This window comes from [Scytonema hofmanni] UTEX 2349, assembly GCF_000582685.1.
In the GTDB taxonomy this organism is placed as follows: domain Bacteria; phylum Cyanobacteriota; class Cyanobacteriia; order Cyanobacteriales; family Nostocaceae; genus Hassallia; species Hassallia hofmanni.
The window spans coordinates 3,353,047-3,410,717 of sequence record NZ_KK073768.1 but is presented as its reverse complement, the minus strand read 5'-3'; the positions used below and the strand labels follow the sequence as shown (position 1 = coordinate 3,410,717).

Sequence of the window (57,671 nt, the reverse complement as noted above, 5' to 3'; positions counted from 1 at the left end):
CAGTTAATAGTGTAGAACATATCTTCTGCCCTGTTCCGGCTACCGGCAATTACAAAATCCGCGTCCAGTTTCGCGAAAAGGTAAACGAATCTGTTCAACCTTTCGCTCTAGCTTGGTGGGGTGTCTCTAGTAAATAGACACCCGAATGTAGAGACGTAGCATTGCTACGTCTTTGCTGCCATTCACGAAACATCTAGATCGCAGGAAGACATAGCCAATTCCTAGTACCGCATAAGGCAGTCATATCATGTCCAGAAAATTACTTATGATGTAAAGACGTTCCGGCGGAACGTCTCTACGACGGTTGCGACTTTTTTATTACTCAGGACTTACGCAACTGGCACATTTATTTGAGAACTGTCACATTGAATTAATTTGGCTCTAGCGTTTATAAATCAATACTTACAAGCATTAACCTCAAATTTCAATATCTGTGCCAGTTGACATTATTTTGTGACGCTTGCGTAAGTCCTGACAACATTAATGAACAGGCGATCGCATCTGAGATTGCATACAAATTAAATACGGAACAGCTAGTTTCATCAAAAGGTAAACGAATCTGTTCAACCTTTCGCTCTACCTTGGTGGGGTGTATCTAGTAAGTAGACACGCGAATGTAGAGACGTAGCAATGCTACCTGACTTTTCACGTTATGTGAAAAAGCAACAAAAAACCTAACCCCCTAACCCCCTTCCCTACGTTCGCAAAGCGTCTCGAAGAGAGGGAAGGGGGAAAATTCAAAGTCTCTCTCGTTTTAGGAGAGAGATTTAGAGAGAGGTTTTCCAGATACCGTGAAAAGTCAGCAATGCTACGTCTCTACATTTTTTATGGAGATGTCTAATTTCTGTATCGCAGACATCATTTTAGAAAGAAAATTGTCGGCTCATGAACACAAAGCCAAGAATCCATAATACCATAATCAGATTTATTTATTACCACCAACAAAAAAACTAGTTTTATTTTGTCATTTCGTAGTTTAAAATACAACTTAGTAAAAACCATAAAATCGGGATAAATAAAGCTGATTGAGCATAAATCTGCATTGTCACTTCAATGAGTAATTAACAAGTTGCATAACTGACAAGTTATCTTTAATTCCTATCACTTACTTAGCTGTTACAAAAACTGTAACCGCTCTATATTTTTGTTGTTTTTAATGCGATAGTTAACATCTGACACATAATGGTCAATCTAGACAGATAGCTTACAAAAAATATTTGGCAAGAGAGGTAGAGGAATGCATCAGCAAAAATTTAATAGTGTGAAAGAAAATTTTATCCAAAGACGCTATGGTGTGCGCTTGGGTAGACGTTATGTTCTGGCAGCAGCAGGAGTTATGCTTATGGGCGTATTAGGCTGTTCTCAGGTTAACGACAGTACAAGTGCGATCGCGAAATCTCCCTTAGCGAATTCAGAATCACCATCAACTAAAAAAACAGTCACACCTGATACAAAAGTCGTTGCTGCTCATACAAAATTTGGTTTCAAACTGTTTTCAGAAGTTTTGAAAAAGGATAGCAAAGATAACATTTTTGTTTCGCCTTATAGTGTAGCGATCGCTCTCGCCATGACTTACAATGGTGCTAGTGGTTCCACCCAACAAGCAATGGCGAAAGCGTTAGAGTTACAAGGTATAAGTTTAGAAGAAATAAACTCCTCTAACGCCGCTTTAAAAGCACTTTTAGAAAATACCGATCCGAAAGTGCAACTAACAATTGCTAACTCGCTTTGGGCAAACAAAGATACTAGCTTTAAATCTAAATTCATCCAAAGAAACAAAGACTTTTATCAAGCTAAAGTCACAAATTTGGACTTTAAAGACTCTCGTTCGTCAGGTATAATCAACACTTGGGTAAATGATAATACAGGCGGAAAAATCAATAAAATAGTTGAAAAAATTGAACCTTCGCAAGTATTATATCTAATTAACGCCATCTACTTCAAAGGTAACTGGAAGAACGAATTTGATAAAAAGCAAACCGCTGAATTCCCCTTTTATATAGCATCTGACAAACAAAAAAAACACCCGATGATGTCGCAAACGGGTGACTACAGATACTTAGAAAATGAACAATTTCAAGCTGTCAGTTTACCTTACGGCAAAGACGGTAAAATCAGCTTTTATATCTTCTTACCGAAACAAAATAACTCAAAAGCCTTTTATGAGAACTTGAATTCTGACAACTGGGAAAAATGGATGGCTCAATTCAGCAAACAAGAAGGGTTTATTCGCTTGCCCCGCTTTAAAATCAATTATGACATTACTCTCAACAATGCCCTTAGCAATTTAGGTATGGGAGAAGCTTTCACCAGCAAAGCTAATTTTTCCGCTATGGGTAAAAATCTCGCCATCAGCCAAGTTAAACATAAAACCTTTGTTGAGGTAAATGAAGAAGGTACAGAAGCAGCAGCAGCGACTTCTGTCGGGATAGTAGCAACTTCAGCGGTTGAGAAACCAAAGCCATTTCGGATGATTGTTGACCGTCCGTTTTTCTGTGCGGTAAGGGATAATCAAACAGGTAGCGTTTTATTTATGGGTTCAATTGTGGAGCCACAGTAGGAAATTCACGTACTTAGTCGTAAGAAAACAAGACTTAGTACAATATTGCATAAATTCATGACGAAAATTTATCACAAAAACTCTGCGTTACTCTGCGCTTACCTTTGCGCTACGAGTGCGTTTAAAAACGCTACGAATTAATGCAAAACTGTACTTAGAGATTGCTTCCTCATGTCGCAACGAGGGAAATACATAGTCCGTGTGTAAGTCCTGAGTAGGAAATTTACGGATTCTGTGAATTTGGAATGACCCTGACAACCTTAAGGCAATGTGGCTTTGGATACGCTGAGATTTTTGGACTCAGGTTTTGAGCTTTCTTCTTGATCAGCAAGTGCATTTACCTCTTCCATAGTATCGCTACCAACAACAGGACGCAAAGCACTTAAAGCTGTTTTAATTACAACTGCACTTGGGACTGCTAAAATTATACCTAGCAATCCGCCGACTCTCGCACCGGTCAAAACCGAAACCAGAAGCCAAACCGGATTTAGACCGGTAAAATTCCCTAAAATTCGCGGAGCAATCAAGTTTTCCAGAATTTGTTGTACAATTACGGCTGCAATCAACGCTCTCATTCCGATAGAGAAATCTTGTAAAGCTACGAGTAAGGTAGTTAAGGCGATACCTACAGAACCGCCATAGGGGATGAGAGCCATAATACCGATAGTTAAGCCAAACAGTAAACCAAATGGCACTTTCAGCCAGAGAAAAGTTGGTATGAGGGCTGAAGCCATACAAGTTGAGATAATTAACTGAGTGATAAAGAAATTTTGAAAGCTGAGGCGTATGGTGTTAGAAAAAGGATCGCGGAATTTGGTAGGCAACCAATCTACCAAACTGTGCCAGAGTTCATCGCCATGCTGCAACAGATAAAAAGTCAAAACCATTGTCAAAAGAAAGTCTAGCAGGCTAGTGAGGGTAACTACAGCCAGATTGAGAGCTTGTGAAGCGATCGCTTGTAATTGTCCTTTGACGCGATCGTTGATTTGTGTTACCAAAGCTTCGAGATTAATTGGGAAACCAAGAGAATCTGCTTTGTCGTTCAACAGCATTAACTGAGAGCGTCCAGAGTCAATTAACTCCGGTAAACGCGCAACTAGTTGCTGCGCTTGCGTCAAAGCTAACGGTATCAGGGTAACACCCAACGCGAACAAAATTGATAAGGCAAGTAAAAAGACTAAAATAGCAACTTGTTCCCGTTTGCCACCTTGACGCTCTATCCAACTCACAGGATAGTTAAGCAGAAAGGCTAAAACTGAGGCTGCGACTAAAATAACTATCAATGAGTGAAAGTAATTAAAAATTGCCGAAATCGCCCAACCATTAAGGACAAGTAGCGGTGCGAATAGTGCGATCGCACCAAATCGCGCTATTGGTTTTAGTGTTTGCCACCAGTTAAGAAGCTTGCGTGTCTGCATATCACACCCGATTGCGGGATAAAACTAAATTAAATCATTCTTTGAAACTTATTATCTCTGACTATACGACAAGAGACATCTCTCTAATTTAGGATTGCACTTACCCAAATGAATAATTTTCCACCAAATGACTCATCAACAGTGCCAGAAAGTCAAGAAAAATCAGCTTTATTTTTCATCCCCAGTGAGGATGCCAGCATTTCTGCCTTATCGTTAATTTTATATTTAGTTCCGGTCATCGGGTTTTTCCCCTCCTTGTGGACTCTCTATTGTCGTCAAGGCAGTCGGGAACAACTTAATGTTAGTCGTCTGTCAATTACTCTGGCACTTACGTGGCTTTTGGGGTATATCTTATTAGGAACCGGAGCGGTTACTGGAGAATTTTTCAGCTTGCGTCTATTGCTCCTCAATAGCTTTCTCACCTCTGGTTACTTTTTGGTTAGTGCCTGGTTAATTGTTCGTACAGTTCAAGGCAAATCTAATCGGATATCAGGTTTTAGTAGTTTTGCCAACCGAATTAGTAAGAAATATTTGTCATAATTTTAGGAAAAAATGCGGGACACCGTATTTATACGTATTTTTCTAAAAACTACACATTCTTTACCGACAGGTCTAGTCAAATCTGGTTTAATGTTGCCATACTTCAAGAAAACGTCTCCGGATTTGCCGAAAAGAAGGAGAAATACTGCTATAAGTGTTTTGGTTAACACTAAACCAGAAAAGTTAGCACTGATAATTAAGGGTTAGCTATTATGGGTTTCATAAAAAATAGACAAAAATGGACAGCCTTGTTTTGAAATATTCATGGGGCATAATAGACGATCTGTGTAGAAGGCTGTCCATTTTTGGCGCTTGTTCAGTCCAAGGGTTGATTTGTCGGCTTTGAAGTAACAAATTTACCGAATTTTATCAGTAAGTGTGAGGAAGTCCGTGACCATTCAAAGAACTTCGGCGCAAGAAGACCATACAAACCCCTCGAATTCAAGTAACAATAATTCTATAAATTCCAAATCAGGACGCTGGCTGTGGTTTTGGGTGGGGATGAGCGGAATTGCGATGGTATCAGCCACTGCTGGGGCGCTATTGGCAGTTTCTTTAACGAGTACACCATTGATGCAAGCTTCTTTAAGTCCCCAGGAAGCGGCAGTTTTTGATGGCGATCGCATCTCCGGACAAGGACTGCGATTCTCTCAATTAACTCGCCCTGTCAATATATTAGTTATGGGGATGAGCGTACTCCCACCAGATACTCAAAACGCTCCTGCCGAAACTAAAAATCTCAGGTACTTGCCTCAGGTAAACTCCTTTGATGGTCTTGCGGATGTGATGCTCTTGATCAAATTCGATCCAGAGAAGAAAAAATTAGTTATGCTTTCTGTTCCTAGAGATACCCGTACAGAAATAGAAGGGTATGGCATTAAAAAAATTAATTCTGCAAATACTCATGGTGGTCCAGCTTTAACTGCGAAAACCGTTAGTAATCTCTTGGAGGGCGTGGGAATCGATCGCTATATCCGAATTAACGTTTTGGGAGTTGGTAAGCTGATCGATGCCTTGGGAGGGGTGACAGTTTACGTCCCCAAAGATATGAAATACCAAGATGATTCTCAGCACTTGTACATCAACTTGAAAGCTGGGAAACAGCATTTAAATGGCAACCAAGCTTTGCAACTCTTGCGCTTTCGCCATGATGAAAATGGCGATATCGGTCGGATTCAGCGCCAGCAAATGGTGATGCGGGCATTGATGGATCAAAGCCTTAACCCAACTACACTAGCTCAATTGCCGAAAGTTCTCGACGTAGTTAAAGAGCATATTGACACCAACTTAACGGTTGAAGAGTTATTAGCTTTAGTAGGTTATGGAGCGCGAACAAATCGCTCGAATATGCAAATGTTGCTGGTACCTGGTCGCTTTAGCGAAAAGAACGAATTTGATGCTAGTTATTGGTTGCCAAACCGCGATCGCATTGCGGCTATGATGGCTGAAAATTTTGATGTAAATGTCTCACACGAGCAACAATCAACTGACCCAGGTTCATTACGAATCGCAATTCAGGATAGCACCGGGGGCGATCGCTCAAACCTACGACCTTTAATTAGAAGCCTCGAACAAGCTGGCTATCGCAATGTTTATATCTCTAAGCCTTGGGGTGAACCTCTAGAAGTGACACACATTGTCGCCCAACAAGGAGACGGTAACAGCGCCGAATCGATTCGCAACTCTTTAGGATTTGGGGAAGTGCGAGTAGAAAGTACTGGTAATCTCGGCTCTGATGTCACTATACAGCTAGGTAAGGATTGGTTGCAACAAATTCCTCCTGTGGAAGTGTCTCCCCAACGTTAATTTTTCTTGCTTATTAACTAATGAGCGAGTATGTTTATGCATTTGTTGTGACGAGAAAGCCCTGATAAGCATACTTCTTCACCTCGGCATATTAACATCTTGTACCGGGCGAAGTTCATTCACTTCAAATAGCAGCTTGGTGCAAGATGCTAATTCAAAATCCCCTGATTTTTTTTGAATTAAAAATTAAGAAAAACTATTTTTTTTGAATTGGAGAGAAGCGAGTTGGCATTTTCCCAATCCAATCCTGTATGATCGGATTCACTATCTCCGGTGCTTCATCTTGGGGACAATGCCCAACACCTTCTAAAGGTACAAATTTTAGCACTTTTGGGAAATTAGCTAATTCTTTACCTAACTCAAACGGCTCCCAAGGGTCAGCCGTTCCCCACAAAATAATTGCTGGACAAGGTAGGAGAGGTAAAAGGTCTTCAGGCAGGGGACCTGTAGAATAAGCTGTAAAGGCAAGAAAAACCGCTACAGCACCCGGATCGCTTACTGGTGCCATTAAAATATCTACTAACTCGTCTGTCACTGCCTCAGAATTGACATAAGCTTTGAGAAGAATTGAGCGCACCGTTTTCGGCTGGGCAATTTGATTAAAAAAGAACTTGCCAACAGGTTTGATAGATAGCAGGCGTTGCAATAAGGGCGTTCCGGCGCTACGATACCAAGGTAGTGTCGCTCGTTTGCGATCGTGTAATAGCCGTAAGGAGCAGTTCAGCAAGGCAACCCCTAATGCCATATCTGGGTTATCCACCGCTGCTTGCATGACCACAATACAGCCTACAGAATTTCCTACGAAAAAAGCGGCTTCTCCCACTACTTCCCGGCAAAAATCAGCAATTTGCTGTCCCCAGGTTTCAAATGTGTAGGCAATCTCTTCACCGGGCTTGGGTTTAGCCGAAGCACCAAAGCCAATCAAATCAATGGCATAGACACGGCAATTTTCCGCCAGTACAGGGATATTTTTCCGCCAATGCCTCCAAGAGGCTCCAAAGCCATGTACCAAGACCACAGCAGGTCCAGCGGTTCCTTGGGTTTGATAGCAAATGGGAAAACCTTGCCAATTCCAGGTTTTTGTTGCAGGCAGTTTAGTTGTCGATTGGATCATAGAAAATTTACAAGCATAACATATGGACACAAGACATTCATGAAGAGGGGTAAGGGGTAAAGGGTAAAGGGGAAAGGGGTTTTTAAGAGGGGTAAAGGGGAAAGGGGAAAGGGGGTGGAGTCATTTAAAATCAGTCGAAAGAGTTTGAAAATATTTTTTCCTTTCCCCTTTTTTCATGAACCCCTTTCCCCTTCTTGTCCGGTCTTGATTGTAACCCCAGAGCTATGCGTGACAAGCTTTATGATGGGGCTTCAAACCCCTACAGTGGGTCATATAAGAAAAAAAGTTTAAAGCTTTTTTAAATAACTTCTTCACCTTTCCCCTTTCCCCCTCCCAGATTGTTGAGACAGCGCTGCCGACTGCGAACCCCAAGGGTGAAGCCGCAGGCATCATTATTTTTTATTTTTTCAATAAATATAAAACTTTAAAATAAATAGCTTTAGTGTTACTTGCCAAGTTAACAGCTTAATTCAGCATGGGATAACTCTTCGTTTTTGTTCTTAGATAGTGCATTTGTAAGTGAGATTATGTCAGTATTAGGAGTCACATCTTATCTAAGCTGAGGAAACTTTTTGTCATGTTGGCACAAACTTCTACTTCTCTAATGCCATTTCTTGGCATTGACGTTGCTGCTACTTATGATACATCAAAAGTAGTAATATTGCCCATTGCTTACGAAGCAACGACCACTTATCGCCGGGGCTGTGAAAATGGACCAGATTCTATACTGGAAGCTTCGCATCAGGTGGAATATTACGATGAAGAATTGGATAGAGAAACTGGTTGCGAGGTGGGGATTTACACTCACCAAACCATTGCGGACACCCGCTCTACTAGTGTTAGCGCCGAGGAAATGCTAAAAGTCACCGAAGAAACGGTTTCTAAATTGATTGGCGATCGCAAATTTGTGATTGCTTTGGGTGGCGAACACAGTATTACTGCCGGAATTGTCGAAGCATATCGTCAATTTTATACAAATGAGCCATTTACGGTAGTGCAGATTGATGCTCACGGTGACTTACGCCACAGTTATGAAGGGTCAATTCACAATCATGCTTGTGTAATGCGACGAATTGTCGATATGGATTTACCCACCGTCCAAATTGGGATTCGGGCGATTTGTAAAGAAGAAGCCGATTTAATCAAAGAAAAACAGCTAACTGTGTTTCGAGCGCGGGAAATTGCTAATGAGCCAAATTGGATGGAACGAGCAATTTCGGCGATTCAGACAGAGAACGTTTTTCTCACCATTGATTTAGATGGGATCGATCCTACCTTAATTCCTGGCGTTGGTACTCCAGAACCGGGCGGTTTAAATTGGTATGCTTTGATGACCTTTTTGCGACGCGTTTGTGAAAAACATAATGTCATCGGCTGTGATGTGATGGAATTAGCACCCCTTGTAGATTCAGTAGTTTCACAATTTACGGCAGCCAAATTGGTCTATAAAATTATTGGATATCAAGCATCAGCTAAGGGTTGGTTTGAAGTTGGAACATAACGCTGAATGTGACTATATTTTTTGTTTTTAGTTCCTTGGCGGTGAAAAAAGATGAATATACTAGAAATAATTGACACTCCCGTAGGAAGCTACGCACCAGATTTTGAATTGCCAGGAATCGACAAACAAGTACACCATCTTCGGCGTTATCTTGAAAAGTTCCGTGCTGTCGGTGTTATTTCTATGTGCAACCAATGTCCTTATGTCAGGTTGTATATAGATAGGCTAAAAGAAATTCAAGCGGAATTTGCTCAACAAGGTTTTTCACTGATTGGCATGAATGGCAGTGATGGTAATGAAAATCCGACCGAAAGCTTTGAGAATATGCAAGCTTTCGCGCTCATGCATGAGTTGAACTTTCCCTATCTATGGGACTCAACCCAAGATACAAGCCGCAGCTTTGGGGCGCTGGTTACACCAATGGCTTTTTTAATAGATAAAGATGGTGTAGTCCGCTACAAAGGGCAAATCGATGATAATCCGGAAGATTCCCGGTCTGTGAAAGAGCAATATTTAAAAAACGCGATCGCCTCTGTGTTTCAAGGTAAAAAAGTTTACACTCCCCAAACTTCACCTATTGGTACTTGTCTAATCTGGCGGAATTAGAGACAGAAAGTCACCCCCACTGCTATCTTAAATTGGAGGCAATTGCAACTTTTTGATAAAGCGTAACTTCATGGGAACGAATTACCGACGGGTTTTACTTAAACTGAGTGGTGAAGCCTTGATGGGGAATATGGGCTATGGAATTGATCCAGAAGTGGTGAAAGAAATAGCACAAGAGGTCGCAGAGGTAATAACCACAGGTGTTCAGATCGCCATTGTTGTGGGCGGTGGTAATATTTTTCGTGGTGTCAAAGCGGCATCAGCGGGTATGGACAGGGCAAACGCTGACTACATCGGCATGATTGCCACGGTAATGAATGCCATGACACTGCAAGACTCGCTGGAACGAATAGGGATAGAAACGCGGGTACAAACTGCGATCGCGATGCAAGAAGTAGCCGAACCGTATATTCGTCGTCGTGCCATCCGTCATCTTGAAAAAGGACGGGTGGTAATTTTTGGCGCTGGTTCTGGAAATCCTTTCTTTACTACCGACACGACTGCCGCATTAAGAGCCGCAGAAATTGATGCGGAAATCATTTTTAAAGCAACTAAGGTAGACGGTGTGTACGATGCTGACCCCCATATCTATCCTGATGCCAAACGCTATCAAAGCCTTACTTACGCCCACGTTTTGGCTCAAGATTTGCGGGTAATGGATAGTACCGCAATTGCTATGTGTAAAGAAAACAACATTCCCATACTTGTATTTGACTTATCGGTGCGAGGTAATATTCAACGAGCAATTATGGGAGAATCTATCGGCACCCTTGTGGGAGGTTCTTGTGAAATTAGATGAAGCTGAGAGTACGATGCAAAAGACCGTTGAATCAACTCAACGAGCTTTTAACACGATTCGCACTGGTCGCGCCAATGCGAGTCTATTAGATAAGGTGATGGTGGACTACTACGGTTCCCCCACATCGATGAAATCACTGGCAAATATTAGCACGCCAGATTCGACAAGTATTACGATTCAGCCCTACGATCGCAATACCATGAATTTGATCGAAAAGGCAATTTCCATGTCGGATGTTGGTCTAACCCCCAACAACGACGGTTCTGTGATTCGGCTGAATATTCCGCCCTTGACAAGCGATCGGCGTAAAGAATTTGTCAAACTCGCCGCCAAATATGCTGAAGAAGGACGCGTTGCCATTCGCAACATCCGCCGCGATGCCCTAGACACAATTCGCAAGCAGGAGAAAGCCTCAGAAATCTCTGAGGATGAAGCCAAAGACCAGCAAGACCAATTGCAAAAAATAACCGACAAGTATACCGCGAAAATCGGCGACTTGTTGGCAGAAAAAGAAAAAGACATCACCACTGTCTAAAGTGTGAAGTATGAAGGCTGAAGGTTAATTTATGAATTTTTCAACCTTCATACTTTCTTAGATGTTTATTAAAACTTTATAAAATATCGTAGTGTATGGGCTAAAAATTTGTCATCAGTGGAAGTAATGAGTTGTAATTTAGTAGCGGTTACACTCATTAAATAATTGAGATGACATAAAAAACATATTTAAATTGTTTAAAGTTATTAGGACTTACGCAAAAATCAACGTTCTTCAGGAGCAAAAATTCAGCGATATGTATGATTGCATCATCGTCGGTGCGGGACCTGCTGGTGGAACAGCCGCTTACCATTTAGCCAAGCAGGGACGTTCAGTATTAGTTTTAGAAAAAGAATCTTTGCCTAGATATAAACCCTGTGGCGGAGGGGTATCGCCTGCGATCGCCCAATGGTTTGATTTTGATTTTAGTCCAGCAATTTCCCTGAAAGTTGACGAGTTGCGCTTTACTTGGAAAATGGGCGATCCTGTAGAAGCCAAAATAGAGACTATCGAGCCAGTCTGGATGGTGCGACGTGATATTTTTGACCATTTCCTAATTCAGCAAGCGCTTCTTCAAGGTGCTGAATTAAAAGATTCTACGGAAGTAACTGGAATTGAATTTAAAAGCGATCGTTGGCAAGTTAACACAGCTAATGGTTCGGTTACTGGTCGCTATTTAATCGCCGCTGATGGTGCCAAGGGACCGATGGCAAAATGGCTGGGCTTCAAAGAACGCAAACGCCGTTTAGCAGGGGCTTTAGAGGTAGAAGTTCCGGCAGTTGTGGAGAATAAATCTACAATTCACTTCGAGTTTGGTATGGTTAAAAATGGCTATATCTGGAACTTCCCGAAAGCTGATGGTTATTCAATTGGTGTCGGTACTTTTATCGGTGGAGAAGCTCAAAATTTTAAGAAAATTTTGGATGAGTACGGACAAAGTTTTGGTCTAGATGTTAAAGCTAGCAAGCAATACGGTCATCCTATTAGTTTATGGGATGGCAATCAAAAGCTGCATACTCAAAATGCAGTTTTGGCAGGAGAAGCTGCTTGTGTAGTTGATCCGATGACAGCAGAAGGTATTCGTCCCTCTATTTTTAGCGGTTTGTTGGCAGCTGGAGCGATTCATCAAGCGCTTTCTGGTGATGCGATCGCTTTAGAAAATTATTCAGAAGCGATCGCTGAACAATGGGGTGCTGATATGGCTTGGGCGCAAAAGTTAGCTGGCGCATTTTACCGCTTTCCGGGTGTTGGTTACAAGGTGGGTGTCAAGCGTCCTTCTGGTAGCCAAATTATGGGTAGAATCCTCTGTGGGGAATTGCGTTATGGCGATGTTGTTAATCGTGCGCTGAAGCGTTTGGTTCCCATTCCTGGTTTTGGGGGGTAATTGAGAGACGCGATTAATCGCTTCTGTACAAAAGACGCGATGAATCGCGTCTCTACAAAAGGCTCTTAACTTCTAAATCAAGCATGACTGGCGATCGCTTTATATTCTTGGTACTCACTACATTAATCCACGTCTTACTGCTTCGCTGAATGCAGTCGCTTTCCGCAATAATTTTTCTTGATAGACTTGCATTAGGTCTTGCAATTCTTGCTGCTCGTCCTCAGTCAGAATCCCTGACTGTTGCCTATCTAGCAAATTACTCAGACGCTTATCTTGGTCTGGCTCCATTTGCAGTTCTGTAAGAGCCATAACTTGCTCATCAGATAGTTCTGATATGGGTTCTAGGGTTTCAATATGTGAGCTAATTGGTGGTAGAGAAAGTTTAATGGTATCAGCTAGAACACTAGCTAAATCACGGTTAGCTAGCCGTGCGAAGCGTTCTGATCGTCGGTAAACCTCATCTGACAAAGTAATCGTGACCTGGGTAGTCATAGCTAACTCTGGCTCTTTTGCTTCTCTCTATTTTGCCCTAAGTTAATAAGTGCTGCATAAGTCTTAAGCCTTGCTTGATTTTTTGTGGAGAGCGATCGCCCTTTTAAAACAACGCTTGTTATCTGTTATCATGCTTGTTTGCGGTTTTCGTTCAACCATGATTGAAATTTTGGCGTTTCTGCTAAAATTGGGTTGACCGCAAACCAAACTCCCTGATGATCGCGGTATTCAAACACAAACAAACTTCTTAACAATGTGTGATATTCAATATCACCTCGAACCCGCTGCTGTTGTACCACTTGAAAAATTAATTCCCACTCTTGCCGATCAATTGGGTTAGCACGGAATTCACGGTGTCTTTTAATCACAAGTTCGACACAATCGCGATCAAAAGGTGGATCTTGTTCTCGCAAACAATCATATAAGAATCCTAACAAGTCGCGGACATGACCGCCGCTAATCAGACACAACCGATTTAAAGTTTCTTGACTGTCAAACACCTCTGTTATTAAGTTTAATCTTTCTTCTGGGTAAATATCAGGGAAAGCTCTCGCTAACACCATTTGACGCATCAAAGTTAGTCCAGGAGTGTAAATTTCTCCAGTTCGCGAACGCACGGGTATCATCGGTAACATCTTAGGTGCGACACCACCACCTAAGCGTTGCTGTAGTTTGGCGCTATCGTTAGAAAAAGTTAAAGTTAAGGGAATAGTGTAAACTACATGACAGTTAAGTTTACGTAATTGCTCACCACGGTCGATAAATAAATATTCTGGCAGCGATCGCCCAGATGGTAAAGGTCTAATTGCGACGCGATCAAGGTTATCGACAATTACGACTAATCCTTTTTTACCTCTAGCTTTCAGTTCAGTGTTCGCCCGGTCTAGCAATTCTTTATTAATTGACTGTAAAATATTTCCTATGCGAGGTTCGAGATAATCGCGTAAACGACGTCTTAATTGCGGACTTTCTTTAGTTTTGGCGGTAATTTTGCCAATTCCAACAGATAATTCAGCTTCATAGTCTAGGTCAATCGGTGTTTGCATGAAGTCTATAACTTCCGTAAACAACTTAGTAAAATAGCTAGGTTTAATCCGGATTTTTAGCGCTTCCAAGCTTTCACTTACTTGACCTGCGATCGCTAGTAAAATATCAGTTACATCTACATCAGCCATTTCTAGGACATGAGTAGACTCAAAATAAACTACATGAAATTTTTGCTCTTCCAACTCCGTTTGAAGTCGCAACAACTCGGTTGACTTTCCACAACCGATATAACCTGTAAATAGCTGACAGGTTGGGACATCCGGTGATATCCGCGTAATGATACGCTGTAAAGCTTCGATGATTTTACCACCCCGCACCGAGGCAAAATCAATATAATATCGGCGATCAGCGGGATTTCCCATCATTAAGGGTCTGCTCGGATTGGATGCTTGATAAAATCTTTCTAAATCTAGTGAGGGTTTATTTAACTTTTGGGAAGCTATCTGTTTAGGAATAGTTAAACTTACACCAGCAGTTTGTATTTTGTCTTGTGTAAATAATTTGCTGATTTCGGCTTCTGCGCTTTCCTTCTTCCCACGAACAAAACTTGCCATCGCACGAGAATAAATTAGTAGCGGCTGAAATCCTGCTAACGGTTCTGCAAAGGTTTCCACTATAGATGCCATGCGAACCCACTCTGCTTTTTCCTCTAATTTCAACTTGGCAAGAGTAGATGCAATTTCTCGCGCTGCTTCACCAGGTTTTGTATAAGCTAACGCCGTCCACCTCTGAACTTGAGCAAAATCACGCATATCCGGATCGTGACTTTCAAGCTGTTGTTTTACATAGACAAGCAAAAAATCAGATAATTCATGAATTCGCTTTTCACCAAAGCGGGGATTAACTTTCAATTCCCTCAACAGTGCATTTCGCACCTCTATTTCCATTTCATAGAGTTCATATCCCACTTCATCACAAAGGCTGGAAAGTAATAAATCTGCCACGGCAAGCCAGGGAATTTTCAGCGCTTCACCGTGAATATCGCGTTGAAAATTCGCCCACAAACGATAAAGCAAATCAGGTGTCAGCGCTAAGGGAAAAGCAGCATGATAAGCGAAATCCAGATGCGCTTCACCAAAGCGTTGGTGAAAAGCTTCTATTCTACGAGTGACGACTTCTGGCTTCATTTTATACAGCGATAATTTTGATTCCAGTTCACTTATTTTATCTGTCCTGCAACGGAAGTTGATCGTCCTCGCAAAACAGCGATCGCACTATCCAACCCCTGACGACTCAATTCAAACATCGGTACTAAACGGGCAATTTCACCCGCTGTTGTCCCAAACCATCGCTCTGTCGCCATCGGATTGACCCATGCTATATAACGAACTCGTTGTTTTATTTGGTATAAAAACTTTTCTGTCAACTCTAACCTTTCTAAACTATAACCACCCCGCGCTGCCCCCGCATCACTAAAAATCAACACAGCGGAACACTCTGGACGCAGTTTAGCCAGAAAATCTGATACAGGTTCAGCTTTCTGGCGAGCAGTATCTCTGTAAATATACTTGGTTGGGCAGTTGTGAAAGTAATAAATACCAGCTTTTCCTAAGCGTCCTCCCCGCACTGCCGTATCTGCCAATCGCTGGGAAAGCGCGTGAAATGGCACCATTGAGCCTTTTTGGTCAATCAATAACTGTAATTCTGTGCGATTTACTCGACTGGGAACCATTACAGGCTCTAGCAAAATTCCCTGTTGTCCAATCCGCTCAATTGTTGCTTCTACATCAAATTCTGTGGGCAAACCTTGCCGCACGAAACGCCGCAAATGTCGCCAACTTTGCTTCATCTGGCGTCGTGTGACGGGGAAATATTCATCGGTTTGGGTAAAGCGATTTTCAGCAATTTCGTCAAAGCTATTAGTAGTAATTTGTACTGCTTCTGCTATTTGCATTTCGTCTTCTACTTCGATTAATTCTGATGAAACGGGTACGGAAACAGGTGTATTTTCGGTTTGTTCGGGTTCGGGTTGAGAACTGGACTTAGTAGTTTTTGTGTCAGAACTGTCCGGTTTTTCCGGTGAGGTGGGAGTAAAAGCGCTGTTGGTGGATGAAGCGCTCATTACTTGTTGAAAGTGATAATTAAATAAATGTTCTTCATCCTTCGATTTCACCCACAAAGTACGGCACAGTTGCGCTAATGCCTCTTGGTTAGTTATGCCAAAGCCTTTCTGTAAAGCTTCCAGAATCAGGCGATACTCATCAATGCCCAGTGGTAAGCCTGCCTCTCGCAGCCGCGTGAAGAGGTCAAGTAGCGGTAATTCTTCTGAGTTAGTGGTAGCGAATTGTACTTGGGCTGCTTCCATAGATGTTCCCGACGACTGAAGTCGCGGCTATACAAACGAAGTCCGCCTGCGCGGACTAAAAATAATATAATTAACATTAATAAAAATATCGCAACCCTCGTAGAGACGTTCCGCCGGAACGTCTTTACATTACGATCGCTCTTCAGCATAACGTCGATAATCATCCCAACTTTTCAGCAATACCCCTGGATACAAAAGTTCTGTTTTCAATTTGCTGAGAATTTCGTCGTCGGAATTGTGCTTAAGTAGCATGTCCATCCAGTCCATCAATTCGCTAGTGCTAACCTTTTTGCCTGCGTCTCCTTTATCTTGTTGCATCTGGTTGCGAAGATTAATAAAGCGATCGATAATTGCATCCAGTAATGCTAAACGGGGATCGGAAAAAGGAAAGCGAGCTTTAATTATCTTGATCAAATCCTCCCGTTGCGGAAATTTTACATAGTGAAACAAACAGCGACGCAAAAAGGCATCGGGCAAGTCTTTCTCGTCGTTACTAGTAATAAAAACTATCGGTGTCACTTTCGCGTAAATTTTCTTGATGGGGCTGGTTTGTTTTACCTCTATTACCTCAAAGCGTTTTTCATCAAGCTCTAAAAGTAAATCGTTGGGAAAGTCGATATCAGCTTTATCTATTTCATCAATCAGTACAACTGTGCGGCGTTCGTTTCTAAAAGCACGTCCAAGGGGTCCCCACTCAACATAAGCATCAGGATTTTTCGCTTGTTCTGCGGCATCTTTATCTATCCCAGAAGCAGCAAGTTGTGCATCTCGCAATCTGCCAACTGCATCGTAAGTATACAGCCCATCCCGCGCTCGACTGGTAGATTTGACGTACCAAGCTTCATAAGGTAAACCCAATTCGTAAGCGACAGCACGCGCTAATTTTGTTTTGCCACAACCGGGTTCACCTTTTAATAATAAAGGACGTTCGAGAGCGATCGCTAAATTCACTGCTTCTACCAATTTCTCACCGGGCAAATATGGATACAAAAGTTGCCCCGTTAGCTCATCTTTCTCTTTTGGTTTCGGCTGTTTATCCTTGTCACCAGTGTATTTCAGCCGCTCATCTACAGCTTTAACCACCTGTCCTCTCCTTGCTCCCAACTATAACCACACAACCCAAAAATTTCGGCAAACACGCGTTCCGGAATGCCTTCACTGTTCTCTAAAATTACCTTAACTGTGTATTCAATTTTTTTAGTCACTTTTGTGGGTAGTGCATCAATTGCATTTTCCATCCAGTTAACTAACACTTGGTCAGAAAGACTGTCAATAATCGGCAACCTTATAGGGGTACAAGGTTGCCAAAGTGTTTCAAATTCATCTGCAAACGCGATATTCCAGGTGTTAACACATCCATCCTGGTCAACTAAAAACATCAATAAAAAAAACTCGTTGCTTGAATAAATCGCTTCTTGAGTTGAGTTTACCAGGGGAAGCCAAAATTCGCGGATCAATTCGTCCAAATAGTCTTCCTCAATGCAATCCATATCGTGAAAAACCAGAATTACGTGCTGATTTTTCAATTGACATATCACATTTCTGGCAATTTCGGCTAATGAATAGTCTTCTACTTGCATCTGACGCCCAAGTTCACGCCATAATGTTTTGATGTCTTTTCTAAATGCTCTACGGGAGAGGTGAAATTGAAATGGTGGAGTTACCGAACCATCAGGTATTGACTGTAATAAGCGTTTTAAGAGAAATATTTGCCCGTGTTCTGGGGAACCATGAACCAAAAAAGCTCCGATACGGTTTTGTTCAATAAATTCTCGGAATAAGCGCACCTGCTTGATATAATTTAGGCGAAACAGTTCAATGTGTATTCGCTCACTTTCTAGATTATTAATTTGTTTGACAAGGCGATCGCGTTGTGCTTCAAAATGCTCAATTTCCTTATCTAGCTGAAAAGCTACTAAAGTACCTGCCTGAATTGCCGAATCAGTCCGCAAGCGTTTTATTTTCTGGCTCAGTACATCATACTGTTGTTGAAGTTCTTCGCGTTTGTGCTGCAAGTGTTGAACTGAGGACATCTCTTTCCATTCAGAAATTGCGATTATTGAAGTTTGTTTTCTAGCTCCTCAATCTGTTGAGAAAGTTGTTTTATTTGATTTTCAGTTCGTTCCTTCTCCTTTTCCAACTGAAACTTTACACTAGCACCAGCTTGAATTGCTAAATCTATCCTTAGATGCTTAAGTTTCTCGCTTAACAGATTGTACTGTTCTTGAAGGCTCTCAAGTTCCTGTAAAATTCGTCGTCGTTGTCCTGGGGTTAAGTTTGTTGGTTTAGGCATCACCTCTTGGACAGAAATATTTTTTTTATAATAAATAACTGGTTTAAGATGTTCTGGAATGCCTTGTAGTCGAATTTCTACACAGCCAAACTCATAAGCGTCTTCAATTGAACGGTTTGCGGCTAAAGCCTTATAAAAACCAACTGCAAAAGCGATCGCTGCTTTATCTCCAATGGCGTCATTCATCCCAATCACAAACGGAATATGTTCGGCGATTGCTTCAGCTTGAATTTCCGAATAGCAGGCATTCATTACCACACAATTAATGCTTTGTGCAAATAATTTAAACATTGCTGCTAAAGCATCAGGCTTGACTGGCTGAACTTTGCCGACTTCATTCTCAAAGCACAATTCGCCGGTACTTTTACCATGTCCGGAAAAATGCACAATCTGCGGTTCAAGCTCAAATATAGCGTCTGTGATATCCCCAACACGAACTGACTCATGCTGTTCTATTTGAAACTTTCCTGGCTCTTTACGCAGCCTTGCTTTAATATCGCGCAATTCTTGCCCTAAGCGTAACCGAGATTCGTCACTAGGATCGGCTGTGAGAAACAGAATTTTGATTTGGCTATCGTTCATGACTTTTGAGACGCTGAATTGGCAACTTGATTACCTGTTTCCTGACTGGAGATGAGCGGTAAACCGCTCACTACGATAGGACTTACGCAAGAATAACGGAAAACGAACCACAGAGAACACAGAGAACACAGAGGAATGAGAGTTTGAGAGGGATTTTGCGTAAGTCCTGTACGAATTTAAGGTAGCCAGCTGGGGTGAAATCCAGTTAAGGGAAGTTGTTCTGGTTTGATTTCGGTAGTTGTTCCGGCGTCAGTGATGGGTAACAGAGGCATTAACCATAAACTACTAGTAGCGATCGCTTCTCCGTCATCGCTTCTCAATGTGTTTCCCTGTGATGGGGGAGTGTTCGGATCTTGAGGTACTACTTGGTCAAATAACAAGCCTAAACCATCCGGTGCTAAACTCATTTCCACATTGCGTTGAGCGGGGGGTAACACGAACAGTGGTTTCTGTTGCACAGTTTGTATGTCAATTGCCACTAAATATGGCTGTTCTTGATATAATTCTCCTCCTTGTAATAGCTGTGTTACCAAGCAATATAAAGTGGGTGAGGCACTATCAAACTGACACTGAATAATTGAGCCTGTAGTTTTTAACAGTAGTTTGTTGACACCTTGATTTGTGACTAAAAATAAATCTCGCGTGTAATCTGTATTAAACTTCACCATTGCTGCTTGAGAACCGTCTTTAGAAAAAGCCTGCACCAAGCCAAATTGTGGGAAATAAGCTAGGGGTTTACTACCATCTGCTTTTAGAGGTAAAATCGCTGTTCCCTCTCCTTGGGCAACTGCTACAGATTGACTATTTGCGGTGATCGTAAAATCTCCCCCTGGTGGACTCTGCACGCGTTTCAAATTGGGTTTTTCTCCTGGTTTAGTGTTTGCTGGCATAAACCACAGCCCAAAGTCACCAGGACTTGCTCTATTTCCTCGCTGAATGACAATTGTTTGTCCATCCTGAGATACGTCAAATTTTAAGTTTTGAAAGTCTTTATTATCTAAAATTAGGTCAACTTTACCTGCCGGTTCAGCTTGTTTTTTTGCTTGTAAAGAAATGCCTGTGGTTACTGTATATATCTGCGCCGAAAGTAAGTCTTGACTTGATGATGTGCGAGCCGAAAATATAATTTTGTCTCCTTCTGGAAATGGCTTATAGTCCATCACTACCAAATCTTTGGGAGTCAGTATTTTGTTTTGGTCTTCAGTCAAATTATAGAGAACTAATCGTCCCTTTTCTTCTTTGTCTGTTCCTATATAAAGCATGACGCGATCGCGTGTGCGAAAGTTAGCTACAAAAGGTGCGTTCGTCCGTTTTTTTCCTTCTTTTTCGGCAAACTTATCTTTTGCACCTTGTAACTGCACTTTATAAGTTGTACCATAGGGTGCCGGTGTCAAAAGAGTATAAAACATTTTCCGCCCTGCCCAACTAAATTTGCCTGCTAAGGGAGGGTCAATTTTCAAGTTTTGCTCAACGCTTTTTGTGTCCATTGGACGACTAAAAGAAAGGGAAAAACGGTTATATTCTGCCCCAATTTGTTGATTTTCCCAATTGGAATTGGTTAAGGATAAATCTTTTGTCTCAGTTTCTTGATGTTGCCAGGTAAAGTCTCGCACACGGGATGTTACCACGTCACCTTGCAATATCATTACTCCTATCACCAAACAGAGTAGGAGCATTAGGGCGATCGCCGCACGATCTAGCGGTTGGATAGAGGCTTTAAAATTGGTCATTGGATAGTGGATAGTTGTTAGTGGATAGTTGTTAGTGGATGGTGGTTAGTGGTTAGTAGATAGTGGATGGTGGATGGTCGTTAGTAGATAGTAATTAGCAACTATCCACCAACAAATAACAAATAACAACTAACAATTAACCAACAACTAACTAATAACTATACGGATCTTTTGGTTGGGGAATTTTTTTTATGGAATTAGCAGCGATGGTGAGTTGACGTTTGCCGGACAGTGTTTCTGTCACCATTTGTCCTTCTACTTCTAGCCAAGTGTCAGGTTTGTATTGTTCGCTATTTGGAGTTAATTTGACGGGTAATCCTACAGGATAAGCGTCTGCTGCACAACAAGTCAGAACAAATTTACCTAAGAAAAAATAATCTTTTTGTAAATTTGGTGGATGAATCACAAATCCTTGCACTTTGGCTTTTTGTCCTGAATATTTATCTGGTTCTGGATAAACATTAAGTTCGCGTACCCAATCTACAAGCGATCGCTTCTCTGGAGGAGTGGAAGCACTAAATGCTTGAGGTTTAATCCGAGATGTTCCCAATAATTCACTGACATCGCGTTGCAGTGCTTGATCGCTAGCAAAGACTTGCGGTGTAAAAATTAATCCGAGAATTGCCGCTGTTAATACCAAAGCACTACCCCAACCAGGGGGAAATAAATTTATATGCTCGGTACTAGGTACAATATTGTGGCGTCGTCGTCGCCACAGTTCTTGTCCTCTGAAAAAAGCGATAATTAGTAAGCTGATACCGCTAGCGATCGCTAACCAAAAATAATTCGGATGAATCAACAAATTTAGCTTGCCAGTCAGCCAGTATTTCAACAATAAAATTCCCCAAGCTGCAATTGCTATAACATCCAGCCAAGGAAGTAACAAATTTGATTTTTGAGGTTTTAGATTTGGGGTGGTCATTGGTCAAAGTAGGGCATGGGGCATGGGGCATGGGGCATTGGGCATTGTTAATTGTTATTTATGAAAAATTACTCTTAACAATTATCCACTACCTACTAACCACCAACAACTATCAACTTAACAACTATCAACTTGTTTAAATTACGTGCAAGTTGATGAAAAGTGTCAGCAAAAATGTCAAGAGTCCTGCCAAGCTAAATAAGTAAAATACAGTTCGTGGCTTGAAAATTGTTAACATCAAACCAACACCTTTAATGTCAATCATCGGACCATATACGAGGAATGCTAATAATGAACCACTCGTAAATGTGGAAGCAAAAGATAGGGCAAAGAATGAATCGACTGTGGAGCAAATTGATACAACAGCCGCTAATATCAGCATGGTAGTGATTGAGCTAACCGGACCCGCACCCAGACTGAGTATTAAGTCACGGGGGGCTAAGACTTGAATTGCTGCGGCGATCGCACTGCCGATAACCATCACTGCGCCTAATTCTCGCAATTCTTGGACGACATTATCTAGCAATAGCCGTAGTTTATCTTTTAGCGGTTTGCTGGGGCTAGAAGTTGGCTCAGTCCCCTGCATTAAATTGCTATCTATCCTAATGCTTGAACCGGCTTTTCCTCCTAAAAAATAAGTCCCTGACTGTAATAAACCAGAGGAAGTTGCTTGCGAACGATGATTTCGCCGTTTGAGTTCTGGTTTGCGTGGTGGATTAAACTTTAGATAACGAGCGATCGCTGGTTGCAAAATCGGACTCAAATCTTTCTGAAAACTAAAGACAAACCCGATTATCGTGGCAATTAATAGTGAAAACACGACTCGTAACACCACTATTTCTGGCTGATCTCGAAATGCTGTCCAAGTTGCCCAAATCACAATTGGGTTAACAGTTGGTGCTGCCAGCAAAAAACCAATTGCTACCGATGTAGGTACTCCTTGCATCAGTAACCGTCGCGCTACCGGCACGTTGCCGCACTCACAAACCGGAAACAAAAAGCCGATCAAACTCCCGGCAAATGCACCCAACAGCGGATTTTTCGGCATTATTGCCACCAATTTGCGCTCATCCACAAACAATAACAGCAAACTGGAGAACAATACCCCTAGCAATAAAAACGGTATCGCCTCTACTAGTAGACTAAGAAATAGGGTGAAACCATTGTTCAGTTGATTCATGTGTGTCGCTGATCAAAGCGGTGTGAGTTTTCAGGTGATCCCCAGCTATTTTATCGAAATGGGGATCAAAAACAGATAGAAATCATTAAACATTACTTAAACAAAGTTGGGGGAGCAGGGGGAAAAATATTTCTTCTTTCTTACGAGATTATAGTTGTGCTAGATTGGTTGAGTTTCAAAATGGTTCCCATTCTAGGCGTAACTACTTAAAAATATCATTTTTCATAATGGATCTTTAAAGACTTACAGTAATTTCCCTAGATTGAGTGTTCACTTCGACGTATCTTCATCAAAAATTTACAGTTTTTAAACAGAAGCGCGATTTTTTGTTCTACGCGATCGCCTCAGTAGTCGAAAATGTTGGCATAAATACCCCTAAGAGGCAGCTAAATATTATAAAGTAAAAATTAAGAATCAGTCAATGAATTTCAGGCAGGCGATCGCAGACTCTGTACGCGCTACGCCGCACTGTTGCAACGCGATCGGCTATTCTCATCATCAAGGGTTCATGTAAGGAAAAACTTTATGCGTATCTTCAACAACTCCATCCTTTCCCCTTTTTTCCTTTCCCCTTTCCCCCTCCCTTGGTAAGCAGCTAACGTCAAGAATAATTTCTCAGCATTTTCTCAGCATATTTATCGTGTATTTTTAATATTTAGATGAGAAATTAGTTTTATATTAAGTGACAAACACATCAGTATAAAACAATGAATAAGAACCTTTTTCGACGACGCCAGTTGCTTTATTACTTTGGGATTGGAGCTATGCTAAGTGGGTGTGGAAAACCAATCATTGACTTAGCTTCAAAAAAAGCTGATAGCTCTACTCCTTTAAATAATAATCCGAACAACTCATCTCCGGCAACTGTTGTTGCGGCACAGTCTTCAGCTAAGGCTTTACCAGAATTTCAGGGCATAAGTCAATGGCTGAATTCTGCTCCTTTAACGACTCAAGACTTGAAAGGGAAAGTTGTATTAATTCACATTTGGACTTTTGCCTGCATCAATTGTCAGCGAACTATTCCTTATGTTGTTCGTTGGCATGAACAATTTGCTAGTAAAGGACTCCAGGTAATAGGAGTTCATACTCCTGAGTTTGGATACGAACGGGATGTAAACAATGTCAAAAGAGCATTGAAAGAACACAAAATTACTTATCCGGTTCCCATCGATAACGATTATAAAACTTGGCAAGCCTATAACAACCAGTATTGGCCTCATCTATTTTTGGCAGACCGTCAGGGGTTCGTGCAATATGACCGTATAGGAGAAGGAGCTTATGATACAACTGAGCAGAAAATCCGTCAGTTATTAGGATAAAGAATGTGGCTATTTCTACTTTATCTACGGCAGGTTTGGCACTGTTGGGGGGATTTTTAACTGTAATGTCTCCTTGTGTTCTACCTATTCTGCCAGTGTTAGTGGGTCGATCGCTTCAGTCTCACAAGTATGGTCCTGTCGCTTTGGTTGCAGGGTTAGTAAGTGGATTTGCTATAGCCGGCAGTCTTTTGGGAGTGACGGCAAGCTGGTTGACTTTTTTATCTAATGGGCTAAGAAATTTAGCGATTTTCCTGCTTTTATTCATGGGAATTCTCGCAGTTTTTCCTAAATGGAGTTACCGTTTATTCAGTTATATAAAAATAGGTAGAAGTACCAGGAAGCCTGGGCAGATAGGATTAAAGGGAGAGTTTTGGCTAGGAACTCAACTAGGCTTGTTGTGGACACCTTGTGCAGGACCTGTTTTAGGAAGTATTTTAGTTTTGGCAGCAGTTAAACATCAGATTGCAGATGCTTTTGTTTTGCTGGTTGTCTATGGAATAGGGGCAGCATTACCAATGATTGCACTTGCTTACGGAAGTCGTCGTTTGAGTGAAAATCTGCTGAAAAAGATGCGATCGCATAGTATGATTTTGCAAAGAGTCGGCGGAGTCATGATTGCCGGTAGTGCGATCGCTATTCTTTTAGGTTGGGACGTAAAAGTTCAACTTTGGCTAGCTCCATTTTTTCCCCGTTTACCACTTTAAAATTTATTAAAAGAGAAAATACCTATGACTGCCTCTACTCCTTCCAAAAAATCACGACCTAAACAACCAAGTCAGGCTCTTTTAGCCAAGATATTTCACTGGGTCAATATCATTGCTTTGTTGTTAATGATTACCAGTGGACTACAGATTTATAATGCTAATCCGGTTTTTGGTGGACGTGGGGGTTGGCGCTTTCCAACTGTATTTTTGCTCGGAGGATGGTTAGGTGCGGGTAGACACTGGCATTTTGCGGCTATGTGGCTGTTTGCGCTAAATTTACTTTGGTACGGGATATACATTTTTATTACCCAACGTTGGAAACGTCGCTTTGTTGCTGTTAATGACTTGAAAGCACTGCAAACGAGTCAAAACCCAAAACGCATAATCTATGTCTGGCATCGATTAGCATACACTGTGATCATTCCGATTCTTTTGCTAGCTATACTGAGCGGTATCGGCATGTATAAACCTGCTCAGTTTCATTGGATACCTGGCATTCTCGGTAGCTGGCAAGCTTTGCGAGTAGTTCACTTTGCAACCATCCCTATAGTAGTTATATTTGTAATTTTCCACTTATGGTTAGGATTCAAGGCTGGAGGTTATAAATTGATTAAATCGATATTGTGGTAAAAGTGCTTTCTTTGCTGAGAAAAGAAAATTAAATAATATGCGATTTTCTGCGATCTACCTCACCCCTACCCCTCTCCCAATACGGTTCGGATAAGATTTTTTGATCAAAATTATAGATCACAAAGACGCAAGGGAATCGCCGTTTTTACAATAATAAGTCCTTTGTAGAGACGGCGATTCCCTTGCGTCTCTTGCCTTAACCGAACCGTATTGACCCCTGAGTAGTGAGAATTTTGGCGCGTCCGTGCCTGTTGATTTTCACTGATTCTCTTTTGAGTGTCGTTTTGCTTCTATTAGTTCCTGTAGTACATCAACCTCATCTATCGTGTAAAACTTTTGGTTAGGTTCTGCGTTAATTTTGTCCATTAATGCATGAAACGCTTCTGTATCGTTGCGATGCTCTAGCAGATAGCGTTTTAACTCAGTTTTACTCATTTTTGCAAAGTTAAGCTCACTCATTCGTCGTATCTCCATTTACCATTACGGTTGATTACAATTCCGGTTTCTTCTCCAGCCAAGATATAGATGTTTCCCGTTCGTTCATCTAGCCTGACTATAAAAATAGGTAGTAGAAACGTTGTTAGATTTTGGCTGAGGATAAAACAAATTAGACTTTGTTCCGAAGTAGGATACCGAGAATTTCTCATCTACGTTGATTTACTTTTGCCTTCGCCGCATCACACCACATTTTTATTGCCTCTTCCATCGCCTCACTATGTCCGATTTCTAATTCCAGAGATAACTGTTTGAAATTTTTTACTAGTTGTTTAGGAAGGTAAGCGGCGCTTTGGGTGTAATCGCTATGGGTGCGTTTGTTAATTCGACTTTCCATAATGAAGTAAAAGTTAATTTGCTGTTATGCTAGCACGTTAGTTTGAGACTTATTTATGTTTGACCGATTTTTCGATCTGATTTGTAGCTTCATAGCCTATCAGCAGCTTGATTGCTATCCAGAAATAAATGTATAAAAATATTTTAAGTGCGCTAGTGCGTAATGTTTTTCTACGAATACTTAAAAATCATGGTTAACACAATTGAATTACAAGTTACAGATTTGTTTGAAAAATTAGATGATGCTGATTTAATAACAGTAGTAGGCTAAGAGTGGTCTAAGGAATTACAACGCATCGGTGAGGGCAAATCCAATGCATTGTTTCAGCAGTTTTGCAGAAAAGTGAGCAATGTTGATGTAGATTATCAGTAATTTCCCCCTCCTGTTCAGAGGTATACTGATGGGCAACAGCACGCTTCCGAGATTTTTCGCAGTTATGGCGCTTTCTTTTTCGTGCCTTTCATTGTCTGTGCTGCCGATAAGCAAAGGATGGACGCAAGATGTCAGCAACACTGAGATTAATTCTTATATTGAGAAGTTGGGTAATGATGCTGAATCTGAAAAAGCCTTTAAACCCTTGCAGAAACTTGGCTTAAAAGCTGTTCCCTATTTAGTTAAAGCGTTGCAGAACAAGAACCCAAAAGTTCGCTCAAGCGCTGCCTCTGCTTTGGGAAGCATTGGTGAAAAAGCAGCATCGGCTGTTCCTGCACTTATTGAAGGTTTGAAGAATGATAAAGAGGCAAATGTTCGCTACTTAGCTGCCTCTGCTTTGGGAAGCATTGGTGAAAAAGCAGCATCGGCAGTTCCCGCACTTGCTGAAGCTTTGAAGAAGGATAAGGAAGCATATGTTCGCAAATCTGCTGCCGATGCCTTAAGACAGATTGGTGAAAAAGCAGCATCGGCAGTTCCCGCACTTGCTGAAGCTTTGAAGAATGATAAAGAGGCAGGTGTTCGCTACAGGGCTGCCTATACCTTGGGAAGCATTGGTGAAAAAGTAGCATCGGCAGTTCCCGCACTCACTGATACTTTAAAGAATGATAAAGAGGCAGGTGTTCGCTCAAATGCTGCCTATACCTTGGGAAGCATTGGTGAAAAAGCAGCATCGGCAGTTCCCGCACTTGCTGAAGCTTTGAAGAATGATAAAGAAGCAAATGTTCGCTCATCTGCTACCGAAGCCTTGGGAATGATTGGGAAAGAAGCAGCATCGGCAGTTCCCGCACTTGCTGAAGCTTTGAAGAATCATAAAGAGGCAGATGTTCGCTTAAATGCTGCCAAAGCCTTGGGAAGGATTGGTGAAAAAGCAGCATCGGCAGTTCCCGCACTCACTGAAGCTTTGAAGAAGGATAAAGACGCATATGTTCGCTCATCTGCTGCTTCTGCCTTGGGAAGGATTGGTGAAAAAGCAGCATCGGCTGTTCCCGCACTTATTGAAGCTTTGAAGAATGATAAAGAGGCAGATGTTCGCTCATACGCTGCCGATGCCTTGGGAAGCATTGGTGAAAAAGCAGCATCGGCTGTTCCCGCACTTATTCAAGCTTTAAAAGATAATGATGTTGCTTCTAACGATACTTTTAAGGTTAAAGATTATGCTATTTCTGGTTTAGGACGTATCGCTGAAAGCTATCAAGATAATGCCAGTAAGCTATCCAGCACAGATTTAGACAAAGGCATATCTAACTTAGAAAAAGCTTTAAAAGCTGCGGATGACCTCAAAGATAACTTTACAGACAGACAAAAAGCACCTTTACGCCGATCGCTCTATCTCCTAAAAAAAGAAAAAGACTCCCGCTTCATCGATCGCACTTTACAATGGATGGTTAAACATCCTTGGGTAACAGGTGCGCTCATTTACATTATCTTTGTCCCCTCTCTCTGGTTCGCACTGCTGCGCTTGCGTCCCCTGTGGCTTTTACACATCAACAACGCCCTGAAACCATTCTCCAGCTTTAAATTACCTGATATCCTGGGTGGGGGAACTTTACCCATCCGCACTTTACTATTTATTGAATTTTTTAATTATCGCCCCAGAGTGCTTGATGCTTGGGTTACTGCACACATCGACTCGGCTAAAGAGGGATTTGGTAAGAAGAAAACGGTAAGCGATCGCTTTGTTCACGTCCCCATTCCCGTTATTCTAGATAAAAATAACATCGCTCACCTCACCGGCAAAGATTTACAACCGACTTTCGATAAAAAACGCGCAACTTTACTACTTTGGGGGGAAGGTGGAGCAGGTAAAACTAGTTTGGCTTGTCAGTTGGCAGTGTGGGCAATGTCTGACGATGCAAATCAACGCATCAGTCAACATAAAATGCTGCCAGTTTTAATTGAACAAGAATTAGACTTTGATGTGGCAGCAGGGGAAGAACCTTTAACAGAAGCTATTTGCGGACAACTTCAAGCTTTAATTGGGGAACCAGAACCCATCGCTGACGAATTACTCGCACATCTGCTGCGGCAACGGCGTATTCTAGTAATTGTGGATCACTTGTCGGAAATGAGCGAAGGTACACGCAAGCAAATTCGCCCAGGAGATCCAGATTTTACAGCGAATGCGTTAATTGTCACTTCCCGACTTGAGGAAAAGCTGGACGAAATACCGAAAACCACAATTAAACCGTTGCGGGTTGCAGGCGATCGCTTATCATCTTTTATGGAAGCATACTTGACGCAGCGAGGCAAGCGTAATTTATTCGACGATCCAGAGTATTTTGATGCATGTCGTCGTCTTTCTTTAATGGTAGGGCAACGCAACATCACAGTGTTGCTGGCGAAACTTTACGCGGAACAGATGATTGCTATTAAAGAAGGTACAGCGATTGATTTACCGAATAATATACCCGATTTGATGCTAGCGTACCTCAACGAACTTAACCGAGGTGCAACCGAAAACGAACCAGATAATCGTACAGTACAACGAGATGCCAAAGCGATCGCCTGGGAATGTCTCAAGCAAACTTTTCGTCCCACAACTGCCATACTTAATGATGTTTTAGCTGCACTCGATGCTCATGATAACGCCGAAGCACGTTTGGAACATCTAAAAAAACGCTTGCACCTAATTGACATTATCGGTTCCGCAGAAGATAAAATTCGCTTTGCCCTCGATCCCCTAGCAGAATATCTCGCCGGCTTATACCTGCTAGACTCTTACGGAAATGATAAAACCTCCTGGCACAATTTTCTCGCTCAAGCCGAAGCCATATCAGATATTGAGTTAATCAAAGGTTTCCTGTTAGCACTACAGGATTGTTATTTAGCAAAAGGTGCAGAAGCGCAAGTTCCAGACTTCGTAGCAGCAAAACTTGCAACCCTAACAGGTTTAGTTCCCCAAGCAACTAAACAAACTCAACTTGTTGCCAAAGCTATTAGTTGTTAGTAGTTGGTTATTGGTTGTTGGTTGTTAGTGGTTGCTTGTCCCCCTTGTCCCCCTTTTCCCCCTTGTCCCCCTTGTCCCCCACTCCCCCCAGACATAGGCAAAAATGTTAGCCTATTGGTTAGCTTTCAGTCTTTAAGCTGTCTTTGTACAAACCAGGGTTTTGAGTGGAACAGGAATTCAATTCGCAAATATTACCGCCAATATTATCTGAGGGTAGCGATCGCAATCTCGGTATAGAGTCAACTCTCCAGGAACTGCCACTATACAACTTCGGCGTGGAAATTAGCTGTACTGGCACAGAAATTGCTGAATACTTTGAAAAATACCCGCTGCTACCTGGAGCAATCTTGCTAGAACAGGGAAAATTTATTGGTATGATTTCCCGACGAGGACTGCTGGAATTTTTGATTCGTCCCCACGCAAAAGATTTATTTTTTACTGAGCCGTTAAGTATTATCTACAGCTATGCTCGGACAGGGATTTTGTTACTTCCTGATAGTACGCCGATTTTGAGCGCGATGCAAATTGCATTCAGGCGATCGCCTGAAGTTTTGGCAGAACCAGTCATCGTCAAAACAGCACCTGATACTTACAAGTTATTAGATATACAAGAATTGGGCATTGCCTCTTGGCAAATTCGCGGAATCGAAACTCAGGTGCGCTATGAACGCAGTCAAGCTAAAATGATTCAAAATGATAAAATGGCAAGTCTGGGACGCTTGGTAGACGGAGTAGCACATGAAATTTTAGATCCGGTGGGTTTTATTTGGGGTAACTTAACTTATGTCTCAAATTACAGCCAAGGCTTGCTGAAATTGATACAAGCTTACGACAAAGAGTTACCATTAGCATCTACAGAAATAATCGATATTAAAGAAGATATTGAATTTGATTTTTTAGAACAAGATTTATCAAAAGCGCTGAAGAGTATCCACACCGGTGCAGAAAGATTAAAAAAACTTGTTACCAGTTTGCAAAATTTTTGTCACATCGACGAACTTTATCCTAAACCAGCAGATTTACATACTTGCATAAATAATATTTTATTGTTAATTAACAGCCAAATTAAAGGAGAAATTAAAATTGTCAAACATTATGGTAATCTGCCCCCAGTATATTGCTTTGTGGGGCAGTTGAGCCAGGTATTGATGAATATTTTGAGTCAAGCTGTTGATGCATTGCTTGATGAAACTGTGCGACAACAGTTTAATACTAATACAAATCACAAACCAAAAATTGAAATTACTACAGAAGTTATTTCACAGGAGGCGACAAAATCTGACGCACCTGATTCTCGTTGGGTTTCCATTCGCATCGCTGATAATAGTCCCGGAATACCTCTGGAGTTACAACAGCAAATTATTGAGTCTTTTTCTGTTGAAAAACGTGCTAATAAAGAAACTAGTTTAGCAATAAGTTATCAAATTATAACCGCAAAACATGGAGGTAAGTTTAATTTCAATTCCCAATTTGGCATCGGTACAGAAATTGAAATTATCTTACCTTTAGTTTGATTATTTTGTTATACCAAGTCCGACAAACTACACATATTGTAGAGACGTTCCAGTGGAACGTCTTTACGACTGTTAATTAAACAGACATTATATCAAGTCCGACAAATCACACATATTGTAGAGACGTTCCGCTGGAACGTCTTTACGACAGTAGGTAGGTTTTGATTAATGTTAATTAAACAGACATTATATCAAGTCCGACAAATCACACATATTGTAGAGACGTTCCGGCGGAACGTCTTTACGACACTATTACCCCATTGTACAATTCATAACGCTTCGGTGAGTTTTCTGGTATCCACTCAACAAATTCGTCAAAGGTTATTAGTTTTGGTAAAATTTGTGTCATTTGACCTCACGAATCCTTCCTGTTTTGAGATTTTCTAGTTTTATTTCAGCAACTTTTCACCACGTTGGTAAATTTCACGAGCATAATCAGTCCAAGCACCTTGTCCCCAATAGCGAAAACAGCTTGTTTGCAACAATAAGTTGTGTAGCAAAGCGCTGCGGTAATGAGAATCTCTGGTAAGGCTGGAATCAACTTTTTGATGAAATAAACTACTAAGTTGATTCATCGGACTGATAACATTTTCATATCCATTTACCCAACTGATATGATTAGTCCAAGAAGCTCCATCCATGTGAAAATTTGAATTAATTTGCTTGATTTCTTGAATTGCTTTTTCGACTTCTCCCGGTTGAATATTCTCAGATGAAACTCGCTGCCAAATTTGAGATTGTCCTATCGGCTGACAAGTTGGATAATCTTCACTTTTACAACCAGCAGCTTCAATTAATTCTAAATATTCTGTTCCTGTCACACCAACAGTGCCTGTTTTGCCGATTTGATGCCAAGCTTGTTTAAAAGCGCTGGGAAATTCATTCATCATCACTCCGCCATTTTCACCATCGCCGATTTGACTAACTATTGGCGGGATATTTACACTACCTAATTGTTGTTTAGATAATGTTTTAGCTTCATAATAAGGTTGCATTTGAGCAACTAATTTAGTATCTGAACCTTGAGTTTTAATTAAAGCTGTGATACTAATTGTTTCGCCTTGGGAATTGCGAGCAATCAAACGATGTGGTAAATGTTTGTGAGCGAGAGATTGACCGTCAAGAGTTTCTACAGAATGTTCTTGAACTAATAGCCAACGATAGCCAGATTCTTTCAACGCTTTAACAAATTCAAAGAGAGTATCGGGGTGATTTGGTAGGTGCATTTCTGGAGGTGAAAAGCCTTTGACTCGTGCTAATGCTTCCCAACCAAAAATCGCGGCAAAGTGATGTTGCCATGCTAAAATATGCAGTTTAATATCTGGGATAGGTGTAGAAGGAACTACAGCATGGCTCCACATTGTACCGAGCCATTCTACATAAGGTTGATAGGTGCGATCGCATGTTATCCGCTTCAGGTTATTTAAAATATCCTCGCGTCCCATTTGTCGCAATCCCCACAACAAATTCCCAGAATAATCTAGCATGACGCGAGGATTGCAACCTTGGCTGACAAGTTCGGGTATAAAATCGCCCATGCGACTGTAACAATATGCAAAAGGCGTCGCATTATGATTATCCCCAACATTTGGATGTTCAAACATATATTGCAGATTGCTGATAAATCCACCATCATGTCCTGCGGGGATCGTTGGTTGATGCATGTGGAGTGCGATCGCAAAAGTTCCGGTTATATCTTCTAACCGTAGGTTTGTTGTTGGCAAAAATACAGGTGCATCACGGTTGACTACATCAAGCACCTCTGTTTCCCAACCAGAAATATTGGGCAAACCATCAATGATTTCCGGTAAAGTCGTGAAGCTGATTGTTGGGGAAGGCATTTTTGGTTAGCTCCGAAACGAGTTATATCTAAATATCTTGTATTTTGGATTGTTTTTCTAACTCAACAGCTTATATCTTAATGAATCGCTTGTAGAGACGTTCCACTAGAACGTCTTTATTTTTAATTGAATAATCCTAGCAATAATACCGAAGACATCACAGCCTGACAAAATTACGTTAGTCGTAGAGACGTTCTGATGGAACGTCTTTTGCACAAATCATGGTAGAGACGTTCCGATGAAACGTCTTTTGCACAAATCATGGTAGAGACGTTCCGATGAAACGTCTTTTGCACAAATCATGGTAAAGACGTTCCGCCGGAACGTCTCTACCAATGTAATAATTGCGACAATTGGATTTTGCGATTTATGACCCTATATAAAAATAAATACCGTATTGAAACAGTGCGATGTTCAAAATGGGATTATACATCTGATGGCTATTATTTTATTACTATTTGCACCCATAATCGACAATTTTTCTTTGGCGAAATAATTGATGGTGAAATGCAGTTATCGCAAATAGGAGAAATTATTGCTGAAGAATGGCAGAAAACATCACAAATTCGCTCTAATGTCCAATTAGATGCATGGGTGATAATGCCAAATCACCGGGAAAGGCAGAGGGCAGAAGGCAGGAGGCAGAAGGAATGTATAAGTGTCCTCTGCCCACGACTGAAAGGAGTAAGGGTCTGAAGCCCCTCCCAAATGCAACGATATTGGGAGCCTCCAATTGGGAGGGGATTGTGACCCCTCCCAATTGGTTCCTTCTGCCCTCAGCACGAATGCCTTCTGCCTTCTTGAAATGCACGGTATTTTGATTATTAACAACCCCGTTGTAGAGACGTTCCCGCAGGTAGAGACGTTCCACCGGAACGTCTCTACGAATAATGTGCCACGATTACAATCTAATTCTTTAGGTTCAATAATTGGTCAATTTAAATCGGTTTGTACAAAGCAAATTTGGATTGCTGGATTTACAGAATTTAAATGGCAAACTAGATTTCATGACTGTATTATTCGTGATGAAGAATCTCTCAACCGAATTAGGGAATATATTATTAACAACCCTGTAAAATGGGAATCTGACGAACATCATCCGGAAAATTTTCCTATCGAAAAACCCAACCACTAGTAGAGACGTTCCGATGGAACGTCTTTAGCGCAAACCATCAAAGGAGACGTTTCACCGAAACGTCTCTACCGCAAATTATTGTAGAGACGTTCCGGGGGAACGTCTTTAGCGCAAATCATGGTATAGACGTTCCGATGGAACGTCTATACCGATGTATCAGCCTTTACGTGCAGACGCAAAAGAAATTGTATTTCTCGACAAAAAGCGATCGCTTGTCCACAAACTCAATCTCTGCATTAGTCCTACCCGTTTTTGATAAAGCTGATGTCTTCTGGCTACTTGCTTTGGTGGAGTTGCCAACTTTAAAATAAACTCCAGCAGCCAAGGTGCAAGACGTTGACACCAAACAGCCAAATGACTTTGCCAACCAACTAAGATTTCTGATGAATTTTTTGACAATCCGGCAACGAGTACTTGCGCTACTTCTTGGGGAGACATGGGGATCACCCAGCGAAATAATTGCATATCGCGCACCATGTCTGTGTCTGTCAGTGAAGGCAATAAGGCTTTTACGTCAATATTGTATTGTGCGAGTTCTTGGCGCAGTGCCTGGGTAAATCCTAAAATGGCAAATTTGGTAGCTGAATAAGTCGCCATCGTCGGTGCAGCTATTTTACCCATCAAGCTGGAAACATTAATGATTGTCCCTTGTCTTTGGCTTGCCATGCGTCGCGCTACCAAATGAGTTAGGGTGTAGGTTCCCAATAAATTCAGAGAAATTTCTTCCTGAACTTGCGGTAGTTTAGATTGCAGAAATGAGTTTTGGTAAGCGATACCGGCACAATTAACTAGCAAATGAATCGGACCATGATTTCGCCAAAGTTGGGCAACGGCAATATTTACAGCAGTCGGTTTGGTTAAGTCTATCGGTACGATTACCGCGCTGACACCCATTGCCTCAATTTCTTGGGCTACTTCAACTAATTTGGCGCGATCGCGTGCCATGAGTATCAACCGCTTCATGCCTTGTTGTGCTAATTCTAGTGCGATCGCTCGCCCAATTCCACGGGAAGCCCCTGTAACTAAGGCTACCTTTCCTTGTATATTCATCAGTTTTTCATCTCCAAATTTTTGGTCTTACGGTGTTTATTGTCAAGAAAAAAATCAAAACTCCGAAGTTTCTCGACGGGTAAGACAATAATCAAGAATTGATTGAAATATGAAAGTAACTAAGTTCTTAGAAACGAGATAAATCAGGCGCTAATTTTTTGTAATACCTCATAATTACCATTCAAGCCAGAATTTACTCGCTTTCATTCCTAAAGATGGATATAGCTCATAGGTTACACTTCTCCTAAATACGAGCATTCACCCAAATCGTTTCACTTACACACACTAACAACTAAATCAAGTAGCTGCAATATTTTTTAATAAGAATTTCTTAATACTTTTTGACAAATTGTTATATATGTAGAATGATTTGGGAGATAAGTTTTAATTAATACTTGCTGTTAATATCGTGATCCCCTGACAAGCAGTATAAAATTATTCGGCTACATCAAAGAACTCAGCTTTGTTTTCAAGGAAAAGAGTCATAACAAATACATATATTAGATATAAAAAAGATATATAGACACAAAAAAATAGGGGAAGCACGCGATCGCGTGCTTCCCCTATCGAGATTCAACCTAAAACAAACGTCTAACTAAACAAAACGACCTTTCGACTGTTTGCGTCGAATCCCAATCACTCCTGGACGTGGTGGTCCTTGGGGATTGCCCTCAAGATTACTGGGCCAGTTACTGCCACGAGGTACACTGCGTCTTTGGGTGAACAAAGTGCCATCCAAGTTCAACATCTCAATATCTCGGCTGAGGGTTTGCTGAGGGGTGAATGGAACCTGTTCACCGGGGTGCTGTATGGAAATAATCAGTGTATTCCCAACGAAAGTAGGTCCGGTCATCTCACAGCGTGGTGGTCCATAAGCAAAAGGTACAATCTCCCCAGCATCGGGACCAATGGTAGGAATGTAAAACAGCCAGTTATTGCCAAAAACCCCAATCAAGCTAGAAGTCTGAACATTGAGATTAGAGTCAATCTGACTGGGGGAGTTAGCACCTACTACCCTGTGGTCTATTTGTAATGGAGTGCCGGCAGCACCGACATTAAAGCCATTGTGGGAGCCAGTGGACATATCAGTCACGCCCCAAATATTACCTTGATCATCGAAGGCAAGATTATCTACATTGGCAAAGCCATTTCCAGGTTCTGCCCCCGCTTCTCCACCTTTAGCAAATAGCTCCCAACGGAAGGTTGTACCTGTGCTATCAGCGCTATCTTCGATAATCTTAAAAAGTTCCCCTGAAGGCTGTCCGGCATTGACATCAGAACTATACTTGGAAACTACAAAGATTCTCGAATCAGGATATCCATCACTTCCGGGAGCACCATCTGTGTAAGCGATAAATACTTCTCTGGGGTTTCTGGGATTGATTTCAATATCTTCAGGACGAGCTGTAGGAGTTGCACCGATGAGATTGGCTGCCAAGAAAGCATCAACTAGCACAGCGCCTTGACTAGTGTAGAAATCTGACAGTTTCTTACCTTCATAAGCAGGCAGAATTTCGGCTTCATTAGTCGTCAGAACGCTGACAGATACACTATTTCCTGAAGGTTCCAAAAGCCGAATTGGGGTATTACCATTGCTGGTAGCTCTACCTAATGCCGCAATTTCTACTGAAGCAAGCACCGACGGCGGAATCGGATTGGTGGGAGTATCTAATTTTAAGGGAATCCATTCACCCGTACCGTTAGCATTGTAACGAGCGACATAGAGAGTACCGTCTTCAAATAAGCGGCTGTTCCTTTTATCTGTGGGATTGTTGACTCTACCAGAACTGACAAACTTCCAAGTATGACCACCGCGTCGGTCATCACCCAGGTAGGCAACTAATCGTTTTCTAGGTTCCACCCGCATGGCAATATTTTCATGGCGGTAGCGACCCAAAGCAGTGTGTTTGCGAGGACGGAAATTCGGGTTATCTGGATCGATTTCCACCATATAGCCGTATTTTTCGCCAACCAAGCCAAATGCCGCTCCCGTGGTGCCGTTGATGTAGCCTGTCTGAGTGCCGTTGTCGTTAACAGGTTCGGTGACTCCAACGAAAAAGGCTGTACTACCTTGGAAGTTCTCCTCAGCAGTTAAGATTGTTCCCCAAGGAGTTGTGCCACCAGAACAGTTGTATCCGGTGCCGATAATTTTGTTACCCAGTCCGTCAGAACTCAGAGGAAAGACTTCGGTAGCAGCAGGTCCAGTGCCAATTAGATAATTGTCGTCTCCTTTTTGATAGCTCTTGGAACCCCAGGAGGTGACGTTTCTATAAGCATCAGTACGTTCGCTATTGATCCCTAAACCGGAAAGTCCGTGGATGCGACGGTTCTTGCGGTCACGCACAACTCTAAAACGTCCACTGGGGTTTCCGCGAGAAATCCGCACGACAGAACCGCCTATGTTATACATGAATTCACCCAAGACTTCGATACTAGTTCTGTCTTCTGGTAAATTTTGTCCAATAACTGCGGAGTAAGCTGTAGGAAATGCCGCTAAATCACTTGGGGTTTCGGGTGTAACAAATAAAAATGGATAGCCGACGTATTCGTGATTGTTCCAAAGGTAGCCGTCATTGAGGCTTCTACCATCAATGGGAACAAAGCTGGTGTAGTCGCTGTTGTAGCCAAAGTAATCTTCTTGGTTGGGGAAGACGCGATCGCCCCAACTCACAATTAAGTACCGTTCATATTCCGGTGGTACTACAACATCGTCAAGTATGGTGTAGCTACTTAACCGTGCATCGGCAGACGCTTCTAATACCTCTCCTTGCTCAATTCCTGTTGGTAAGTAGCTGTTTTGCTCTGTGTAAATCGGTAAAGGATGAGGTAAACGCATCGGCGTAAATCTCAGGGGTTTAACCGCATTAGCAATGCCAAAATTGCTGCCAAACGGTTCTTTCCCAAAAGCAGGAGCTAGCACAGCTGCACCAGCACTCGCTCCAAAAAAAGCCAGTAGCTGCCTTCGTGTAAATTTAGTCATTGGACTGCCCCTTCATGTGAATAGATAGAATCATTACCCTAAAAACCATTTTTGCTATCAATAATGTCAATTTTTACTAGCAGATATACTGCCAGATATGGTAATTAATCTGCCTTTAAAAAACAAATATACAGGAGCAAGATTAAGGATAGTTTATGTTCCTTGAATACTTTATTCGACTTGTAAACATATCATGCTCACTAGGAAAATCCCTAAGTTTTACCATTGCTTATCTAATCGTTAACTCATTGTTAATCTGGGTATTATGTAATTAAAAATAAAAAAAATTTTTATCTATAAAGAATTAAGGTAAATAGCCTTTAAAACCGTAACATTTATCAGCTTTTGGCAGCGGGACAGTAGAAGGAAATGTTCAAGCTTTTCTATCAACTGCTTTTAAAGCAATACCGTAAACTATACTCAAGCCCACTCTTATCCCAGCATTTTGGATCATTTATTTCTTGGATTACTCTAAAACCTTTACCTAGTCGTTTTTAGACGACTTTAACTATTAGCCTTAGAATGAATTCTAAGGGCGTTATTGGGATTGATGCAAAATATCAGTTTTACCCAACTTCAATAAATAAAGTTGAATATTTAGACATAAATTAGGTTTATCCGCCAAAAATCGTCGTTTCAGGCATTAAGCGTTGTTCATTAACCTAGTTTTTTCGTATCTATGCATAAGTCGGTCAAATTTTAATTTGAAAAAGGGACTATGAGTCTGGGGATTAGGGACTGGGGACACTTTCCCTACTTGGAAGGGGATTGGGACCCACACACGAGTTTTAAAGAAAACGGAAGTGCCTTTTCCCCAGTCCCCAGACTCATAGTCCCGGAGCGCCATTCCTCTCTTAGACTTGCACACGCTTAAGTCGGGGAAACAATCTTGGCGACCTGTTGAACAAATAAAAAAGGCTTACGCACGCATAATCATTTTTTGTAACATTTTTAGCTTGCCAACTACCACTATATTTTGCTAAATTAGCCAAGTTGAAGCTAAGATGTTAGTTTTCAAATCTCAAGGCTAGTCTTCAGGTGTTGCAGTGACTACTAAACAAAAGAAAAAGCGAAGTTTGAGTTATCAGGTGATGTTACTTTCATTCAGTGGAACATCCCAGCAATCAAAATCGCAGTTGTTCAGTTCCTTAAAAAATCGGATACATGAAACAAACGCAATTGTGGTCTGTTGTCGCTTTGTCAACAACTGTTTTGGGGCTACCGTCAGTTAGTCGTGCTGCAACAACCAACGGAAATTCTACCACTCCGGACGAGACAACTGGTAATGATGGGGTGAATGTGAAAAAGCCGCAATCGATCAGGGAAAAACTTATTTCCCGTGATATGGTTACTCAAATTCATTCTCATAACTTAGCAGGTCGTCAGGCGACAACGCTGTATATCCGTAATATTCCGTTTCTTACCTTTGTGAGTGAAGCGGATATTAGCAACTCAGATGAAAGAGCGATCGCACTCGCTACTAAAATCAATCAATTAATCACAGACAAAGTTGATGCCAGTCAAATTACAGTCAGTTGGAAAGCAGACAGCTATATCATCAAAGTCAATGGGGAAGAACTGGTAAAAATCGATGGCAAAACAACACGTCTACCAGATACAACCAATAACCTGTCACAAGATGCGATGCAAGCCACCAATCGCTTGCGGAGACTAATTGATGTCGCTCATGCTTTAAACCAAAACCAGATTACTAGTATCGCACTTCCACCCCAGGAACCGATTAAACAGCCACAACAACCAGCTACAAAACCGCAGGAGGTGAAAAAGCAACCCCAGCAAAATGCTACTGGGAAAGTGCAAGCCACCTCTAAAGGTATGGCTTCATATTACAGCTATGAAGGTGGTAATCGGACTGCAACTGGTGAGAGATTTAATCCTCAAGGATTGACCGCAGCTCATCGCAGCTTGCCTTTTGGTACACGAGTTCGTGTCACCAACACTGGCAATGGTCGTTCTGTAGTCGTGCGAATTAATGACCGGGGTCCATTTATTCGCGGTCGAGTAATTGACCTTTCTCTAAGTGCGGCAAGAGAATTAGGAATGATTAGCAGTGGTGTTGCCGCAGTGAAATTAGAAATTTTGAGTAATTAATAATAGACATAGGTGTAGAAATTAATTATGCGTTGATCGAAACCCTTGTAGAGACGTTCCGCCGGAACGTCTCTACGTGTATTTATCCATTCTTCGCGGAAACTTGACCAAATCCGCCACCACCAGGGGTTTCAATCACAAAAACATCCCCTGGTTGCATTTCTACCGTTGCTGTGCTATCTAAATTCTCTTGAGTTCCATTCTGACGTTGTATCCAGTTGCGTCCTACTAGTGCGGCTTCTCCACCATTTAAGCCAAAGGGACGAACAAATCGATGTCCGGAGAGAATATTAGCTGTCATCGGTTCGAGAAACTTGATCCGGCGAATCACTCCATTTCCGCCCGAATATTTTCCTTTACCGCCGCTATCACAACGAAGACTAAAACTTTCTAAAAGTACAGGATAGCGGGTTTCTAAGACCTCTGGATCGGTGAGGCGGGAGTTTGTCATGTGAGTTTGGACACCATCAGTTCCATCAAAATCAATCCCGGCGCCCGAACCGCCGCAAATGGTTTCATAATATTGATAGCGATCGCTTCCAAATGTAAAATTATTCATTGTTCCCGCAGATGCAGCCATCACCCCCAAAGCACCATATAAAGCATCGACAATGGTTTGGGAAGTCTCCACATTACCCGCAACTACTGCTGCTGGATAAGTTGGATTCAGCATACAGCCTTCAGGGATAATAATTTCTAAAGGGTTAAGACAGCCGGCATTGAGGGGAATATTATCATCAACCAAAGTCCGAAAGACATATAACACTGCTGCTTGAGTTACTGCTTTGGGAGCGTTGAAGTTACTATTTAGCTGCTTTGATGTGCCTGTAAAATCAATAAGAGCGCTGCGATTTATTCGGTCAATTGTTACTTTAACTTGAATTTGGGCTTGGCTATCCATCTCATAGGTAAATTCGCCGTCTTTTAAAACATCAATCGCTCGTCTAACTGCTTCTTCTGCATTATCTTGCACAAATTTCATGTAAGTTTGAACTGTCTCAAGTCCGTATTGAGAAATTATTTTTCGCAGTTCTTGCACTCCCCTTTCATTGGCGGCAATTTGTGCTTTAAAATCAGCTATATTTTGGTCTGGGTTACGAGCAGGATAGATATGATTTGAAAGATGCTGCCGTGCTAATGTTTCTTGAAAATTACCCTCTTCAACTAAGAGAAAATTATCAAATAAAATTCCTTCTTCTTCTACCGTGGTGCTGTGAGGAGGCATTGAACCGGGAGTAATTCCACCGATATCTGCTTGGTGTCCGCGAGAAGCAACGTAAAAAATAACTTGTTTTCCATCTTCGTCAAAAACGGCGGTAATTGCAGTTACATCAGGAAGATGCGTTCCCCCATTGTAGGGATTATTTGATAGATAGACATTTCCTGGTTTTAAAGTGTCGCCTTTATCGTTAATTAAACTGCGAACACTTTCACTCATTGAACCTAAATGTACAGGAATGTGGGGGGCATTAGCTACTAATAATCCAGAAGAATCAAAAATAGCGCAGGAGAAATCTAGGCGTTCTTTGATATTTACCGATGCTGCCGTGTTTTGCAGAACAATCCCCATTTGTTCGGCGATAAATTGATAGAGGTTTTTGAAGATTTCTAAGCGAACTGGGTCGGGTTGAGATGTTGTATACATTTTTGACTCCTATATTTGCTAAGATTAGCTACTAAAGTGATTGAGATTAATTTAATGAAGGTTCGGACTACTACACCTGATGATGTACCACTAATTTATTCCTTCATCCAAAAAAAGTCTGAGTTTGATAGAGAAATTGGTGCTTATTCTGGTGTAATTCAAGTCACTGAAGATAAAATACATAAAACAATTTTTAGAGCAGTACCTTTCTCCTACGTTTTATTTGCTGAAACCTCAAAGCGTGTGGTTGGATTTGCTTTATATGGATTCAGATACTCATCGTTTGCAGGTCAACCGAGTATCTGGCTTGATGATTTGTATGTGGATGAAGATATGAGAAGTCAGGGAGCAGGAGCCGCATTGATGAGCCATTTAGCTCAAGTTGCGAAGAACAATGACTGTACCCATTTGGCTTGGAATACTGATGCTCGCAACACTCGCGGACTGAGTTTTTACTATCGGCTAGGTGCAAACATTATAGAACAGAAAAAAAATCGCTGTTTTTTAATCTGGACACCATAAATGTGATTGATATTTTGGAGGTAACGGAGAGCATTCCTGTTTCACGTTGCCATTGTTCTGCTAATTCTGAGAATGTAGTTTCTATTTCTGCGGTTTCAATGACCGGATAAAGGTAAGGTGACATTTAACTTCTATTTAGGTTTATTTCAAGGGAACTGACATTGATAATTATCCGACAAATACAGATGAAACGTGATGAATTAATCAATGTAAGCGTTTTCTTAAGCACTGAGGTGCTTACTACGAATAACTAAATACGTTCTAAAATTAAATGATTGCGTTCAGTTAATCTCGCTTCCCATAATGGCTCAACTACAATCGTGCTAATTTTTTCGACAATAATTGCTGGTCCACTAATGCTATCTTCTGGCTGTAAATCTTCTCGTCGATAAACGGGTGTATCATGCCATTTATCAGCGTTAAACATGCGTACTGTCTCAACAGATGTGGGGATTTCATCTAGAGGACGCTTCCGAGTAATTAAAGGTTCTTCCGGAGTATCCATCTTCTGAATTACTTCTACTGAAACCGATTCAACTATTAAGCTTTTCTCTAATTGAATAAAACCATAGCGAGATTTATGTTCAATCTCAAAATCCTCCCGCATTCTCACCACATCCAAATCAAAATTTACCGCCAAAATGGAATTAGTCCCCTCATACTTTAAATTAACCTTTCTAACTAACTCCTCTTCATAACCTCCGCGTACCTCTGCGCTTTCCTCTGCGTTACTTTGCGTTTGAAACTCTTCCCTCCCTTGAACTTCCAAACTCTGCATTAACTTCTGTAATTGCGGAATTAATGCTTGGGTTAAAGGCTGTTCTATTCCTGCTTCTCTAATCGATCGCACATCAGCTAAACCCATTCCATAAGCAGAAAGAACTCCAGCATAAGGATGTAAAAATATCTTTTTCATTCCCAAAGTATCGGCAATTAAACAAGCAACTTGCGCTCCTGCACCACCAAAACAACAAAGTACATATTCAGTGATATCATAACCTCTTTGGAGACTGATTTTTTTAATCGCATTCGCCATATTTTCCACAGCGATCGCTATAAATCCCGCTGCTACTTGTTCAGGTGTCCGAGCATTTTTTGTAACAGTTGCAATCTCTTGGGCTAATTCTGTAAATTTCTCAATAACAATATCTTTATCTAAAGGCAAATTCCCACCAATTCCAAAAACAGAAGGAAAATATTGCGGGTGAATTTTGCCTAACATGACATTAGCATCTGTTACCGCTAAAGCTCCACCACGACGGTAAGAAGCAGGTCCAGGATTTGAACCAGCGGATTCAGGTCCCACATGATAACTAGAATTATCAAAAAATAAAATTGAACCCCCACCAGCCGCAATTGTATTAATCGCTAATACGGGAACTCGCATTCTCGCTCCCGCAATCTCTGAATTGAATTCTCGTTCATACTCTCCTTTATAGTGGGCAACATCTGTACTTGTTCCACCCATATCAAAGGTAATTATTGAGTCGAATCCCGCTCTTTTGCTAGTTTGAACTGCACCGACAATTCCCCCAGCCGGACCACTTAGAATACTATCTTTACCTTGAAATTGTTGTGCATCAGTTAAACCTCCATCAGATTTCATAAACATTAATCTAACTTTGGGTAACTGACTAGCTACTTGGTTGACATAGCGACGCAGAATCGGAGTTAAATAAGCATCTACGACTGTTGTATCTCCTCGGCATACCAATTTCATTAAAGGGCTAACTTGATGTGATACGGATATTTGTGTAAATCCGATTTGTTGCGCGAATTCGGCAACTTGTTGTTCGTGGTGGGGATAGCGATCGCTGTGCATAAAAACAATTGCACAACTGCGAATTCCTGTATTATAAATTGTTTGTAAGTCGTTTTTTACTTGTTCTATATTTACAGGCTTTAATTCTTGACCATGAGCATCATATCGTTCATCAACTTCAATTACCTGCTCGTAAAGCATCGTTGGTAAAATGATGTGACGGGCAAAGATATTAGGACGATTTTGATAACCTATTCGTAAGGCATCTTTAAAGCCTTTAGTAATAATAAGGGCTAGGCGATCGCCTTTTCTTTCTAACAGTGCATTTGTAGCAACTGTTGTACCCATTTTTACTACTTCTATGGCTTCTGCGGGAATCGGTTCGTTACCTGAAAGACCGATAATATCGCGAATTCCTTGAATTGCTGCGTCTTGATATTGTTCGGGATTTTCTGAAAGTAATTTATAAACTATCACCCATTGTTGGTTAGGTAAGGGAACGATGAGAAAACGTTCGGGATGTGTTGATAGTCTGTCTGCGATGCAGCTATTATTCGTAACAGCTACAATATCTGTGAATGTACCACCGCGATCGGCAAAAATTTTTAACATTACTCGATTTTTTAAATGATCTATAAGTACAGTTCTAAGCGACCCCATACCCTGTATACGGTCGCTTATATGGGGGATGCAACCCCAGTACAATATCTTCTTTTGGTACTCCCATTTCTACCAGTGTTTGAGCAATATCTGTCTCAGTCATATTCCTCTGAATCCAAATTTTGCCATCTTTAATATCTAAATGAATGAAACAGTTGTACACCCGCTTCATTTCTTCCCAACCGATATCTAGTAATTGATAGTGGTCATGTTCTACATCAAAAATTAGCTGACACTCAACATCTGGGTTGCCATCTTCCAGTATCGCTTGTTTTGTTAGCAACTGACGGATGCATTGGCGATAGTTTTCTACTCTTTCCATTTAATAATCTCCTCCTTATTTGAATCGTAAACGACGAGCTTCAATTGATAAAATTTGACTGCTTCTTGAACAAAGCGTTCTTGGAAGAATGTATTAAAAGTATCAAATGGTACTGCTAGATAAAGTGTCCTATCCGATTCACTCATTTGTAAAGCAAGCCGATAGTTCAAAAATTGTCCCAACGCAACCTGAAAGTCCGTAATTGCTGAACTACTGAGAAAACTTTTTACTTCGACTGCGATTTTTAGACCTGCTTTTTCAGCACCTAAAATTTTCTCTGCTGCCAAGTCAATCTCAAATTTTACACCCTCAATTTTGATTATAAGTGGATCGGCTGTAATGACCCACAGTTCCTTTTGTAGAGCTTGTTTCACAGCAACATGGAATCGGTCTTTGGCTGACATTTATCTATATCATCTTTTAATTAACTTGATTTTAAGCGCATCGCTTTGCCATCGTTATTGCGGATATCAAACCCAGGTACCACTAACTCTACATAGCAGAGTGCCCCAAGAGCAGAAATTCTTCGGTAGAGTGATGCGAAATGGTACAATTAACGTCTAGCCTAGTACAGGCGAACTATTAAGAAGATGGAATGTCTGATTTAATTTTGTTTTGGCATCGTCGCGATTTACGCATTTCAGATAATACGGGACTTGCAGCAGCGCGATCGCACTCGTCTAAAGTTGTAGGTGTGTTTTGCCTCGATCCGAATATTTTAGAACGTGATGATATTGCCCCAGCGAGAGTAACTTATATGATTGGATGTTTGCAAGCACTACAACAGCGATATGCTGAAGTTGGCAGCCAACTATTAATACTTCATGCCAATCCGGTGCAAGCGATACCCAGACTAGCTGCGGCTTTAAAAGCTAAAGCTGTATTTTGGAATTGGGATGTGGAACCGTATTCTCAAGAACGCGATCGCACTATTATTGATGCGTTAAAAGAAAAAGGGATTCAGTTTCTCGATCAAAACTGGGATCAAATTCTCCACTTCCCCGACGAGATTCGCAGTGGTGCCAATCAACCTTACACGGTGTATACTCCTTTTTGGAAGAATTGGATTAGCAAACCGAAGGCTAACCCAGTAGAGACGGGATTAATCGCGTCTCTACAAAATTTGACGAAAGCTGAAGAGGAAATTGCCAAAGAAAATGGTGCGATCGCATTACCGACAGCGAAAGATTTAGGATTTATTTGGGATCGAGACTTAGTAATTGCACCAGGAGAAGCGCCGGCACTTGAAAAGCTGGAGGAATTTACTAATTCTGCCATCAACGAATATAAAGAACAGCGGAATTTTCCCGCAATTAACGGTACATCTCAACTAAGTGCAGCTTTGAAATTTGGAGCGATCGGCATTCGCACCGTATGGATCGCTACTTTAGAAACGCTAGAAAATAGTCGCAGTGAAGAAACAGAAAGCAACATCCGCACATGGCAACAAGAAATCGCATGGCGGGAATTTTATCAACATGCAATGTACAACTTCCCGGAATTAGCTGAAGGTGCTTTCCGCGAAGCTTTGAAAAACTTTCCTTGGCAAAACAACGAAGAATACTTTCAAGCTTGGTGCGAAGGTAAAACAGGTTATCCCATAGTAGATGCAGCCATGCGGCAAATGAATGAACTTGGTTGGATGCACAATCGCTGTCGGATGATTGTCGCTAGTTTCCTTACTAAAGATTTGCTGATAAATCCCCAACTGGGAGAAAAATACTTTATGCAAAAGCTGATTGACGGTGATTTATCTGCTAATAATGGTGGTTGGCAATGGAGTGCTTCTAGTGGGATGGACCCCAAACCCTTGCGGATTTTCAACCCTGCCAGTCAAGCGCAAAAATTCGATCCCGAAGGAGAATATATCCGGGAATGGGTTAGCGAATTGCGCTCTATGGATGCAGAATATTTAGTTACGGGAAAAATCCCACCTTTGGAACGCGAAGCTGTTGGCTATCCTCAGCCAATTGTCGATCACAACCAACAGCAACGCCACTTTAAAGGACTTTATCAACAGCAAAAAGAGAATATACTAGACATCTCCAGAATTTAAATATGTGTTATCCAGAACCCCTAGAGACGTAGCACTGCTACGTCTCTACATTCTTTTTCAACAGATGTCTACTGATGCTGGGTTAGGGGGATGGGATGGGGGGACAAGGGGACAATGACCAATAGTTTATGAGGTCTAAAATCCGTTTAATTAACAGTAATAAAAACATCGTAACCATCGTAGAGACGTTCCGGCGGAACGTCTTTACAGTATGTGTAATAAACCTGTCATGATATTATCAACCGAATTGAAATATGCATTATCCAGAACCTCTAGAGACGTAGCACTGCTAAGTCTCTACATTCTTTTTCAACAGATGCCCAATAACAAATAATTTACAATTAATGCCAGTCAGCATAAACAAGTGCCATAGTTAAGGCTAAAAGATACTTTAATCAAAATGATGATTAAAGTATCAAGTTTTACTAGTGCGGCTTATGTCTTCACCTCTTGATCGCTCTTTGAAATTTGAAATCAAGCTACCATCCTCCCATCCTGAGTTATTAGAAGGATTGGATACATTGCTACGCTTGGGTTTAATATCCCATGCCCAAGTTAAGCAAATAGCCTTTGAATTTCTCGTTTGTCCGATGGTGTCGCAACCTGAGACTCAACCCGAATTGCAGGTAGCGTTTAAAACTACCAAATCAGTGAAAAGCGCAGCAACTTTACCACCAAAGCCTGTTAAACCCAACTTGATCGCAACGATGTTGCAGTCATTGGGGGCAGAATTAAGTGTCCGTTGGCTGCTATTTTTAGGTGTATTTCTGGTAGTAGTGTCCTCTGGGGTATTAGCTGCAAGTCAGTGGGAGAGATTCCCCGCTTCGGGACAGTATGGAGTTTTGTTAGCTTATACTTTGAGTTTCTGGGGGTTCAGTTTTTGGGCAGGTAAACAGCCTAATCTCAGATTAACGGCACAGACATTGCTAATTGTCACTCTTTTATTGGTGCCGGTGAATTTTTGGGCGATGGATAGCTTCAAGTTGTGGCAAAATCCTGTGGATTGGTTAGTGATCGCGATCGCTTTTCCTATTCTCACAACTATTACTGTTTTACTCTGCAAAAACCCGCTATTTATCGCCAATTCTCCAATCGGGAAATTGCCCTTAGTAAATATTTTGGCGCTGTCATACTTACACTGGGGTTGGAAATTACCAGGATTTCCCTTAATTGCCGTTTATTTGGCGATGATCAGCACAACTATCATTACCATATATCACAATCGCAATCGATCCGCAAATTCTTTACAAGAAGAACAAGATAAGCGCGTCGGACTTGGTATCACTTTACCTGCCTTAATAGTAGTTTATGCTTTGGCGGTGTTATTAGTTCGGGCGATTTTTGTTGTCCGAGTAGATATCACCCAGTTAGGTTTAGCTATTGGAATTTGCGGTTGGTTAGTCGCTTGGTTAGCGCAAAGAGGAGAGACTGGGGAGACAAGGGGACAAGGGGACAAGGGGACAGGGGGACAAGGAGACAAAAAAGAAATTTCTATATCTTCCCCGACTCCCCTCATCTCCCCATCTCCCCATCCCCTTGTCCCCTTATCTCCCACTCCCCCCCCATCCCCCTCTCCCCCTCCTCAACTCCCGTGGGAAAACCTTGGAGGAATCTTACTTTTCCTCGGTTGGTTAGTAACGGTAGTATCATCACCTTGGCAAGCGATCGCTGTTAGCGGTTTGAGTTTATGGTTTTTCAACCGTCGTTTGCAACAACACGCTTTCAAAGTTGATTTAGCGGCAATTTTCGTTATAGGCTTACAAACAGTTTGGCTAGCTTGGCGATTGATACCTGCTGAATTACAACAATCAGCGATCGAAGAAGCAACAAAACTCACCAATTCGCAAAACGAACCTTGGGCGTTACTCAGTGTAGCTTTATTTCCTTACCTAATTTTCATGCTGGTGCTAACAAATCGAATTTATCGCACACCAAAGCGGGAATTAGCTAATTTTGGGGATAATTTAACGCTTTTATTCGGTATTTTCTTAACTTCCATTGCTCTGGTCAATCCGATATTGCGATCGCTAAATCTCCTCTTTTCCACAATAACTCTCGCCGTAGTCACCCAGCGACGTCAGGACAAGGAGACAGGGGGACAAGGGGGACAAGGAGACAAGGAGACAAGGGGACAAGGGGGACAAGGGGGAGATGAGGCAAATAATTCTTTTTTCCCAATGCCCAATTCCCAATGCCCAATGCCCAATGCCCAATGCCCACCCTCGATGATATATTTGACACACATCACCGGGGTACTAACACTTTGCTCGACAATTGATTGGCTCTTACCAAGTCTGCAAACTCAAGTTTGGGCAAGCATTTTGTTAGCACTGATGGTTGCAGAGTGGCTGCAAAGCCTTGGCGCTGGAATATGGCGACGTAGTGCATGGCACATCGGTTTTGGATTGGCGGTAACTAGCTATTTACTACTTTGGGTGAATGCTTCCGCTTTTTGGACAAGCGGTATAATCAACAATCAGAATTGGGGCTTAATTTGGTTAATTACCCCTATTACTCTCACGGCAATTGCTACCCGCACCTCTGCACCGCGAAGGATTACTAGCAGTTATTTGAGCATTTTGACGTTGTTAGCGGCACAGTTACTTATTTTACCTTTGCCAGGAGCCAGATTAATTGGTTTAGCTGTGGGTACGGCAGGGATGTTTGCAAACACGCGCTATTTACGAAACAAGCAATCTGCGGGAACTACGGTAGGTTTTGGGCTGAGTTTTGTTGCTGTGCTGCTGTGGGATGGCATTTTTAATTTACCGCATCTATCGCTAGATGGATGGTTCGTTGTGGGAGCGATCGCTATCTTCAGTTTATGGCTGATGAGCAAAGCACTCAGTCGAGGTGAAGAATTAGCCGCTATATATGCAACTGTCACCGACAAATGGGCGATCGCTTTATGTAGTTTTGAATTATTGACTTTAACACTGCACGCGCTTCTTGTTTACCAAAGCTTTGCAAATCCTGATTTTTTATACTTAACTTCCACCGCATTAACTTTAGCTGCAATCCTTTATCGCAGTTGGCGACAACCGACAAATTGGGCATTTTATGGCATCGGTTGGTGTCTGGAATTGTTGATAAATCAAGTTTTCGGCTTTGGCAAAGGCGATATTATCAAGATTGCGATCGCTAACATTGCCTTAGGTTTAATAACTCAGCTTTTTGGCGAATGGTGGCGAAGACGACATCAATTAGCAAAAATGCCCAGTAGTTTCCACATCTTACCTTTAATATATGGTGCATTCAGCATATTGCTGCGTTTAAACACCTTTACCGAGTGGACGGGTTTATATTCTTTAGGTGTAGCCTTGATTGTAATTGGTGTAGGGCGACGCCACCAAGATTTAAAACCGCTACTTTATTTAGGAATTGCAGGCATATCAATTTCCGCTTATGAACTTTTGTTCTATCAAATGTCCCAAGCTTCGGGAGGTGGTAGGGGTGATGGATTGATTGCCATGTCCGCTTTGGGCGCAACCATCATGTATGCTTATCGTATATTGTCGCCTTGGCTAATTAACTATTTACGTCTTACACCCCAAGAATTAAAAGCGATCGCTCATCTTCACTGGGCTGGGAGTAGTTGCTTATTAATGTCAGCCATTACCGCCCCCATTGCGGTCAATCGCCTTGTAGGATTAGCAACAGGCGCATTTTTAGTTCGCTACGCCATTTTTCAAGGACGCCGTTCACCTACTACCGTAGAGACGTTCCACGGTCACGTCTCTACAACGTTCCACGGTCACGTCTCTACAGAAGAAATCTGGGTTTACTTAGGTTTATTAGAATTTGCTGGTATGCGAATTTACTGGCGCGAAACAGCAGTAGGGCAGTTATTAACTGGAGTTTTAGTTCCTTGGAATGGTGCGATCGCTTGTGTAGTTGCCTATTTTCTCTACATCTTACCTTGGGAGAGTTGGGGCTGGTCGAAAAAACCTTGGCAAAACGCTGCATACATAATTCCACTGATAATTTTATGGGAAACTAGATTGCAAGTATACCCAATTACCATAGCGATCGCTGCTGGGTATTACATCTTCCTCGCCAAAATTCGCGAAAACATTCGTTTTACCTATATTAGTGTTGCCTTGATTGATTGGGCGCTATTTCGCTGGTTTGGGAATTTACATTTCACAGATACTTTGTGGTACATCACACCAGTGGGATTATCACTACTCTATATTGCTCAAGTAGATCCACATCTTCTCCTTCCAGATTATAAAACATCTCGTCACTACTTACGAGTGCTAGGCAGCAGCATAATTTGTGGATGGGCAATTTTATTTCATACTGAAAGTGCGATCGTGCCGGGAATTTTCAGCCTCATCGCCATATTTGCCGGATTAAGTTTGCGAGTGCGGGCTTTTCTTTACGTTGGTACAGCGACTTTTTTCATTACTAGTGTTTATCAACTAATAATTTTCAGCTTGCGATATCCCTTTTTAAAATGGGTAATTGGCTTGTTAGTCGGTGTAGCGTTGATTTCCGTTGCAGCCAACTTTGAAACCCGTCGTACTCAAATAAATTCTTTACTCCGCAATACTAGCGGTGGATTTCAAGAATGGGAGTAATACCGTTTTTATATGAAGATGCATATAATTAGCCTACGAAGGTAGGCTTTGTTTGTGTAGCCCCAGGTTTCTAGCCTGAGGGTATTTTGTTTTTAACGCATAGTTAGCTATAGCAGTCCTAAATAAGAGCGTGAACAACAAGATCCCCGACTTCTTTGAGAAGTCGGGGATCTGAGCCTTTCGATTTTCACAACTCATTTAGCCTTTTCGTGTGTTTTATTTACAAAACATTACAATTATTATTGTACTAACACTTAAATGTGAAGAGGGGATAAAGAGGAAAGCTTCTTTGGCGTCAAAACGTAAATAGTCTGTAAAAATACTTATTTTTTATCGAAACTTTAAAAAATAATTTTCTGTCAAAAGTATGATTTGTAATATAACTTTAGATGCATTGGTGTAAAGACTAACGGCATTTCTACACTTATAACCTATACATACACGAAGCCGATGGACTCCCGTTTGAATTCGGTTGACAAAAAACCTTTAATTGCCCGATCGCGTAAATCAGCACACTTACTTGCGATGCGACCTCGGCAATGGACAAAAAACTTGGTAGTTTTTGCAGCACCCTTGTTTGCTTTTAGCATTAATCTGCAATCATTGCTAGGCAGTTTACTGGCATTTATAATGTTTTGCTGTGCTTCTAGTAGTTTCTACTTAATTAATGACATCGCAGATGTCGAATCTGACCGTCAACATCCTGTCAAGTGCAACCGCCCGATCGCCTCAGGATTAGTCAAGATTAAAGTAGCATTAGGGATGGCAGTAATCCTATTAGGAAGTGCTTTAGCGATAAGTTGGTGGCGATCGCCACAATTGGGTGCAACCATCACCGCTTATGCCATATTGCAAATCGCCTACAATTTGCGACTCAAGCGAATGGTGATTTTAGATATTGGAGCGATCGCTACCGGTTTTGTATTGCGAGCTTATGCTGGTGCAGCTGCCACAGGAATTGTTTTATCGTCTTGGTTTTTGATTTGTACAGCAATGCTAGCGCTGTTTTTGGGAATTGAAAAGCGCAAAGCAGAACTGCGGTTGACACAACTCAAAGGTACTAAACCTCGTGCTGTCCTCAGACGTTACTCCCTCGAATTGCTAGCACGGATGGAGAGTGTCGTTACCACCAGCACCCTTGTTACTTATACTCTTTGGAGTTCAGGTCCCCTCCTACGCGGTGCTTCCACTTCTTGGATGCTGCTGACTTTGCCCTTTGTTTTGTATGGCATTTTTCGCTATCAACTACTCAGCGATCCTCAAGAAATTGCCACTGACAATAACAACGAAGTTGAGCATGGTGGACGCAGTGAGCGACCAGAAGAAGTTTTATTAAAAGACTTGCCAATTCTATGCACTGTTGTTGGTTGGATTATCACCTGCTTTGTAATTCTTTGCCTAAAACAGCAGGGACTAATTAATTAAATTTGCTCAGTGCAGAACTACCAACAATTAGTTCTAAAAGAGTTTACAGATGTTGAAAAAAATAGTCAACCAATTTATTTCTTGGTTGCGTTTGCTCATTCAGGGAAATAACCGACCAGGTTTAAAAGAAAACCCCCATAAATTACCACGACGGGCTTATATATTAGCAAGCATCGATATTGAATTGCTAAAAAAATCCGGCATTCGCGGAATCATCCTCGATTTAGATAACACTATTATTTCTGAAGATGACCGCTACCTATCTCCGAAAGCAGAAGATTGGATTACACAGGCAAAGTTAGCCGGATTAAAGTTTTTTATTCTTTCAAACGGTAAACGTCATTATCGAGTTAAATTTTGGTCTCATCGTCTAGATATTAAAGCAATCAACCCAGCGAAAAAGCCTTTTCCTAAAGCATTTCGTCAAGCGATCGCTCACATGAACTTGCACCCCAAAGAAGTAGTTGTCATTGGTGACAGCGTACATACAGATGTCATCGGAGCATGGCTTTTAGGCTGTTGCAGCATCCAAGTAGCTACCCTACCCCATCCACCCCGTTGGTGGGAATCCCTCGCCGGTAAATGGGTGCAAATACCTTACCCAACCGAAAATGAACTTTGGGACTTTGATGATTCTGCTGGTTATGAAAGTTTCTTTTAGAAAAAGTATTTTTATGAATAATCAACTTTTTTTCAGCTTACTTATTCTTATCACAGTTGGTTTAAATACCGCTGCTCAAGCTCTTTTAAAACTAGGAGCAGGTCAAAATCCTTTAAATATCTATTTACTGGGAGGAATTTGTACTTACGGTATTAGTACCCTTTTCTATATAGTGGTTTTGGGTAAATTTAATTTATCTGTAGCTTATCCAGTAGTAATCGGATTAACAATTTTAGCTACAACGATTGCTGGTGCAGTGATTCTTAGGGAAAAAGTCTCAATTTCCCAGTGGTGGGGATTGGGATTAATGTTGAGTGGAATTTCCGCGATCGCTTTCGGTTCAAAAAATGGTTAGATTTTGACTAAATTTGGCAATTCCAGGACTTACGCACGGACTATGTATTTCCGTCATTGCGACGCAAGGAAGCAATCTCAAAGTCTTGTTTTATCGTAACGAGTGCGTAAGTCCTAAATTAAAAAGATTTTTTAACATCTTTTATCAATTGAGGCATTTACATATGACAAATATATTCAAATATTGCCATGAAATTTACTCCAAACATAAAATTTATTTTCATGTATTTATTTTTTTCTGGGCATTATTTGCTCTGACGAATACCGGCTCCGATAATTCCGAAGGTTTATTTCATTACCAAGTTGCCTACCAAATTATCAAACATGGACAATTAGGTTTTGATACACCACAACTAGGTATTTTTCAAATAGCACCTAATGGTAGAACCTATGCAGGACACGAAATTGGCAATACCCTTTTTATGTTGCCAACAGCATTCATAAATGTTCTGCTAGAAAATCTTTTTTCTAGGTTTCTTAGTCTAGAAAAAATAGAGATGCTTCAGAAATTTATTTTATCATTTCAAGCTAGTGTCTATTCAGCATTGACTGCAACTACTTTCTTTGCTATTTTGCGGACTAGATTTTCACAAGCTAAAATTCCCAGCTTTTTAGCAACTTTATGTCTAGCGCTTACCACTTATTTCTGGACTTATTCTCGCATTTTATTTGATGGTGTATTATGTACCACATTGCTAACCCTATCTTTTTTCTTGCTATTGAGCTATCGACAAAAAAATAATTGGTGGTATTTGTTTGGCTGTTTTATATGTCTAGGATTCGCTTTAATAACCCGAATATCCATGATTTTAGCTATCCTAGTAACTTTTGCTTATTTGCTAAACTATTACAAACCAATAGCAACACGATTCCGAGAAATTGTCTTGGGATTAGTGACACTTGTTCCTTTTATATTGTGGCAATGTTGGTACAACTATCTCCGAACGGGGATTTTTTATAAATCACCAGTACAAACAGCAGTATATGCAAGTAATAATGCTTTGGATGGTAATATTTTTGTAGGAATAGCAGGTTTACTTTTTAGTCCTGGTAAAAGTATATTTGTTTATGCTCCTTTAGTAATTTTATCTATCTTATTATTTAAAAAATTCTATAAAGAACATCGACAAGAAGCTATATACATAGCAGCACTCACTGTACTTTGGTTTTTACTTCATGCTAAGTTAAGAAGTTGGTATGGTGCTTGGGGATGGGGACCACGACTTTTTCTTAGTATCCTACCGTTTCTCTTTCTCCCATTTGCTGTCAATCTAGAATACCTTCTTCAAAAAAAAGCCTTAAAAATTTCTACAATATTTTTAGGAAGTTTTGGTTTTCTTCTCAGTCTGTCTTCAATTATTTCTAATTGGCATTTCCGGTTAGAATATGCCACACAGCGCGGTATGGTTAGTGATAATGTATTTATTTGGGGTTTTTGGAATAGCCAATCAGTTGATATGTTAAAGGGTGCATTTGGAAATATTGCGCGGATAATAACTCATGCACCAATTATCACAATTAAAGATTCTTATTCAGAAGCAAATGAATATGCTAGCAGCACAATAAATATATGGCTGAATTCTTTCATTTATGCTGGTATTCCTTGGTATGCCGCATTGATTTTGGTCATACCTCTGCTAATTTTAATGTATTCGTCTATCCAAAAGATTTTCAGTTCTCCAGCAAGAGACAGATTAAGAACGTAACAATAAAAACTAAGCTTTTTAAGAAAACTCTTCATTAGCACACGAATCCTCATCTATAATCCAATACAGCCCGATCGGACGAATGTAGAGACGCCAAATTTCGCGTCTCTAATCCCAAAAATCTTAACGGGACTTAGACAAAAACTAGCCGATAAAAAAGCTTAAAGGTATATGCACAGAGGCTTTAACATCGTTTTGCCTAGTTTCTTGATATATCTGGGTTTCAGGCGTTTTTTGGTAGAAGAGTGTATTTCCCTATCCCCGAACAATAATCCTGTGTCCCCAGTCCCTTTTTCAATTAATAATATAAAAGCAGAAGCATTAATTAAAATGCCTCTGCTTATTATCTTCATCCTATGCGCTCTTAATCCATCCTCAAACTGTGTTTTTTACATCAGTTTAAGCTTTTCAATATTTGTTTCCAGTCCAGAGACTATCAAAGAAATCATCTGTAAAATTGCGGCTCTATCACCCGTCTTGCAACGCTCAAATAACAAATGAACATCCACCAATCCCGTCTCAATTGCTGATTTTAACACTGTATTTTCACTTGCCTTGAGATTATTATTTGCACAAGCGGTGTAAAGCACTACTCCCGCCATCGTGTACATATCTAACATTGGTTCATCACCATTGTTATTTACAATTTGGGGAAAGTGTGAAAGAGGATGGACGAAGTGGTCAAAAGTTAATTGGGTCATGATTTTGGTGAAATCGATACTTGAATAAGTTCAAACTCCAGATAACGCTGATCAACAGATGAACAATTTGCACTGCTCGGTTGTGCGCTGAACTTTCATCCGATAAGGGATTTCGTCTACGGAATTTTCAGTTGTGTGATGTTGCTAAATTTGTGCTAGCGTATATACTGAAAAGAAGAGGGACAAAAACCTTTAGATTCCTTACTTGAAATTAAAAGCGAGATATAAGAGTGAAAAGCTGGCTTTTAGGGTCATCTGCCTTTTTTGATTTTTCCGCTTCAGTAATTTAGTGATTCACACCTTAATATTAAGCTTGTCATTTTTATTTGTCAATATGTCATTTAAAAATGACTAACAAAATCGTCCTGCTATTGAGATGTCATGAGAGAAAATAAAAGGTAGGAGTAGTGTTGAGAAGTTCAAATTATGACTGATAGAAGACGTTCTGACGACTACAAGCAGGTTAGCGGCTACATTCCGATAGACTTAGCGCGGGAGTTTAAAAGCATCTGCGCTCGCGAAGGTGTATCTCAAAGCGACGCATTAGAAGAGATGACGCGTGAATGGCTAGCTAAAAGAGCAGGTGTCCATTCAGTAGTTCCCGAACCTGCCCGTCCAAAAACAATTGCTGAGGTAGTTCAGGTAAACATGACAAAACTTAAGGGTTGTGGAGTGAGAAACTTGCGAGCGATCGCCAAAGCCGAAGTACTACCGACACCAGGAGACTTTGCCATCATCACGTCAGCCTTAGGTATTCCTGAAGAAGAACGGAAAATAATTTGGCAAGAAACTTTCAAAATTTCCGTGTTTTCCGATTTTCGGGGTGTAAATATATGTAAAGAGTCTGAAAGTATAAAAGAAGATGAGCACGAGTATTCTTCGGATATTGAACCTACCGGGCTGGAACTATAAGATGTCCCATGAGGGAGTTTCCATCCTTGCTCCCACAAAGCGGGATGCTACC

Annotated in this window: 49 protein-coding genes and 1 pseudogene (2 of these 50 only partly in view); 27 read left to right on the top strand and 23 right to left on the bottom strand. The window is 41.2% G+C overall.

Going from position 1 to position 57,671, the window contains the following annotated elements:
* Nucleotides 1-137, top strand: the final stretch of a protein-coding gene (locus tag TOL9009_RS0120340) for a S8 family serine peptidase (protein WP_029634411.1). The gene continues 1,456 nt to the left of window position 1, outside the view; only the last 137 of its 1,593 coding nucleotides appear in the window; the start codon falls outside the window, past its left edge; the stop codon is at nucleotides 135-137.
* Nucleotides 138-1,237: 1,100 nt separating this feature from the next.
* Nucleotides 1,238-2,560, top strand: a complete 1,323-nt coding sequence (locus TOL9009_RS0120335) for a serpin family protein (protein ID WP_029634410.1) — start codon at nucleotides 1,238-1,240, stop codon at nucleotides 2,558-2,560.
* 260 nt (nucleotides 2,561-2,820) lie between these two features.
* On the opposite strand, the gene TOL9009_RS0120330 is transcribed toward TOL9009_RS0120335, so the two are convergent.
* Nucleotides 2,821-3,978, bottom strand: a complete 1,158-nt coding sequence (locus TOL9009_RS0120330) for an AI-2E family transporter (RefSeq protein WP_029634409.1) — start codon at nucleotides 3,976-3,978, stop codon at nucleotides 2,821-2,823.
* Between the two features lie 108 nt (nucleotides 3,979-4,086).
* Between TOL9009_RS0120330 and TOL9009_RS0120325 the strand changes: the two genes are divergently transcribed.
* Together TOL9009_RS0120325 and TOL9009_RS0120315 are read left to right on the top strand one after the other, a co-directional pair.
* A complete protein-coding gene (locus TOL9009_RS0120325; protein WP_072022156.1) occupies nucleotides 4,087-4,518 on the top strand; it encodes a hypothetical protein in 432 nt (143 codons plus the stop codon).
* A gap of 390 nt (nucleotides 4,519-4,908) precedes the next feature.
* On the top strand, nucleotides 4,909-6,324 hold the full coding sequence (locus tag TOL9009_RS0120315; RefSeq protein ID WP_029634406.1) for an LCP family protein: 1,416 nt from the start codon (nucleotides 4,909-4,911) through the stop codon (nucleotides 6,322-6,324).
* 196 nt (nucleotides 6,325-6,520) lie between these two features.
* On the opposite strand, the gene TOL9009_RS0120310 is transcribed toward TOL9009_RS0120315, so the two are convergent.
* Nucleotides 6,521-7,438 (bottom strand): alpha/beta fold hydrolase, encoded by a 918-nt coding sequence (locus TOL9009_RS0120310; RefSeq protein ID WP_029634405.1) that lies wholly within the window; start codon nucleotides 7,436-7,438, stop codon nucleotides 6,521-6,523.
* A gap of 577 nt (nucleotides 7,439-8,015) precedes the next feature.
* Here TOL9009_RS0120310 and speB point away from each other — a divergent pair.
* The 5 genes from speB to TOL9009_RS0120285 all read left to right on the top strand — a co-directional run bounded on the left by speB (nucleotide 8,016) and on the right by TOL9009_RS0120285 (nucleotide 12,263).
* Nucleotides 8,016-8,939: an agmatinase gene (gene speB, locus TOL9009_RS0120305; protein ID WP_029634404.1), complete on the top strand. Its 924-nt coding sequence runs from the start codon at nucleotides 8,016-8,018 to the stop codon at nucleotides 8,937-8,939.
* 51 nt (nucleotides 8,940-8,990) lie between these two features.
* The gene (locus TOL9009_RS0120300) at nucleotides 8,991-9,545 is read left to right on the top strand and encodes a thioredoxin family protein (protein ID WP_029634403.1); all 555 of its coding nucleotides are present in this window, start codon (nucleotides 8,991-8,993) and stop codon (nucleotides 9,543-9,545) included.
* A 70-nt stretch (nucleotides 9,546-9,615) separates the two neighbouring features.
* The gene (pyrH, locus tag TOL9009_RS0120295; protein ID WP_029634402.1) at nucleotides 9,616-10,344 is read left to right on the top strand and encodes a UMP kinase; all 729 of its coding nucleotides are present in this window, start codon (nucleotides 9,616-9,618) and stop codon (nucleotides 10,342-10,344) included.
* Nucleotides 10,331-10,879 carry a ribosome recycling factor gene (frr, locus tag TOL9009_RS0120290; protein ID WP_029634401.1) on the top strand — a complete coding sequence of 183 codons (549 nt, stop codon included), beginning with the start codon at nucleotides 10,331-10,333 and terminating at the stop codon, nucleotides 10,877-10,879. Before pyrH ends, frr begins: the two co-directional genes overlap by 14 nt.
* A gap of 256 nt (nucleotides 10,880-11,135) precedes the next feature.
* On the top strand, nucleotides 11,136-12,263 hold the full coding sequence (locus TOL9009_RS0120285) for a geranylgeranyl reductase family protein (protein WP_029634400.1): 1,128 nt from the start codon (nucleotides 11,136-11,138) through the stop codon (nucleotides 12,261-12,263).
* A 117-nt stretch (nucleotides 12,264-12,380) separates the two neighbouring features.
* Here TOL9009_RS0120285 and TOL9009_RS0120280 read toward each other — a convergent pair whose 3' ends face one another.
* The 8 genes from TOL9009_RS0120280 to TOL9009_RS0120245 form a co-directional block, all read right to left on the bottom strand.
* Complete coding sequence (locus tag TOL9009_RS0120280) at nucleotides 12,381-12,755, bottom strand: hypothetical protein (protein WP_029634399.1); 375 nt, start codon at nucleotides 12,753-12,755, stop codon at nucleotides 12,381-12,383.
* Between the two features lie 128 nt (nucleotides 12,756-12,883).
* Nucleotides 12,884-14,167, bottom strand: coding sequence for a P-loop NTPase fold protein (locus TOL9009_RS0120275; protein ID WP_051503119.1), 1,284 nt, complete (start codon nucleotides 14,165-14,167; stop codon nucleotides 12,884-12,886).
* A gap of 794 nt (nucleotides 14,168-14,961) precedes the next feature.
* The gene (locus TOL9009_RS0120270) at nucleotides 14,962-16,107 is read right to left on the bottom strand and encodes a hypothetical protein (RefSeq protein ID WP_029634397.1); all 1,146 of its coding nucleotides are present in this window, start codon (nucleotides 16,105-16,107) and stop codon (nucleotides 14,962-14,964) included.
* Between the two features lie 129 nt (nucleotides 16,108-16,236).
* Nucleotides 16,237-17,190, bottom strand: coding sequence for an AAA family ATPase (locus tag TOL9009_RS0120265; RefSeq protein WP_029634396.1), 954 nt, complete (start codon nucleotides 17,188-17,190; stop codon nucleotides 16,237-16,239).
* A complete protein-coding gene (locus TOL9009_RS45905) occupies nucleotides 17,175-18,140 on the bottom strand; it encodes a hypothetical protein (protein WP_029637052.1) in 966 nt (321 codons plus the stop codon). Before TOL9009_RS45905 ends, TOL9009_RS0120265 begins: the two co-directional genes overlap by 16 nt.
* A 23-nt stretch (nucleotides 18,141-18,163) precedes the next feature.
* Complete coding sequence (locus TOL9009_RS0120255; RefSeq protein ID WP_029634395.1) at nucleotides 18,164-18,982, bottom strand: CHAT domain-containing protein; 819 nt, start codon at nucleotides 18,980-18,982, stop codon at nucleotides 18,164-18,166.
* Nucleotides 18,983-19,158: 176 nt separating this feature from the next.
* Entirely contained in the window at nucleotides 19,159-20,712 is a 1,554-nt protein-coding gene (locus TOL9009_RS0120250; protein ID WP_029634394.1) for a hypothetical protein, read from the bottom strand.
* 151 nt (nucleotides 20,713-20,863) lie between these two features.
* Nucleotides 20,864-21,634 carry a TIGR03943 family putative permease subunit gene (locus TOL9009_RS0120245; protein WP_029634393.1) on the bottom strand — a complete coding sequence of 257 codons (771 nt, stop codon included), beginning with the start codon at nucleotides 21,632-21,634 and terminating at the stop codon, nucleotides 20,864-20,866.
* Here TOL9009_RS0120245 and TOL9009_RS47515 point away from each other — a divergent pair.
* On the top strand, nucleotides 21,601-21,774 hold the full coding sequence (locus tag TOL9009_RS47515) for a hypothetical protein (RefSeq protein ID WP_186227716.1): 174 nt from the start codon (nucleotides 21,601-21,603) through the stop codon (nucleotides 21,772-21,774). The two genes, TOL9009_RS0120245 and TOL9009_RS47515, sit on opposite strands and share 34 nt — an antisense overlap.
* Here TOL9009_RS47515 and TOL9009_RS0120240 read toward each other — a convergent pair.
* Nucleotides 21,771-22,814: a permease gene (locus TOL9009_RS0120240; protein WP_029634392.1), complete on the bottom strand. Its 1,044-nt coding sequence runs from the start codon at nucleotides 22,812-22,814 to the stop codon at nucleotides 21,771-21,773. The genes TOL9009_RS47515 and TOL9009_RS0120240 overlap by 4 nt on opposite strands.
* A gap of 707 nt (nucleotides 22,815-23,521) precedes the next feature.
* Here TOL9009_RS0120240 and TOL9009_RS0120235 point away from each other — a divergent pair.
* Genes TOL9009_RS0120235 through TOL9009_RS0120225 form a run of 3 tightly spaced genes read left to right on the top strand, consistent with a single transcriptional unit; the run spans nucleotide 23,522 to nucleotide 25,467 of the window.
* Complete coding sequence (locus TOL9009_RS0120235; protein ID WP_029634391.1) at nucleotides 23,522-24,133, top strand: thioredoxin family protein; 612 nt, start codon at nucleotides 23,522-23,524, stop codon at nucleotides 24,131-24,133.
* Between the two features lie 5 nt (nucleotides 24,134-24,138).
* Entirely contained in the window at nucleotides 24,139-24,837 is a 699-nt protein-coding gene (locus TOL9009_RS0120230) for a cytochrome c biogenesis CcdA family protein (RefSeq protein ID WP_029634390.1), read from the top strand.
* A gap of 24 nt (nucleotides 24,838-24,861) precedes the next feature.
* Complete coding sequence (locus TOL9009_RS0120225; RefSeq protein ID WP_029634389.1) at nucleotides 24,862-25,467, top strand: cytochrome b/b6 domain-containing protein; 606 nt, start codon at nucleotides 24,862-24,864, stop codon at nucleotides 25,465-25,467.
* A gap of 258 nt (nucleotides 25,468-25,725) precedes the next feature.
* On the opposite strand, the gene TOL9009_RS0120220 is transcribed toward TOL9009_RS0120225, so the two are convergent.
* Genes TOL9009_RS0120220 through TOL9009_RS0120210 form a run of 3 tightly spaced genes read right to left on the bottom strand, consistent with a single transcriptional unit; the run spans nucleotide 25,726 to nucleotide 26,299 of the window.
* On the bottom strand, nucleotides 25,726-25,926 hold the full coding sequence (locus tag TOL9009_RS0120220; RefSeq protein ID WP_029634388.1) for a DUF6887 family protein: 201 nt from the start codon (nucleotides 25,924-25,926) through the stop codon (nucleotides 25,726-25,728).
* Entirely contained in the window at nucleotides 25,923-26,114 is a 192-nt protein-coding gene (locus TOL9009_RS0120215; RefSeq protein ID WP_029634387.1) for a DUF6888 family protein, read from the bottom strand. The genes TOL9009_RS0120220 and TOL9009_RS0120215 overlap by 4 nt, the downstream gene beginning before the upstream one ends.
* Entirely contained in the window at nucleotides 26,111-26,299 is a 189-nt protein-coding gene (locus tag TOL9009_RS0120210; RefSeq protein WP_029634386.1) for a hypothetical protein, read from the bottom strand. Before TOL9009_RS0120210 ends, TOL9009_RS0120215 begins: the two co-directional genes overlap by 4 nt.
* A gap of 400 nt (nucleotides 26,300-26,699) precedes the next feature.
* On the opposite strand from TOL9009_RS0120210, the gene TOL9009_RS39855 reads away from it, so the two are divergent.
* Nucleotides 26,700-29,678 (top strand): HEAT repeat domain-containing protein, encoded by a 2,979-nt coding sequence (locus TOL9009_RS39855; RefSeq protein WP_084763264.1) that lies wholly within the window; start codon nucleotides 26,700-26,702, stop codon nucleotides 29,676-29,678.
* 164 nt (nucleotides 29,679-29,842) lie between these two features.
* A complete protein-coding gene (locus tag TOL9009_RS0120190; RefSeq protein ID WP_029634385.1) occupies nucleotides 29,843-31,192 on the top strand; it encodes a sensor histidine kinase in 1,350 nt (449 codons plus the stop codon).
* Nucleotides 31,193-31,439: 247 nt separating this feature from the next.
* Here TOL9009_RS0120190 and TOL9009_RS49505 read toward each other — a convergent pair.
* Both TOL9009_RS49505 and TOL9009_RS0120185 read right to left on the bottom strand, forming a co-directional pair.
* Nucleotides 31,440-31,541: pseudogene (locus TOL9009_RS49505) on the bottom strand (Uma2 family endonuclease); the annotation flags it as partial.
* 40 nt (nucleotides 31,542-31,581) lie between these two features.
* Nucleotides 31,582-33,033 (bottom strand): hypothetical protein, encoded by a 1,452-nt coding sequence (locus TOL9009_RS0120185; RefSeq protein WP_029634384.1) that lies wholly within the window; start codon nucleotides 33,031-33,033, stop codon nucleotides 31,582-31,584.
* Between the two features lie 369 nt (nucleotides 33,034-33,402).
* Here TOL9009_RS0120185 and TOL9009_RS45895 point away from each other — a divergent pair, with 369 nt between their 5' ends.
* Entirely contained in the window at nucleotides 33,403-33,729 is a 327-nt protein-coding gene (locus tag TOL9009_RS45895; RefSeq protein ID WP_144238283.1) for a hypothetical protein, read from the top strand.
* Between the two features lie 196 nt (nucleotides 33,730-33,925).
* On the top strand, nucleotides 33,926-34,168 hold the full coding sequence (locus tag TOL9009_RS39850; protein ID WP_029634382.1) for a hypothetical protein: 243 nt from the start codon (nucleotides 33,926-33,928) through the stop codon (nucleotides 34,166-34,168).
* Nucleotides 34,169-34,324: 156 nt separating this feature from the next.
* On the opposite strand, the gene TOL9009_RS0120170 is transcribed toward TOL9009_RS39850, so the two are convergent.
* Together TOL9009_RS0120170 and TOL9009_RS0120165 are read right to left on the bottom strand one after the other, a co-directional pair.
* Complete coding sequence (locus TOL9009_RS0120170) at nucleotides 34,325-35,218, bottom strand: SDR family NAD(P)-dependent oxidoreductase (protein WP_029634381.1); 894 nt, start codon at nucleotides 35,216-35,218, stop codon at nucleotides 34,325-34,327.
* A 595-nt stretch (nucleotides 35,219-35,813) separates the two neighbouring features.
* A complete protein-coding gene (locus TOL9009_RS0120165) occupies nucleotides 35,814-38,198 on the bottom strand; it encodes a PhoX family protein (RefSeq protein ID WP_029634380.1) in 2,385 nt (794 codons plus the stop codon).
* Nucleotides 38,199-39,362: 1,164 nt separating this feature from the next.
* On the opposite strand from TOL9009_RS0120165, the gene TOL9009_RS0120160 reads away from it, so the two are divergent.
* On the top strand, nucleotides 39,363-40,310 hold the full coding sequence (locus TOL9009_RS0120160; RefSeq protein WP_051502964.1) for a septal ring lytic transglycosylase RlpA family protein: 948 nt from the start codon (nucleotides 39,363-39,365) through the stop codon (nucleotides 40,308-40,310).
* Between the two features lie 82 nt (nucleotides 40,311-40,392).
* Here the strand turns inward: TOL9009_RS0120160 and TOL9009_RS0120155 are convergent, their stop codons facing one another.
* Nucleotides 40,393-41,955 carry a hydantoinase B/oxoprolinase family protein gene (locus TOL9009_RS0120155; protein ID WP_029634378.1) on the bottom strand — a complete coding sequence of 521 codons (1,563 nt, stop codon included), beginning with the start codon at nucleotides 41,953-41,955 and terminating at the stop codon, nucleotides 40,393-40,395.
* Between the two features lie 54 nt (nucleotides 41,956-42,009).
* On the opposite strand from TOL9009_RS0120155, the gene TOL9009_RS0120150 reads away from it, so the two are divergent.
* Nucleotides 42,010-42,477, top strand: coding sequence for a GNAT family N-acetyltransferase (locus TOL9009_RS0120150; RefSeq protein ID WP_029634377.1), 468 nt, complete (start codon nucleotides 42,010-42,012; stop codon nucleotides 42,475-42,477).
* Between the two features lie 250 nt (nucleotides 42,478-42,727).
* Here the strand turns inward: TOL9009_RS0120150 and TOL9009_RS0120145 are convergent, their stop codons facing one another.
* Genes TOL9009_RS0120145 through TOL9009_RS0120135 form a run of 3 tightly spaced genes read right to left on the bottom strand, consistent with a single transcriptional unit; the run spans nucleotide 42,728 to nucleotide 45,625 of the window.
* Entirely contained in the window at nucleotides 42,728-44,851 is a 2,124-nt protein-coding gene (locus TOL9009_RS0120145) for a hydantoinase/oxoprolinase family protein (RefSeq protein WP_029634376.1), read from the bottom strand.
* 34 nt (nucleotides 44,852-44,885) lie between these two features.
* Entirely contained in the window at nucleotides 44,886-45,221 is a 336-nt protein-coding gene (locus tag TOL9009_RS0120140) for a XisI protein (RefSeq protein WP_029634375.1), read from the bottom strand.
* Nucleotides 45,209-45,625, bottom strand: coding sequence for a XisH family protein (locus tag TOL9009_RS0120135; RefSeq protein ID WP_029634374.1), 417 nt, complete (start codon nucleotides 45,623-45,625; stop codon nucleotides 45,209-45,211). Before TOL9009_RS0120135 ends, TOL9009_RS0120140 begins: the two co-directional genes overlap by 13 nt.
* Nucleotides 45,626-45,816: 191 nt before the next feature.
* On the opposite strand from TOL9009_RS0120135, the gene TOL9009_RS0120130 reads away from it, so the two are divergent.
* The 6 genes from TOL9009_RS0120130 (at nucleotide 45,817) to TOL9009_RS39840 (ending at nucleotide 56,006) form a co-directional block, all read left to right on the top strand.
* A complete protein-coding gene (locus TOL9009_RS0120130) occupies nucleotides 45,817-47,277 on the top strand; it encodes an FAD-binding domain-containing protein (protein WP_029634373.1) in 1,461 nt (486 codons plus the stop codon).
* Nucleotides 47,278-47,714: 437 nt separating this feature from the next.
* Nucleotides 47,715-51,860: a hypothetical protein gene (locus tag TOL9009_RS45890; RefSeq protein WP_029634372.1), complete on the top strand. Its 4,146-nt coding sequence runs from the start codon at nucleotides 47,715-47,717 to the stop codon at nucleotides 51,858-51,860.
* Nucleotides 51,861-52,310: 450 nt separating this feature from the next.
* Entirely contained in the window at nucleotides 52,311-53,285 is a 975-nt protein-coding gene (locus TOL9009_RS0120120) for a decaprenyl-phosphate phosphoribosyltransferase (RefSeq protein ID WP_029634371.1), read from the top strand.
* Nucleotides 53,286-53,334: 49 nt separating this feature from the next.
* On the top strand, nucleotides 53,335-53,946 hold the full coding sequence (locus TOL9009_RS0120115) for a YqeG family HAD IIIA-type phosphatase (protein ID WP_029634370.1): 612 nt from the start codon (nucleotides 53,335-53,337) through the stop codon (nucleotides 53,944-53,946).
* A gap of 13 nt (nucleotides 53,947-53,959) precedes the next feature.
* Nucleotides 53,960-54,301, top strand: coding sequence for an SMR family transporter (locus TOL9009_RS0120110; protein ID WP_029634369.1), 342 nt, complete (start codon nucleotides 53,960-53,962; stop codon nucleotides 54,299-54,301).
* Between the two features lie 13 nt (nucleotides 54,302-54,314).
* Entirely contained in the window at nucleotides 54,315-56,006 is a 1,692-nt protein-coding gene (locus TOL9009_RS39840; protein WP_242055694.1) for a glycosyltransferase family 39 protein, read from the top strand.
* A 389-nt stretch (nucleotides 56,007-56,395) separates the two neighbouring features.
* On the opposite strand, the gene TOL9009_RS0120100 is transcribed toward TOL9009_RS39840, so the two are convergent.
* The gene (locus TOL9009_RS0120100) at nucleotides 56,396-56,707 is read right to left on the bottom strand and encodes a hypothetical protein (RefSeq protein ID WP_029634368.1); all 312 of its coding nucleotides are present in this window, start codon (nucleotides 56,705-56,707) and stop codon (nucleotides 56,396-56,398) included.
* A 426-nt stretch (nucleotides 56,708-57,133) separates the two neighbouring features.
* On the opposite strand from TOL9009_RS0120100, the gene TOL9009_RS0120095 reads away from it, so the two are divergent.
* Nucleotides 57,134-57,619, top strand: a complete 486-nt coding sequence (locus TOL9009_RS0120095) for a hypothetical protein (RefSeq protein WP_029634367.1) — start codon at nucleotides 57,134-57,136, stop codon at nucleotides 57,617-57,619.
* On the top strand, nucleotides 57,570-57,671 hold the start of the coding sequence (locus tag TOL9009_RS0120090; RefSeq protein WP_029634366.1) for a PAS domain-containing protein. 579 nt of this gene lie beyond the right edge of the window; 102 of the gene's 681 nt are visible here — the first part of the coding sequence; its start codon is at nucleotides 57,570-57,572; the stop codon falls past the right edge of the window. Before TOL9009_RS0120095 ends, TOL9009_RS0120090 begins: the two co-directional genes overlap by 50 nt.

What these genes read in the sequence shown, in the direction of transcription:
- TOL9009_RS0120255 (WP_029634395.1), bottom strand. Translation starts at nt 18,982, where the DNA reads ATGAACGATAGCCAAATCAAAATTCTGTTTCTCACAGCCGATCCTAGT.
- TOL9009_RS45905 (WP_029637052.1), bottom strand. Translation starts at nt 18,140, where the DNA reads ATGTCCTCAGTTCAACACTTGCAGCACAAACGCGAAGAACTTCAACAA.
- TOL9009_RS0120140 (WP_029634375.1), bottom strand. Translation starts at nt 45,221, where the DNA reads ATGGAAAGAGTAGAAAACTATCGCCAATGCATCCGTCAGTTGCTAACA.
- TOL9009_RS0120325 (WP_072022156.1), top strand. Translation starts at nt 4,087, where the DNA reads ATGAATAATTTTCCACCAAATGACTCATCAACAGTGCCAGAAAGTCAA.
- speB (WP_029634404.1), top strand. Translation starts at nt 8,016, where the DNA reads ATGTTGGCACAAACTTCTACTTCTCTAATGCCATTTCTTGGCATTGAC.
- TOL9009_RS0120115 (WP_029634370.1), top strand. Translation starts at nt 53,335, where the DNA reads ATGTTGAAAAAAATAGTCAACCAATTTATTTCTTGGTTGCGTTTGCTC.
- TOL9009_RS0120165 (WP_029634380.1), bottom strand. Translation starts at nt 38,198, where the DNA reads ATGACTAAATTTACACGAAGGCAGCTACTGGCTTTTTTTGGAGCGAGT.
- TOL9009_RS0120185 (WP_029634384.1), bottom strand. Translation starts at nt 33,033, where the DNA reads ATGCCTTCCCCAACAATCAGCTTCACGACTTTACCGGAAATCATTGAT.
- TOL9009_RS0120220 (WP_029634388.1), bottom strand. Translation starts at nt 25,926, where the DNA reads ATGAGTGAGCTTAACTTTGCAAAAATGAGTAAAACTGAGTTAAAACGC.
- TOL9009_RS0120275 (WP_051503119.1), bottom strand. Translation starts at nt 14,167, where the DNA reads ATGATGGGAAATCCCGCTGATCGCCGATATTATATTGATTTTGCCTCG.
- TOL9009_RS0120170 (WP_029634381.1), bottom strand. Translation starts at nt 35,218, where the DNA reads ATGAATATACAAGGAAAGGTAGCCTTAGTTACAGGGGCTTCCCGTGGA.
- TOL9009_RS0120095 (WP_029634367.1), top strand. Translation starts at nt 57,134, where the DNA reads ATGACTGATAGAAGACGTTCTGACGACTACAAGCAGGTTAGCGGCTAC.
- pyrH (WP_029634402.1), top strand. Translation starts at nt 9,616, where the DNA reads ATGGGAACGAATTACCGACGGGTTTTACTTAAACTGAGTGGTGAAGCC.
- TOL9009_RS0120150 (WP_029634377.1), top strand. Translation starts at nt 42,010, where the DNA reads ATGAAGGTTCGGACTACTACACCTGATGATGTACCACTAATTTATTCC.
- TOL9009_RS45890 (WP_029634372.1), top strand. Translation starts at nt 47,715, where the DNA reads ATGTCTTCACCTCTTGATCGCTCTTTGAAATTTGAAATCAAGCTACCA.
- TOL9009_RS0120215 (WP_029634387.1), bottom strand. Translation starts at nt 26,114, where the DNA reads ATGAGAAATTCTCGGTATCCTACTTCGGAACAAAGTCTAATTTGTTTT.
- TOL9009_RS0120280 (WP_029634399.1), bottom strand. Translation starts at nt 12,755, where the DNA reads ATGACTACCCAGGTCACGATTACTTTGTCAGATGAGGTTTACCGACGA.
- TOL9009_RS0120300 (WP_029634403.1), top strand. Translation starts at nt 8,991, where the DNA reads ATGAATATACTAGAAATAATTGACACTCCCGTAGGAAGCTACGCACCA.
- TOL9009_RS0120335 (WP_029634410.1), top strand. Translation starts at nt 1,238, where the DNA reads ATGCATCAGCAAAAATTTAATAGTGTGAAAGAAAATTTTATCCAAAGA.
- TOL9009_RS0120120 (WP_029634371.1), top strand. Translation starts at nt 52,311, where the DNA reads ATGGACTCCCGTTTGAATTCGGTTGACAAAAAACCTTTAATTGCCCGA.
- TOL9009_RS0120110 (WP_029634369.1), top strand. Translation starts at nt 53,960, where the DNA reads ATGAATAATCAACTTTTTTTCAGCTTACTTATTCTTATCACAGTTGGT.
- TOL9009_RS0120155 (WP_029634378.1), bottom strand. Translation starts at nt 41,955, where the DNA reads ATGTATACAACATCTCAACCCGACCCAGTTCGCTTAGAAATCTTCAAA.
- TOL9009_RS0120100 (WP_029634368.1), bottom strand. Translation starts at nt 56,707, where the DNA reads ATGACCCAATTAACTTTTGACCACTTCGTCCATCCTCTTTCACACTTT.
- TOL9009_RS0120245 (WP_029634393.1), bottom strand. Translation starts at nt 21,634, where the DNA reads ATGACCACCCCAAATCTAAAACCTCAAAAATCAAATTTGTTACTTCCT.
- TOL9009_RS0120330 (WP_029634409.1), bottom strand. Translation starts at nt 3,978, where the DNA reads ATGCAGACACGCAAGCTTCTTAACTGGTGGCAAACACTAAAACCAATA.
- TOL9009_RS0120210 (WP_029634386.1), bottom strand. Translation starts at nt 26,299, where the DNA reads ATGGAAAGTCGAATTAACAAACGCACCCATAGCGATTACACCCAAAGC.
- TOL9009_RS0120235 (WP_029634391.1), top strand. Translation starts at nt 23,522, where the DNA reads ATGAATAAGAACCTTTTTCGACGACGCCAGTTGCTTTATTACTTTGGG.
- TOL9009_RS0120250 (WP_029634394.1), bottom strand. Translation starts at nt 20,712, where the DNA reads ATGACCAATTTTAAAGCCTCTATCCAACCGCTAGATCGTGCGGCGATC.
- TOL9009_RS0120160 (WP_051502964.1), top strand. Translation starts at nt 39,363, where the DNA reads ATGAAACAAACGCAATTGTGGTCTGTTGTCGCTTTGTCAACAACTGTT.
- TOL9009_RS45895 (WP_144238283.1), top strand. Translation starts at nt 33,403, where the DNA reads ATGACCCTATATAAAAATAAATACCGTATTGAAACAGTGCGATGTTCA.
- TOL9009_RS0120145 (WP_029634376.1), bottom strand. Translation starts at nt 44,851, where the DNA reads ATGTTAAAAATTTTTGCCGATCGCGGTGGTACATTCACAGATATTGTA.
- TOL9009_RS0120225 (WP_029634389.1), top strand. Translation starts at nt 24,862, where the DNA reads ATGACTGCCTCTACTCCTTCCAAAAAATCACGACCTAAACAACCAAGT.
- TOL9009_RS0120270 (WP_029634397.1), bottom strand. Translation starts at nt 16,107, where the DNA reads ATGGAAGCAGCCCAAGTACAATTCGCTACCACTAACTCAGAAGAATTA.
- TOL9009_RS0120285 (WP_029634400.1), top strand. Translation starts at nt 11,136, where the DNA reads ATGTATGATTGCATCATCGTCGGTGCGGGACCTGCTGGTGGAACAGCC.
- TOL9009_RS0120130 (WP_029634373.1), top strand. Translation starts at nt 45,817, where the DNA reads ATGTCTGATTTAATTTTGTTTTGGCATCGTCGCGATTTACGCATTTCA.
- TOL9009_RS39855 (WP_084763264.1), top strand. Translation starts at nt 26,700, where the DNA reads ATGGGCAACAGCACGCTTCCGAGATTTTTCGCAGTTATGGCGCTTTCT.
- TOL9009_RS0120240 (WP_029634392.1), bottom strand. Translation starts at nt 22,814, where the DNA reads ATGAATCAACTGAACAATGGTTTCACCCTATTTCTTAGTCTACTAGTA.
- TOL9009_RS0120310 (WP_029634405.1), bottom strand. Translation starts at nt 7,438, where the DNA reads ATGATCCAATCGACAACTAAACTGCCTGCAACAAAAACCTGGAATTGG.
- TOL9009_RS0120135 (WP_029634374.1), bottom strand. Translation starts at nt 45,625, where the DNA reads ATGTCAGCCAAAGACCGATTCCATGTTGCTGTGAAACAAGCTCTACAA.